50 protein-coding genes and 1 pseudogene (2 of these 51 running past the window's edge) are annotated in these 56,817 nt (G+C 66.7%); 26 read left to right on the top strand and 25 right to left on the bottom strand.

Annotated features, from left to right (window positions below):
* Positions 1-672, bottom strand: partial view of an SDR family NAD(P)-dependent oxidoreductase gene (locus QMF22_RS15495; protein ID WP_283455230.1) — the 5' portion only. 144 nt of this gene lie to the left of the window's left edge; only the first 672 of its 816 coding nucleotides appear in the window; the start codon lies at positions 670-672; the stop codon falls past the left edge of the window.
* Positions 673-749: 77 nt separating this feature from the next.
* Here QMF22_RS15495 and QMF22_RS15490 point away from each other — a divergent pair, with 77 nt between their 5' ends.
* The gene (locus tag QMF22_RS15490; RefSeq protein ID WP_283455228.1) at positions 750-2,180 is read left to right on the top strand and encodes an amidase; all 1,431 of its coding nucleotides are present in this window, start codon (positions 750-752) and stop codon (positions 2,178-2,180) included.
* A 16-nt stretch (positions 2,181-2,196) separates the two neighbouring features.
* Here the strand turns inward: QMF22_RS15490 and QMF22_RS15485 are convergent, their stop codons facing one another.
* On the bottom strand, positions 2,197-4,254 hold the full coding sequence (locus tag QMF22_RS15485; protein ID WP_283455226.1) for an MMPL family transporter: 2,058 nt from the start codon (positions 4,252-4,254) through the stop codon (positions 2,197-2,199).
* Positions 4,255-4,350: 96 nt separating this feature from the next.
* Between QMF22_RS15485 and QMF22_RS15480 the strand changes: the two genes are divergently transcribed.
* On the top strand, positions 4,351-4,833 hold the full coding sequence (locus QMF22_RS15480; RefSeq protein ID WP_283455224.1) for a Fur family transcriptional regulator: 483 nt from the start codon (positions 4,351-4,353) through the stop codon (positions 4,831-4,833).
* 47 nt (positions 4,834-4,880) lie between these two features.
* Positions 4,881-6,371, top strand: coding sequence for a catalase (locus QMF22_RS15475; RefSeq protein WP_283455222.1), 1,491 nt, complete (start codon positions 4,881-4,883; stop codon positions 6,369-6,371).
* A 66-nt stretch (positions 6,372-6,437) separates the two neighbouring features.
* Here the strand turns inward: QMF22_RS15475 and QMF22_RS15470 are convergent, their stop codons facing one another.
* From QMF22_RS15470 to QMF22_RS15450, 5 genes are all read right to left on the bottom strand, one after another.
* Positions 6,438-6,797 (bottom strand): Fe-S oxidoreductase, encoded by a 360-nt coding sequence (locus QMF22_RS15470; protein ID WP_283455220.1) that lies wholly within the window; start codon positions 6,795-6,797, stop codon positions 6,438-6,440.
* Between the two features lie 9 nt (positions 6,798-6,806).
* Positions 6,807-8,279, bottom strand: coding sequence for a dihydrolipoyl dehydrogenase family protein (locus tag QMF22_RS15465; RefSeq protein ID WP_283455218.1), 1,473 nt, complete (start codon positions 8,277-8,279; stop codon positions 6,807-6,809).
* A 155-nt stretch (positions 8,280-8,434) separates the two neighbouring features.
* Complete coding sequence (locus QMF22_RS15460; RefSeq protein ID WP_283455217.1) at positions 8,435-9,223, bottom strand: crotonase/enoyl-CoA hydratase family protein; 789 nt, start codon at positions 9,221-9,223, stop codon at positions 8,435-8,437.
* A gap of 206 nt (positions 9,224-9,429) precedes the next feature.
* On the bottom strand, positions 9,430-10,263 hold the full coding sequence (locus QMF22_RS15455; protein WP_283455215.1) for an arginase family protein: 834 nt from the start codon (positions 10,261-10,263) through the stop codon (positions 9,430-9,432).
* 140 nt (positions 10,264-10,403) lie between these two features.
* Positions 10,404-11,135: a PspA/IM30 family protein gene (locus tag QMF22_RS15450; RefSeq protein WP_283455213.1), complete on the bottom strand. Its 732-nt coding sequence runs from the start codon at positions 11,133-11,135 to the stop codon at positions 10,404-10,406.
* A 211-nt stretch (positions 11,136-11,346) separates the two neighbouring features.
* Here QMF22_RS15450 and QMF22_RS15445 point away from each other — a divergent pair, with 211 nt between their 5' ends.
* Complete coding sequence (locus tag QMF22_RS15445) at positions 11,347-12,111, top strand: gamma-glutamyl-gamma-aminobutyrate hydrolase family protein (protein WP_283455211.1); 765 nt, start codon at positions 11,347-11,349, stop codon at positions 12,109-12,111.
* A gap of 759 nt (positions 12,112-12,870) precedes the next feature.
* Positions 12,871-13,077: pseudogene (locus QMF22_RS17550) on the top strand (hypothetical protein); the annotation flags it as partial.
* Between the two features lie 63 nt (positions 13,078-13,140).
* Here the strand turns inward: QMF22_RS17550 and QMF22_RS15435 are convergent.
* The 3 genes from QMF22_RS15435 to QMF22_RS15425 form a co-directional block, all read right to left on the bottom strand.
* Positions 13,141-13,341 carry a hypothetical protein gene (locus QMF22_RS15435; RefSeq protein WP_283455210.1) on the bottom strand — a complete coding sequence of 67 codons (201 nt, stop codon included), beginning with the start codon at positions 13,339-13,341 and terminating at the stop codon, positions 13,141-13,143.
* Between the two features lie 169 nt (positions 13,342-13,510).
* Positions 13,511-15,322 (bottom strand): gamma-glutamyltransferase family protein, encoded by a 1,812-nt coding sequence (locus tag QMF22_RS15430; protein WP_283455264.1) that lies wholly within the window; start codon positions 15,320-15,322, stop codon positions 13,511-13,513.
* 118 nt (positions 15,323-15,440) lie between these two features.
* Entirely contained in the window at positions 15,441-16,655 is a 1,215-nt protein-coding gene (locus QMF22_RS15425; RefSeq protein ID WP_283455208.1) for a multicopper oxidase domain-containing protein, read from the bottom strand.
* 257 nt (positions 16,656-16,912) lie between these two features.
* On the opposite strand from QMF22_RS15425, the gene QMF22_RS15420 reads away from it, so the two are divergent.
* Complete coding sequence (locus QMF22_RS15420) at positions 16,913-17,419, top strand: hypothetical protein (protein WP_283455206.1); 507 nt, start codon at positions 16,913-16,915, stop codon at positions 17,417-17,419.
* A 50-nt stretch (positions 17,420-17,469) separates the two neighbouring features.
* Here QMF22_RS15420 and QMF22_RS15415 read toward each other — a convergent pair whose 3' ends face one another.
* The 7 genes from QMF22_RS15415 to QMF22_RS15385 form a co-directional block, all read right to left on the bottom strand.
* Positions 17,470-18,414 (bottom strand): FHA domain-containing protein, encoded by a 945-nt coding sequence (locus QMF22_RS15415; protein WP_283455204.1) that lies wholly within the window; start codon positions 18,412-18,414, stop codon positions 17,470-17,472.
* 2 nt (positions 18,415-18,416) lie between these two features.
* Complete coding sequence (locus QMF22_RS15410) at positions 18,417-18,668, bottom strand: hypothetical protein (protein WP_502846972.1); 252 nt, start codon at positions 18,666-18,668, stop codon at positions 18,417-18,419.
* 190 nt (positions 18,669-18,858) lie between these two features.
* Positions 18,859-19,137, bottom strand: coding sequence for an HPr family phosphocarrier protein (locus QMF22_RS15405; protein WP_196843142.1), 279 nt, complete (start codon positions 19,135-19,137; stop codon positions 18,859-18,861).
* Positions 19,138-19,190: 53 nt separating this feature from the next.
* Positions 19,191-20,936 carry a phosphoenolpyruvate--protein phosphotransferase gene (ptsP, locus tag QMF22_RS15400; RefSeq protein ID WP_283455196.1) on the bottom strand — a complete coding sequence of 582 codons (1,746 nt, stop codon included), beginning with the start codon at positions 20,934-20,936 and terminating at the stop codon, positions 19,191-19,193.
* Positions 20,937-21,045: 109 nt separating this feature from the next.
* A complete protein-coding gene (locus QMF22_RS15395; protein WP_283455194.1) occupies positions 21,046-23,052 on the bottom strand; it encodes a PTS fructose transporter subunit IIABC in 2,007 nt (668 codons plus the stop codon).
* Entirely contained in the window at positions 23,049-24,050 is a 1,002-nt protein-coding gene (locus tag QMF22_RS15390; protein ID WP_283455192.1) for a 1-phosphofructokinase family hexose kinase, read from the bottom strand. Before QMF22_RS15390 ends, QMF22_RS15395 begins: the two co-directional genes overlap by 4 nt.
* A complete protein-coding gene (locus QMF22_RS15385; RefSeq protein WP_283455191.1) occupies positions 24,047-24,835 on the bottom strand; it encodes a DeoR/GlpR family DNA-binding transcription regulator in 789 nt (262 codons plus the stop codon). The genes QMF22_RS15390 and QMF22_RS15385 overlap by 4 nt, the downstream gene beginning before the upstream one ends.
* 172 nt (positions 24,836-25,007) lie before the next feature.
* Here QMF22_RS15385 and QMF22_RS15380 point away from each other — a divergent pair, with 172 nt between their 5' ends.
* The 5 genes from QMF22_RS15380 to QMF22_RS15360 all read left to right on the top strand — a co-directional run bounded on the left by QMF22_RS15380 (position 25,008) and on the right by QMF22_RS15360 (position 30,863).
* The gene (locus QMF22_RS15380; protein WP_283455189.1) at positions 25,008-26,204 is read left to right on the top strand and encodes an exonuclease SbcCD subunit D; all 1,197 of its coding nucleotides are present in this window, start codon (positions 25,008-25,010) and stop codon (positions 26,202-26,204) included.
* Positions 26,201-29,188: an AAA family ATPase gene (locus tag QMF22_RS15375; RefSeq protein ID WP_283455187.1), complete on the top strand. Its 2,988-nt coding sequence runs from the start codon at positions 26,201-26,203 to the stop codon at positions 29,186-29,188. Before QMF22_RS15380 ends, QMF22_RS15375 begins: the two co-directional genes overlap by 4 nt.
* Before the next feature lie 160 nt (positions 29,189-29,348).
* Positions 29,349-29,888 carry a 5' nucleotidase, NT5C type gene (locus QMF22_RS15370; RefSeq protein WP_283455185.1) on the top strand — a complete coding sequence of 180 codons (540 nt, stop codon included), beginning with the start codon at positions 29,349-29,351 and terminating at the stop codon, positions 29,886-29,888.
* A gap of 334 nt (positions 29,889-30,222) precedes the next feature.
* Positions 30,223-30,570 carry a hypothetical protein gene (locus QMF22_RS15365; RefSeq protein ID WP_283455262.1) on the top strand — a complete coding sequence of 116 codons (348 nt, stop codon included), beginning with the start codon at positions 30,223-30,225 and terminating at the stop codon, positions 30,568-30,570.
* Positions 30,567-30,863 carry a hypothetical protein gene (locus tag QMF22_RS15360; protein WP_092111002.1) on the top strand — a complete coding sequence of 99 codons (297 nt, stop codon included), beginning with the start codon at positions 30,567-30,569 and terminating at the stop codon, positions 30,861-30,863. Before QMF22_RS15365 ends, QMF22_RS15360 begins: the two co-directional genes overlap by 4 nt.
* 35 nt (positions 30,864-30,898) lie before the next feature.
* On the opposite strand, the gene QMF22_RS15355 is transcribed toward QMF22_RS15360, so the two are convergent.
* The 5 genes from QMF22_RS15355 to QMF22_RS15335 form a co-directional block, all read right to left on the bottom strand.
* Positions 30,899-31,759 (bottom strand): amino acid ABC transporter ATP-binding protein, encoded by an 861-nt coding sequence (locus QMF22_RS15355; RefSeq protein ID WP_283455180.1) that lies wholly within the window; start codon positions 31,757-31,759, stop codon positions 30,899-30,901.
* Positions 31,746-32,414 carry an amino acid ABC transporter permease gene (locus QMF22_RS15350; RefSeq protein WP_283455178.1) on the bottom strand — a complete coding sequence of 223 codons (669 nt, stop codon included), beginning with the start codon at positions 32,412-32,414 and terminating at the stop codon, positions 31,746-31,748. The genes QMF22_RS15355 and QMF22_RS15350 overlap by 14 nt, the downstream gene beginning before the upstream one ends.
* Before the next feature lie 9 nt (positions 32,415-32,423).
* Positions 32,424-33,227: an amino acid ABC transporter substrate-binding protein gene (locus QMF22_RS15345; RefSeq protein ID WP_283455176.1), complete on the bottom strand. Its 804-nt coding sequence runs from the start codon at positions 33,225-33,227 to the stop codon at positions 32,424-32,426.
* 183 nt (positions 33,228-33,410) lie between these two features.
* Entirely contained in the window at positions 33,411-35,579 is a 2,169-nt protein-coding gene (locus QMF22_RS15340) for a RecQ family ATP-dependent DNA helicase (protein WP_283455174.1), read from the bottom strand.
* A complete protein-coding gene (locus QMF22_RS15335) occupies positions 35,576-36,076 on the bottom strand; it encodes a DUF2087 domain-containing protein (protein ID WP_283455172.1) in 501 nt (166 codons plus the stop codon). The genes QMF22_RS15340 and QMF22_RS15335 overlap by 4 nt, the downstream gene beginning before the upstream one ends.
* A 107-nt stretch (positions 36,077-36,183) precedes the next feature.
* On the opposite strand from QMF22_RS15335, the gene QMF22_RS15330 reads away from it, so the two are divergent.
* The 4 genes from QMF22_RS15330 to QMF22_RS15315 all read left to right on the top strand — a co-directional run bounded on the left by QMF22_RS15330 (position 36,184) and on the right by QMF22_RS15315 (position 40,035).
* A complete protein-coding gene (locus QMF22_RS15330; RefSeq protein ID WP_283455170.1) occupies positions 36,184-36,930 on the top strand; it encodes a hypothetical protein in 747 nt (248 codons plus the stop codon).
* Positions 36,931-36,979: 49 nt separating this feature from the next.
* The gene (locus QMF22_RS15325) at positions 36,980-38,263 is read left to right on the top strand and encodes a M18 family aminopeptidase (RefSeq protein ID WP_283455167.1); all 1,284 of its coding nucleotides are present in this window, start codon (positions 36,980-36,982) and stop codon (positions 38,261-38,263) included.
* A gap of 54 nt (positions 38,264-38,317) precedes the next feature.
* A complete protein-coding gene (locus tag QMF22_RS15320) occupies positions 38,318-38,950 on the top strand; it encodes a MerR family transcriptional regulator (protein ID WP_283455166.1) in 633 nt (210 codons plus the stop codon).
* Between the two features lie 80 nt (positions 38,951-39,030).
* On the top strand, positions 39,031-40,035 hold the full coding sequence (locus QMF22_RS15315; RefSeq protein ID WP_283455164.1) for a hypothetical protein: 1,005 nt from the start codon (positions 39,031-39,033) through the stop codon (positions 40,033-40,035).
* A 13-nt stretch (positions 40,036-40,048) separates the two neighbouring features.
* On the opposite strand, the gene QMF22_RS15310 is transcribed toward QMF22_RS15315, so the two are convergent.
* Positions 40,049-40,969, bottom strand: coding sequence for an oxygenase MpaB family protein (locus tag QMF22_RS15310; protein ID WP_283455161.1), 921 nt, complete (start codon positions 40,967-40,969; stop codon positions 40,049-40,051).
* Positions 40,970-41,318: 349 nt separating this feature from the next.
* Here QMF22_RS15310 and QMF22_RS15305 point away from each other — a divergent pair, with 349 nt between their 5' ends.
* Both QMF22_RS15305 and QMF22_RS15300 read left to right on the top strand, forming a co-directional pair.
* The gene (locus QMF22_RS15305) at positions 41,319-42,782 is read left to right on the top strand and encodes a sugar porter family MFS transporter (protein WP_502846970.1); all 1,464 of its coding nucleotides are present in this window, start codon (positions 41,319-41,321) and stop codon (positions 42,780-42,782) included.
* Between the two features lie 103 nt (positions 42,783-42,885).
* Positions 42,886-44,124, top strand: coding sequence for an exonuclease domain-containing protein (locus tag QMF22_RS15300; RefSeq protein WP_283455157.1), 1,239 nt, complete (start codon positions 42,886-42,888; stop codon positions 44,122-44,124).
* Between the two features lie 16 nt (positions 44,125-44,140).
* Here QMF22_RS15300 and QMF22_RS15295 read toward each other — a convergent pair whose 3' ends face one another.
* Positions 44,141-44,935, bottom strand: coding sequence for an RNase H family protein (locus QMF22_RS15295; RefSeq protein ID WP_283455156.1), 795 nt, complete (start codon positions 44,933-44,935; stop codon positions 44,141-44,143).
* A gap of 267 nt (positions 44,936-45,202) precedes the next feature.
* Here QMF22_RS15295 and QMF22_RS15290 point away from each other — a divergent pair, with 267 nt between their 5' ends.
* From QMF22_RS15290 to QMF22_RS15255, 8 genes are all read left to right on the top strand, one after another.
* Positions 45,203-46,609: an MFS transporter gene (locus QMF22_RS15290; RefSeq protein ID WP_283455154.1), complete on the top strand. Its 1,407-nt coding sequence runs from the start codon at positions 45,203-45,205 to the stop codon at positions 46,607-46,609.
* A gap of 5 nt (positions 46,610-46,614) precedes the next feature.
* Positions 46,615-48,789, top strand: a complete 2,175-nt coding sequence (locus QMF22_RS15285; protein WP_283455152.1) for a molybdopterin oxidoreductase family protein — start codon at positions 46,615-46,617, stop codon at positions 48,787-48,789.
* Positions 48,782-50,359 (top strand): FAD-dependent oxidoreductase, encoded by a 1,578-nt coding sequence (locus QMF22_RS15280; protein ID WP_283455150.1) that lies wholly within the window; start codon positions 48,782-48,784, stop codon positions 50,357-50,359. The genes QMF22_RS15285 and QMF22_RS15280 overlap by 8 nt, the downstream gene beginning before the upstream one ends.
* A gap of 128 nt (positions 50,360-50,487) precedes the next feature.
* Complete coding sequence (tatA, locus tag QMF22_RS15275) at positions 50,488-50,700, top strand: twin-arginine translocase TatA/TatE family subunit (protein WP_283455149.1); 213 nt, start codon at positions 50,488-50,490, stop codon at positions 50,698-50,700.
* 65 nt (positions 50,701-50,765) lie between these two features.
* Positions 50,766-51,521, top strand: a complete 756-nt coding sequence (gene tatC / locus QMF22_RS15270) for a twin-arginine translocase subunit TatC (protein ID WP_092340779.1) — start codon at positions 50,766-50,768, stop codon at positions 51,519-51,521.
* Between the two features lie 221 nt (positions 51,522-51,742).
* Entirely contained in the window at positions 51,743-52,696 is a 954-nt protein-coding gene (locus tag QMF22_RS15265) for a ferritin-like domain-containing protein (protein ID WP_283455145.1), read from the top strand.
* Between the two features lie 89 nt (positions 52,697-52,785).
* Positions 52,786-53,325 carry a DUF5655 domain-containing protein gene (locus QMF22_RS15260; protein WP_283455143.1) on the top strand — a complete coding sequence of 180 codons (540 nt, stop codon included), beginning with the start codon at positions 52,786-52,788 and terminating at the stop codon, positions 53,323-53,325.
* A gap of 1 nt (position 53,326) precedes the next feature.
* Positions 53,327-53,755 carry a nitroreductase/quinone reductase family protein gene (locus tag QMF22_RS15255; protein WP_283455142.1) on the top strand — a complete coding sequence of 143 codons (429 nt, stop codon included), beginning with the start codon at positions 53,327-53,329 and terminating at the stop codon, positions 53,753-53,755.
* 17 nt (positions 53,756-53,772) lie between these two features.
* Here QMF22_RS15255 and QMF22_RS15250 read toward each other — a convergent pair whose 3' ends face one another.
* Entirely contained in the window at positions 53,773-55,410 is a 1,638-nt protein-coding gene (locus tag QMF22_RS15250; RefSeq protein WP_283455139.1) for a molybdopterin-dependent oxidoreductase, read from the bottom strand.
* A gap of 242 nt (positions 55,411-55,652) precedes the next feature.
* Here QMF22_RS15250 and QMF22_RS15245 point away from each other — a divergent pair, with 242 nt between their 5' ends.
* Positions 55,653-56,817: the beginning of a DEAD/DEAH box helicase gene (locus tag QMF22_RS15245; RefSeq protein ID WP_283455137.1), read on the top strand. 1,334 nt of this gene lie beyond the right edge of the window; only the first 1,165 of its 2,499 coding nucleotides appear in the window; it begins with the start codon at positions 55,653-55,655; its stop codon lies off the right edge, out of view.

The following is a 56,817-nucleotide window of genomic DNA, read 5'->3' as shown; positions in this document are numbered from 1 at the left end:
GCGCATGACCTCCTCCACGGTGAGGGGTGTTCCCTTCTTGCCGCCGCTGGTCTGGGCGACCTCGAAGAACTCGGTGTCGGCGGGCCCCGGACAGATCGCGGTCACCTTGAGGCCGCTGGCCCTGGTCTCGTAGCTGACGGCCTCGGTGTAACTGAGCACGTAGGCCTTGGTCGCTCCGTAGACCGCCATGCGCGGTACCGGCTGGAACGCCGCCGTGCTGGCCAGATTCACCAGCGCCGCGGTGTGCGGATTCACCGAGGCCGTCTCGACCAAGTCGGGCAGAAGAGCATGGGTCAACGCGGTCAGGGCGTGCACGTTGAGGGCGACCTGCTCCCGTTCCCGCTCCTCGTCGGAGTCGAGAACGGTGCCGAAGGTCGCGAAGCCCGCGTTGTTGACGAGGGTGCCGATGGTGATCGACCGCTCGCGCAGGTCGCGCACCAACTCGGGTACGGCATCCGCTGTGCTGAGATCGAGCGGGATGACGGTGGAGACCGTGCCGTATTTCTCGGCCAGGTCGACGGCGAGGGCTTCGAGGCGGGCCTGCCGACGGGCGACGAGCACGAGATCTGCGCCGCGCTGGGCGAGTTCGTGGGCGTACCCGACGCCGAGTCCGCTCGAAGCTCCGGTGATGAGCGCGGTGGTGCCGATGGGATTGTACAGAGCGCTGGCCATGGCTTGAGGCTAGCCGCCCTGGGCGTGCATAACCAGTGTTGGCTGGCCGCGGGCCCCGGTCGAACTAGGCTCGGCACATGGCTGATCCACACGAACTGACCGCCCTGGAACAATGGCAGGCCCTGCAGAGCCGCGAAATCAGCCCGAGCGAACTCACTGAGCATTACCTCGGGCGCATCGAAAAATTCAACCCGGCGCTCGGCGCTTTCGTCACCGTCACCGCGGATGCCGCCCGGGCCCGCGCCCGGTTCGTCGAAGAACGGATGCCCCGCACCGCGCCGCTCTGGGGCCTCCCGTTTGCCGACAAGGACCTCTACCTGCGCGCCGGGGTGCGCACCGGTTTCGGCTCGCGCCTGTTCGACGGCTTCGTGCCCGATCAGTCCGATGACCTCGTGCAGGCGCTCGACGACGCCGGCGGAGTCAGCCTCGGCAAGACCAACACCCCCGAATTCGGCCTGGCCTCCTACACCGAAAGCCTCGCTGCGCCACCTGCCCGCACCCCCTGGAACCTCGCGCTCGGTGCCGGCGGATCCAGCGGCGGTGCCGCCGTCGCGGTCGCCGCCCGCCTGCTGCCGTTCGCGCCCGGCTCCGACGGCGGCGGGTCCATTCGCATTCCCGCTGCCGCCTGCGGACTGGTCGGGCTCAAGCCGAGTCGTGGGCGCGTGCCCGCCGCCTCCGGCATCGACAAACTCGGCGGCCTCCCGGTCGGCGGCCCGCTCGCCCGCACGGTAGCGGATGTCGCCCTGCTGCTCGACGCCATGATCGCTCCCCGAGACGGTCACCCCGACCACCACTACGCCCTGCGCGCCCCCGGCGATGAAACGCCGCTGCTCGCGGCGGCGGTGCGCGGCGAAGGCCGGTTTCAGCTCGGCGTCATGACCACCTCGGCCTGGGATGACGACTACTCCATTGCGATCGCCCCCGAAGCGCGAGCCGCCCTCGACCTGGCCGTGGCGGGATTCGCCGCCCTGCACCACGGGCTCGAGGAGACCGCCCTCACGCCCGACCCGAGCTATGTGCCGGCATTCCGCACCATTTGGCAGGCGGGGGCCGCGGGCATCCCGGCCGAGACCGACGCCGAGATCGCCCAGCTCGAACCACTCACCCAGTGGTTGCTGGCCCGGGGCCGCGCGCTCAGCGCCCGCGACCTCGCCGAAGCGCTCGCCGCACTGACCGCATTCGAGCGGTCGTTCATTCACCAGCTGTCGAAATTCGATGCCGTTCTGACCCCGGCCATGGCACTGACGCCGCGACCGGTCGGCTGGTACGACGCCGACGATGCCGAAGCCAACTTCGCCCAGCAGGTGCAGTACACGCCGTTCACCTCGATGATCAACGTGAGCGGGCTGCCGGCCATCGTGCTGCCGGTGCACCAGACCGACGACGGCTTGCCCATGGGCGTGCAGCTCATCGGCCGACCGGGCGGCGAGGCCACGCTGCTCGCGCTCGGCGCGCAGCTGGAGCGGCGCATCCGCTGGCAGGATCGGGTTCCGCCCGAGCCCGCGTAGTGTCAGGCCCCTCGGGCTAGCCGCGCGTAGCGACAGGTCGCGACGGCCACCAGAACCGGTCATCGACCAGAAAGACCAGGGCCGGCACGAGCACGGTGCGCACGACGAGGGTGTCGAGCAGCACCCCGATGCAGACGATCACGCCGATCTGCGTGAGCGCCACGACCGGCAGCACGCCGAGCACGGCGAACACGGCCGCGATCAGAATTCCGGCGCTCGTGATGACCGCACCGGTCGACGACAGCGCCCGCACCATGCCCTCGCGGGTGGCGTAGGCCCGCGCTTCCTCTCGCGCCCTGGTGGTCAAAAAGATGTTGTAGTCCACGCCGAGGGCCACGAGGAACAGGAACGCGAACAACACCACGTTGGTATTGAAGGCGGCGAAACCGAGCAGGTTCTGAAAGATCAGGTTCGACACACCGAGGCTCGCGAAGAAGGTGCCGAGCACGGTGACGATGAGCAGGATCGGCGCCACGAGTGAGCGCAGCAGCAGCGCCAGAATCAGAAAGACGATGCCGAGGATCAGCGGCAGGATCAGATTCTGGTCCCGTTCCGCACTGGCCTTCGTGTCGAGAGCCGTGGCATCGGTGCCGCCGACCAGCGACTGCGAAACGGCGGCCGGGGCATCCGCTAAATCGGTGCGTAGTGCGGTGATCGTGGCGAAGGTCGCGTCGCTGCCGGGTTCGCTGTTGAGCGTGACGTCGATCCGGGTGAGCCCGCCGGCGTTCTCGCCGGCCACTGCCGCGGAGACCCCGGGGGTTTTGAGGACGACGGCGACGGCGTCAGCGGACGCTGCATCCGGCGACAGCACGACCGTCTGGCTGGTCAGCCCCGCCGAAAAAGACGCATCCACGATGTCCTGTGCAACGACGGACTCCGGGTTACCGAGCAGCTGATCGGCCTGGGACAATCCGACGGCGGCGCCGTTCAGCCCGAACGCGAGCGACCCGATCGCTAGAACGGATACGACCGTGATGATCACCGGATGTTTCGACACGCCTCGGCCGAGCCGGGTCCAGAAGCCGGTGCGCGGGGCGGCGGAAGCAGCCTGCACCCGCGGAATGAATGGCCAGAATAGCCCGCGCCCGCACACCACAAGGGCAGCCGGAAGCACGAGCAGGGCGAACAGGATGGCAATGATCACGCCGATGGCGCAGGCGATGCCGAGAGCCCGGTTGCCGGCCAGCTCGGCGAAGACGAGGGTAGCCAGGCTCAGCGCGACCGTTCCGCCGCTCGCCGCGATCGCCGGGCCGGCGCTCGTCACGGCGGTGCGCATCGCCTGATTGCGGTTCTCGGTGTGCAGCAATTCCTCGCGATAGCGGGCCACGAGTAACAGGGCGTAGTTGGTGCCCGCGCCGAACACCAGCACCGAGAGAATGCCCGAGATTGACGCGTCGAGGGCGAAACCGAGCGGCTCGGCCAGCGCCCCGGCCACCTTGCCGGCCAGGCCGTCGGCCAGACCGACCACGACGAGCGGCACGATCCACAGCACCGGGCTGCGGTACGTCACGATCAAAAGAACAGCCACGACGATCACGGTCACCAGCAGTAGGCGAAAGTCGGCTCCGGCAAAGGCATTGGTGATGTCTGCCTGAAAACCGACCGGTCCGGTGACATAGGCGTTCAGTCCGCTCGGCAGGCCGGCCGACGCCGCCTGGCGGATGTCGGTGGCCGTCTTCTCGATGTCGGCTGTCGCTCCGAGGGCCTCCAGCGGCATCACGCTCAGGGCGGCCTGGCCGTCCTCGCTGAACTGCGGAGTCGCCGCCCGCGGGGCGATCGACGCTGCACCGAGCTCCCCGGCGGCGGCGGTGATCGCGGTCTTATCGGCCGCCGTCAGCGCGGCCCCGTCCCGGCTCCAGACCACGATCGCCGCGGTCTGATCGGCCGAGGGAAACTCCGCGAGAAGTTTCGTGACCTGGGCGGCCTGGCTGCTTTCTGGCAGCCCGGAGGCTGGAAAATCAGCGGATTCATTGGCCGGAAGCAGAGTGAACAGCAGTCCGACGGCAACGATGGTGCCGAGCAGAACCGCCCAGGCGGTGCGTTTGCCGGTGATGAAGCGAGTGATCGCGAGCACAGTTCCTCCCAGAACCTCGATAGTCGCTATCCTAGCTAGGTAAAAGTGGCTACCAGATTGTTTTGAATCAATCAAAACAACTGCTAGGGTCGAAGCATGCCTTTGACCGATGCCTGCCACGACGACGGGGGGCTTCGCCTCGCCGCGGCCGACGCCGGGTTGCTGGCCGACAGCATCCGCTCTGCCGGTCTCAAGGTGACCGCGCCACGGCTGGCCGTGCTGCGCGCCCTTACCGACAGGCCGCACTCCAATGCCGACGCCCTGTTCGGCGCGGTACATTCCGACCTGCCGGGTACGTCGCTGCAGGCCGTCTACGGGGTGCTCGCCTCGTTCGGAACCGCCGGGCTGGTGCGCAAGATCGAACCGGCCGGCTCGCCCGCGCTGTTCGAACGCCGGGTCGGCGACAACCACCACCACATCGTCTGTACCCGCTGCAGCGTGGTGCACGACGTGGATTGCGCCGTCGGCCACGCCCCCTGCTTGACCCCAGCGGATGCGCTCGGTTTCGACGTGCGCGCCGCCGAGGTCATCTACTGGGGCCTCTGCGCACAATGTCAGGCCGACACTTCGGCCCCCTAAACTTCCGCCGTCAACTTCGCGTTGCTGATCCACACTCAAGGAGCTCCATGACTATCAAGCCCACCACCGCCCAGACGGGCACTCCCGTTGCCAGCGACGAGCACTCGCTCACCGTCGGCGACAACGGCGTTGCCGCCCTGCACGACCGCTACCTGGTCGAGAAGCTCGCCCAGTTCAACCGCGAGCGCATTCCGGAGCGCATCGTGCACGCCAAGGGCGGCGGAGCCCACGGCGAGTTCGTCGTCACCGGCGACGTCTCGAAGTACACCCGCGCGGCCGTGTTCCAGCCGGGCACGAAGACCGACACCCTGCAGCGCTTCTCCAGCGTGGCCGGCGAGCAGGGCAGCCCAGACACCTGGCGCGACGTGCGCGGCTTCTCCGTGAAGTTCTACACGACCGAGGGCAACTACGACATCGTCGGCAACAACACCCCGGTGTTCTTCATTCGCGATGGCATCAAGTTTCCCGACTTCATCCACTCGCAGAAGCGACTGCCGGGCACCGGCCTCCGCGACGCGACCATGCAGTGGGACTTCTGGACCCTTTCCCCCGAGTCGGCCCACCAGGTCACCTACCTTATGGGTGACCGTGGCCTGCCGCGTTCCTGGCGTGAAATGCCCGGCTTCGGCTCGCACACCTACCAGTGGATCAACGCTGCGGGCGAGCGTTTCTGGGTGAAGTACCACTTCAAGTCCAACCAGGGCAACGTGGAGATGGAAGGCTCAGAGGCCGAGCTCATTGCCGGAGCCGACGCAGACTATTACCGTCGCGACCTGTCCGACGCGATCGCCGCCGGCAACTTCCCGTCGTGGGACGTCTCCGTTCAGGTCATGCCGTACGAGCAGGGCAACACCTACCGGTTCAACCCGTTCGACGTGACCAAGGTGTGGCCGTTCGGCGACTTCCCGCTGATCCCGGTCGGAACGCACACGCTCAACCGCAACCCCGACAACTTCTTCGCCGAGATCGAGCAGGCAGCGTTCTCGCCGGCCAACCTCGTTCCCGGAATCGCGGCGAGCCCAGACAAGATGCTGATGGCGCGCATCTTCTCCTACCCCGACGCGCAGCGCTACCGCGTGGGCACCAACTACGCTCAGCTGCCGGTCAACGCTCCGGTCAGCCCGGTGAACAACTACTCGCAGGACGGCGCGCAGCGCCACCACTTCAACTCAGCCGACCAGCCGAACTACGCACCCAACTCCCTCGGCGGCCCCGTCGCCGACCCCGCTGCTGCCGGCGAGGGTGCCTGGGAGGGGGACGGAACGCTGCTGCGCGCCGCCGCGACCCTGCGCAGTGAAGACAGCGACTTCGGCCAGGCCGGAACGCTCTACCGCGAGGTCTACGACGACGCCGCCAAGGCGCGGTTCCTCGACACCATCACCGGTGCCATCGGCGGCGTGACCCGCCCCGAGGTCACCGAGCGCGCTATCTGGTACTGGACCAGCGTTGACGCCGACCTCGGCGCCAAACTGCGTGCGAACCTCGCCGTGTTCGCCGAAGCCGCTGCCGTCGATGCGGAGTACGTCGCCGCGAAGTAGAATCTCCGGCTACACGAAACCGCCCGGCCTGTTCGCAGGCCGGGCGGTTTCGTGCATCCGCTAGAGCTAGCGGATGTAACCGCCGTTTTTCAGGCCGGCCTCGATCTCGAAGCGGTTCTTGAGCGGATTGTGCCCGGCAACCGCGTAGAGCAGCGGAAAGACCATTCCGAAGCGCTGCCACTGACGCTTGTGCACGGCTTCGTGCTCGAGCACGGCCGCGGTCACGTTCTGATTGGTGAGGTAGCAGCCGCCCACGCAGGAACCGCCGCGCCCGAAGGTCCACGGCGGCATGCCGCGGAACACGAACAGCCCGGCCCGTTTCTCAACCCGGCCGGTGCTCCAGATCGAGCCCCAGACCAGGCCGAATGCGGTTGCGTACAGGTACCCGGCGCGGCTGAGTGGTGAATCGAAGAGGAGGCGGCGCATCAGGTCAGCCTAATTCTTCGATGGTGTGTCATTGTCGGTGAACCCGGGACGACCGTAAGCCTCCAGCAGGCGCAGCCACACTTCGCTGAGGGTGGGGTAGCTCGGTACCGCGTGCCACAGCCGGCTGATCGGCACCTCGCCAACGATGGCGACCGTGGCGGAGTGCAGCAGTTCGGCGACGTCCTGCCCGACAAAAGTGACACCGAGCAGCACCTCGCGATCGAGATCCACGATCGCGCGCGCCTTGCCGACGTAGCCGACCGCGAGCACCGCTGAGCCGCCGAGGTTGGCGAGGTCGTAATCCAGAATGCGGATGCGATACCCCGCCTTCACAGCGGATGCTGCGGTGAGTCCCACCGAGGCCACCTCCGGGTCGGTGAAGGTCACCTGAGGAACCGCGGCGTGGTCGGCCGTCGCCACGTGCGCGCCCCACGGTGCCCCATCGACCGGGGTACCGGCCGCGCGGGTCACGATCGCATCGCCGGCCGCCCGGGCCTGGTACTTGCCCTGGTGGGTGAGGAGCGCCCGGTGGTTCACGTCGCCGGTGGCGTACAGCCAGTCGCCGGCCAGGGCGGGGGAGTCGCCCTGCACGAGCAGCGTGTCGTCGACGGCGAGCCACTCGCCGCCGTCGAGGCCGACCGTCTCGAGGCCGAGGTCGTGGGTGCGCGGGGTGCGGCCGATCGCCACGAGCACCCGGTCGGCGGTGACCGTGCTGTCGTCATCGAGGGTGAGTACGATGGCGTCCTCGTTGTCGCGGTGTGCCTGTGTCGTGGATGGGCCGACGAGCACGGTAACGCCGTTCTCTTGGAGCGCGGCGGTGACGAGTTCACCGGCGAACGGTTCCTGTCCGCCGAGCAGGGGGCTGCGGGCGATGACGGTCACCGCCGACCCGAGCGAGGCGTAGGCGGCGGCCATCTCGGCGGCGACGACACCGCCGCCGATCACGGCCAGGCGGGGCGGAATCTGCTGAGCGCTCGTCGCGTCCCGGCTGGTCCAGGGGGCGATGTCCTTCAGCCCGGGGATATCGGGGAGCAGCGCCGCCGACCCGGTGCTCACGACGACGGCGTGGGTGGCGGTGAGAACGGTCACCGCGCCATCCGCTTTCGTCACGGTGACTTCCTTGACTCCGGTAAGGCGGGCGTGGCCGCGTACCAACGCAATGCCGGCGGAGTCGAGCCACTTCGCCTGGCCGTCGTCTTTCCAATTGCTCGCAATGGAATCGCGTTGTTTCAGGGCGGCGCGCACGTCGACGGTTCCGGTGACGGCCTCGGCGGCGCCCGGTACCCGGCGGGCTGCCGCGAGGGCGGCGCCGCTGCGCAGCAGAACTTTCGACGGCATGCAGGCCCAGTAGGAGCATTCGCCCCCAACCAGGTCGCTCTCGACGACGACCGTTCTGAGGCCGCCCTGCGCGGTGCGATCGGCGACGTTCTCGCCGACAGCGCCGCCGCCGATCACGATGACGTCGTAGCTCTGACTCGACATTGAATCTCCTTGACGGGGGTGGAGGTGTGCGGGTTTGGTGCAGCCTACCCGAGGTTCTGGCGAATGCGTTGGTCGCCTCGGCGGCTCCGGGACCGCCTGAGGAAACCGGGACCATGATCAATCGTGGTCCCACTTTATGAAAGGTACGAGAGGGGTCAGCGGCCCACAAAGACGGCGGGTGTTCGGGTGAGGAAGGACTGCATGCCGATTCGGGAGTCCTCGGTCGCCACCAGTCGGGCGAGGGTGGGCTGCAGCGCTGCCTCAGCGGATGCCGCCCCCTCGCGCTCCGCCAACCGCGCGTTGGCGAGGGTGGCCTGGATGGCGAGGGGCGCCTGGGCGGCGATCTTCTCGGCGAGTTCGAGCGCGCGGTCGAACTGGGTGCCGTCCGGCACGATCTCCTGCACGATGCCCATGCGGTGCGCCTCGATGGTGTCGAACAGGTCGCCGGTGAGCAGCCAGCGCATGGCGTTGCCCCAGCCGGCTGCGCGCGGAAATCGAATGGTCGCGCCGCCGAACGGCAAAATACCCCGGGCCACTTCGATCTGCCCGAACTTCGTCGATTGGGCGGCGACCACGATGTCGCTCGCGAGCATCAGTTCGATTCCGAGGGTGAGACAGGTGCCCTGCACGGCGATGACGACCGGTTTGCTCACCGAAATGCCATCCACCTGCCACGGATTAATGCCGCCCTCCGGCACCATTTCGAGTCCGTTCGGGCCGAGCCTCGGGCCGATATCGGCGAGGTCGAGCCCGGCGGTGAAGTGCTCGCCGACCGCGTAGATCAGTCCGACGCGCAGTTCGGGGTCGCGGTCGAGCTCACCGTAGGCGAGTGACAGCTGCTGCAGCAGGGCGAAATCGGCGGCATTACGTTTCTCGGGCCGGTTCACCCCGATCAGCAGAATGTGGCCGCGACGTTCGGTGAGGATGCGGGGTTGGTCGGTCATGTGGGCCTCCATTGGCTGGTGTGAATTCTGACTGGTGAAACCCGGCAGTCCTGGCCGGACTGAAACGCTCCGCACCGGCATTGCTCCTGCATTTTGTGTGGGGGTGCCGTGGAGTCGCCCGGAGAGTCGCGGATGTGCCTTCGGTCGGCCAGATATTGCAGGAGTCATTCGGCAATGGCGCCCGCTGACTCCGTGGGGTGGCCGGCTCAGCGCGTGAGCGCTCCGATGATGCGCAGGATGCTCGGGAGGTCGTCGTTCGCAGCCTCGGGCGAGGCCGGCGCGAACCCGGTGATGGTCGCGCCGGCCAGCGTGAACTCGGCGCGCAGCGCGGCTATCGCACCGCCGAGATCGGCCACGCTCAGACCGAACGGAATCAGGTCGCTCAGACCATCGAGCGCCGACGGGTCGAGTACGTCGAGATCGATGTGCACGAAGACGTGCCTGGCGCCGGTCGCCGCGATGGCCGCGACGAGCGCGGCCGGGTCGGCCAGCTCCGAGCACGACACGCTCACCAGGCTGCGCTCGTGCAGCAGCACGTCTTCGGCGTCGTCGACGTCGCGAATACCGGCCAGCACCACGTTCTCAAGCGGCACGGTGCTCGACACCCGCAGGTCGAGTTCGGCCGGCCCCTCGCCGCTGATTGCGCGCAGCACCATGCCGCAGAACCCGCCCGACGGTGAGGATTCCGGCGTGTGCAGGTCGGGGTGGGCGTCGAACCAGACCACGGCCAGATCATTCGGATGCGTGCGCGCCGCGTGCTCCACCGCGGCCAGCGCGATGCCGCAGTCGCCGCCGATCGACAAAGCCCAGTCGGAGGTGTCCTTCAGAATCTTGGTGTGGCGCTCGCGCACCTGCGCGATGGCCGAGAAGCGGTGCACACCGGTGTCGAGCGCATCACCGGCCTCGACCGGCACGTCGACCAGGCGAGTGGCCGAGAACGGCAGGTCGCCCTGAATGGCCGCCGCCCCGTCGACCAGGCGCATCGCGCGCGGAGAAATCGAACCCTGCCACTGCGGTACTACAACGAAGGTGGGAGCCATACCTCAGTATGGCGCAGCCGCCGGGTAGGTCAGTATCCTCTTCGCCAGCAGCGAATATTCTGCGACACCGACCGGGCCTCACTCGACAACTTCGTGGGGTGTCACGGTGATTCAACCCCACGAAGTTGTCCACTCAGCGGCTAGCCCTCGATGGCGGCGGTGTTGCCTGCCTTGAGGGCGGCCAGGCGGGCATCCACTTCTGTCAGTTCGCCGAGGTCGTCGAGGCTTTCGAACTGGGCGTCGAGGCTCGACGCTGCGAGCTCCTGGGCACCGCGCACGCGGGCTTCTTCGCGGCGGATCTTGTCTTCGAAGCGGTTGACCTCGCTGGTGGGGTCCATCATGTCGATGCTCTTGACCGCGTCCATCACCTGCGCCTGCGCCTGGGCGGTCTTGGAACGCGCGATCAGCTCGGCGCGCTTGTTGGTGAGCTGCACCAGTTTCTCTTTCATGGCGTTCAGGCCGGTCTTGAGCTGGTTGACGATGGCCGTCTGCGACTGAATCTGCGGCTCGGCCGTCTTCGCCTCCTTCTCGCTCGTGAGCTGGCGACCGAGAGCGACCTTAGCGAGATTGTCGAACTTGTCGGCATCTGCAGCGTTGCCGACCATCCGCAATTCGTCGGCCTTGCGGCTGGCTGCGAGGGCCTTGTCACCCCACTCCACGGCGGCTTCCTGATCTTCGCGGTGGTCGTCTTCGAGCAGTCGCAGGTTGCCGATGGTCTCGGCGATGGCGCTTTCGGCGTCGGAGATGCTGCTGGAGAAGTCGCGCACCATCTGGTCGAGCATTTTCGCGGGGTCTTCCGCCGAGTCGAGGATCGAGTTGATGTTCGCCTTCGCGAGCTGGGCAATACGGCCGAAGATGGACTGCTTGGTCATTCGGAGGTCCTTTCAAAAGGAGTGACCCTGGGCGAGGTCTCGCCAGGAACGTGCGTGCCTGTTGCAAAGTTTAGGGTGGCCGGCAGACGTGAGTCTGGGAACCGCCGAAAATTCAAACCGGGAGCGATGTTGCCCCGTGTTACAGGGGCGCTCGCGTGCCCCGCGCGCCCCGCCCACAATGGAAACAACACCACGAGACGGGAGCCGCGCCATGAACCAAGAATTCACGAGCCGGATGCTCGCCGTCGTCGAGGTCACCACCGCGCGTCCCGACCGCCCCGCGTACCATGCCAAGGTGCAGGTGCTCAATGCTCGCGTCGTCACCGAGGCTGAAACGGCCGGCTGGACCGTCACCCGCGTCGCTGCGGCCGACGTCACGCCCGCCACTCTGCTCCACCTCACAGCGGATGCCGACGCCCTCGTCATCGTCGGCGGCGAAGACGTCGCCCCCCGCTTCTACGGCGGCACAACCGGTTACGAAGGCGAGACAGCGCACTTCGCCGCCGCCGACGAGGGCCAGATCGCTCTCGTGCAACGCGCCCTCGCGCTCGGCACCCCGCTACTCGGAATCTGCCGCGGCCTGCAGGTCATCAACGTCGCCCTCGGCGGCAACCTGGTGCAGCACATCGACGACGGCATCCACAAGAACATCGGCGTGCCGATCGACCAGATTCTCTCCACCCACGACGTCACGCTCAGCAGCGACAGCACCCTGGCCACGAGCCTCGGCCGCGCCGACATCTCGGTGCAGAGCGCGCACCACCAGATCGTCGACCGCCTCGGTGCCGGCCTCGTTGCTGCCGCGCACGCCTCTGACGGCCTGATCGAAGCCCTCGAGCACGAGACCGCGCCGATCACCGGTGTGCAGTGGCACCCCGAGGCGCCCGATGCCCCCGCCGACCAGCTGGCCCTGCTCTTGGCCTCCCTTGCCGCCCAGCACGACGCCCGCTCCCTCGCCGAGTCCCTCGCCGCCTGAGCGTTAGACCGTTCCGCGCCTTAGGTTGGTTCGCGTCGGAACGGGTCGCGCCGAAACAGGGATATCCGCTCCTCGCTCAAACATCGCGGGTGCGCAGGAAAGCTCCGAGAAAAGCGCTCGGAGCCTTCCTGCTTACCCACGAAACTCGCAACCCCGCGGACACCCCTGCCCCGTCGCTCGTGTCTCAGTAGTCGAGCGGCGGTGCGGGTTATTCGCGGAGTTGCGAGTTTTGAGGTGTTCCGGGGCGTTGCGCACGCTTTTCGCGCAAGGCCCCGGAGCACCTCAATGTTTGAGTGGGGAGCGGATGACCCATTCCGCCGCGACCCGCCCGAGCCGTCGGAGTTTTCGAGCTGACCGCCATCGATATACGCTCGGGAACGAAAAAGCCCCGGCACTTCTCGCCTGGGGGGAGGTGAGAAATATGCCGGGGCCAATCGTTGGAGTGGGGGAACTCCGTGTGTAACCGTACGGGGCATGGCCTGAGAAGAGGCTGATAAAAATGGAAAAATGAGTCTACCCCCACCGAGCGACCAGTCTCTCCCGGTCGGTCGGTTTGTTATGCATACGTTGTAACCGCTGGATCCCGACCTCATCGCGATCCCCGACCTGTCCTCCTGTGTGCCCATCTCGTGCATCAAGGAGGGCCTGGGCATCGTGCAGTGCGACCCGCACGTGAATGGCCAGCCCTGGCCCTATGCACCGCGGGTCATTCTCAAGCGGGCGATCGCTGAGCTCGCCGCGCGCAATCTGCAGGCCCAACCGACCGTGATGCTGTTCGTGCGCAATCCGACCGGGGTGTCACGCTCGCCCGAGGAATACGTGGAGAACGCGGATGCCGAGGCCGATGCGCGTGCGCTCGGTACTGGCCGACCTCCCGCAACCCGCCCTGCCCTGAGCCCGCGCCGCGAACCGGAAGAAACACAGAAGGCGGTGCCGACCCGCAATCGGGTCGGCACCGCCTTGTGAGGACTGATGGCATCGATTGGTCGGGTCAGTCGATGTCGTCGGTCGCGGGGAAAAAGGATCGGGTCAGGCGGCCTGGTGTTTGCCGGCTCCGACCGCGCTCGTCGCGTGGCTCCAGGCGAGCAGTTCGGCCTGCGCGCGCCGACGGCTCGCAGCAGTCTGTTTGGGGGGTACCGGAACGTTCATGCGGGAGCCGGGGCAATCCTTGGTGGAGTTAGCCAACGAGTGATAGGTCGCGAACCGGGTATCCGACGTGATCCATACCATTTGCTGGCATTCTGGGCACTCTGTCTGCAACATTTTCACGATTGTCCGTTCCATCGCCGACTCGGGTAATCGGTTCGATAGCTTCAATCTAGTGGGGATAGACAGGTTGATGTCCTCCCCACTCGTGGGGACAGCAGAAAACCCGAAAGGGTGGTATTTTGCCGCAGGATTAACGGCCGGCCGCGTAGCCCTGGGCCCCGCGCGGGTTAGCCGCCGCCTGCAGAAGCCCGGTCTGCGGCTCCCGCGTGACCGCGGAGATGCGGCCGAGTGCCCAGTCGCCCGCGCGGGTGATACGGTGGCCGCGCTGTTCCAGCTCGGTGATGACCGGCTCACCGAGTCGATTCTCCACCACGGCGCCGCCGGGCTCCCAGGTGCGCGGCCAGAACGAGCCCGGAAACGAGGTGCTGTGAAACGCCGGCGCATCGATCGCCTGCTGCGGGGTGTACCCGCCGACAATCGTGCGCAGCAGGTAGAGCAGCTGCCACTGGTCCTGCTGGTCGCCGCCGGGGGAGCCGAGCGCCGTCACCGCCTGCCCGTCCTTCAGCACGAGCGTCGGGGTCAAGGTGGTGCGCGGACGCTTGCCGCCGGTCAGGGCCGACGGTGCGCCCGGCTCGAGCCAGGTCATTTGCAGCCGCGAGCCGAGACAGAACCCCAAGTCGGGAATGGTCGGCGACGACTGCAGCCAGCCACCCGACGGCGTCGCCGACACCATGTTGCCCCAACGGTCGACGACGTCGATGTGGCAGGTGTCACCGCGCAGTTCGCCGGTCGAGAGCGTTTCGGGCTCGGCCACGGTGCGAGTTGGTGCGGCGCTGGCCGGTGCGGCCACCGTCGGTTCGCCCACCCCGGCGGATGCCCCCGCACCCTGCTCAGACAGCGCCTCCGTTGTGTACTCGGTGCGCAGCACCGGGTGATACGGGGTGTGGCCGGGAACGGTGCCCGGGCGGAACTCGTGCGAGGCGGCATCCGTGATGAGAGCCCGCCGGGTGGCCGCGTAGTCGGACGAGAGCAGGTAATTCAGGGGTACCGTGGTGTCGCCGAAGTAAGCCTCCCGGTCGGCGATCGCCAACTTCTGCGCCTCAAGAATCGTGTGCACGCCGCGCGCGGTCGACGGGTCGAGGTACTCGTCGCTGAAACCATCGAGAATCATCAGGGTCGCCAGCAGCGCCGGCCCCTGGCCCCAGGCGCCGGTCTTGGCGATCGTGTAACCGCGAAACTCGACGGTCACGGCCTCTTCGATGTCGGCTTCGAAGCCGGCCAGATCGGCCAGGGTCATCACGCCGGCGTGATCGGTGCCGGAGGAATGCCGGTGCGCCGTGCGCCCGAAGTCGACGATGGCACGGGCCACGAACCCCTCCCGCCATTCCAGCCTGGCTGCGTCGATGCGCCCCTCGCGGGTGGCGACGCTCGATTCCGCGGCGGCAGCGAGCAGGCGGTCAAGACTTCGCGCCCAGGCCGCATTGGTCACGAGGTCGCCGGCCTGGGGCAGGCGACCATTCGGCATCCACTGCGCTTTCGACGTGGGCCAGTGCTCGGCGAACAGAGTCGCAACGGAGTTGATCGTGGCCACAACCCGACCCAGAATCGGATGCCCGTCGCGCGCGTACCCGAGGGCGAAGGCGAGCACCTCGGGCAGTTCCCACGTGCCGTAGTCGCGCAGCAGCACGAGCCAGGCGTCGACCGCGCCGGGAACTGCCGCGGCGAGCACGCCCGACCCGGGAACGAGGTCGAGGCCCTGGCACCGGTAGTGCTCGATGGTGGCGTTCTCGGGGGCCGGGCCCTGCCCCATCAAGATGCGCGGGGCATCCGGTTCGCTGGCGGTGACGAAGACGCCGGTCATGTCGCCGCCCGGCCCGTTGAGGTGGGGTTCAACGATGTGCAGCACGAAGGCGCCCGCGACGGCCGCGTCGAAGGCGTTACCGCCGCGTTCGAGCACGGCCTGGGCGCACGCCGTCGCAAGCCAGTGCGTCGAGGCGGTCATTCCGAAGGTTCCCTGCAGGGTCGGACGGGTGGTGAAGGCGTTCGCAGCGGTATAGGTCACCCGTCTACCCTCGCACGCTGGTGGGCGGGGTGCCGGTCGGCACCCCGCCCACCAGCGATTACCGCGTGACCCGATAGCGGGTGAGCATGCCGGCGGTGATGTGGTCGTTGACGTGGCAGTGGAACAGCCAGGTGCCCACGTCGTCGGGAACCATGTCGGCGATCATCATGCTGGCCGGCAGCAGGCTCACCACATCGGTACGCATGCCCAGGGCGACAACCGTGTTGCCGTGCCAGTGCGGCGTGTGCAGGTCGACCTCTGTGCCCATCCCCATGAGATACCAGCGCACCCGCTGGCCCTTCTTCACCGTCATGGAGGCCAGCGGCTGGTTGCCGAAGACGTAACCGTTGACGGTGTGCATGAGGTTGCTCTCGCCGAATTCTTCGTTGGCGGGGTCAACGCTGGCCGGGTCGGCCGTGAACCGGTCGATATTGCGGGCCAGGTAGGGGCTTTCGTTCTCGTCACTGACCTTGAACTGCACGAATAGTTCGCGGTCGACGTCGTTCGGGGTGCCGTCGGCCCGTGCGGAGCCGGCGCGGGTGATGACTATTGGACCGACCAGTCCGGCGTAGTCATCGGCCACCTCGTCGGTGTGCGCGTGGTACATCCACATCACCGAGCTGCCGTCCATCGGGCCAGGGCCAGCGCGCTCCGGCACCTGGTAGGTGTAGGTGTAGACGCCGCCGGGCGGCACCGCGTCATCCGCTTTGGCGGCCCCCGTGGTGCCGTCGGCGTAGGGGGCGCCCTCGCTGCTTTTGGTGTAGAAGACACCGTGCACGTGCACGCTCGACGGGCGGTCGAGGTTGTTCTTGAAGACCACCTTGATGGTGTCGCCGACGACGCCGCGAATGATCGGGCCGAGCATGCCGAGGTGCTCGTCGGCGGCGGGGCGGGGCTTGAGGCGGCTGAAGCTCCCGTCGGTGTAGGCCCGATACAGCGACTTGATATAGGTGCTCCCGATGCGGTCAGGGCCCTGTTTGGTAAAGACGTCGGCGGTCGCGTCGAATGCCACGCTGGTGATCTCGTTGCGGCCGGAAGGGGCGTAGTTCCAATCCACCTCGTCGGCGCCAATGAAGTAGGTGCGGGTCTGGGCCGCGTAGCCCGTGCCGGATTGCAGTGTGGCGATGGCGGGGGAACCGAGCACCCCCGACAGCACCAGAAAGAAGGTGACGGTGAGCGCTGCGGCGGCCACGACGACGCCGAGCGGCCAGTTACGCAGTGGATGCCGGCGGGCCCGGTGACGCGGCCGAAGGGATGCTTCTGGCTCGACCATGCTGACTCCTCGTTCGGGCGGGCGTGCACCGGCTGGACACACCTCAACAACGGCACGGTATTGCCCATACCTTGCAGAAAAGTTGTTGCGGCGACGAGCGGATGCCGACCGCTCGCCACTTCGACTCATTTACGTCGAAGCAGCTCGATTTGTGCAATGATCAGGCGCACTGAGTGCGCGCTCAGGTCGGGGAACTCCGGCCGTTCGAGCACAACCGGCGCGGCGCGGCGCGGACTCGACATCGGGAGAGACGCACCATGAACTTTAATTGGGAATTCAACGGATTACCGCTGCACGTCGTCATCGTGCACGCCGTCGTGATCGTGGTTCCGCTGGCGGCACTGTGCGCGCTGCTGAGTGCATTCTGGCCGGCTGTTCGGCGGAGGTTGGGCATTGTCACGCCGCTCGTGGCCCTCGCCGCGCTCGGGCTGGTCCCCCTGGCTGTGCAGGCGGGCGAGTGGCTGCAATCCCGCCTTGTCAACGTCACCCCGCTGCTTGGTACCCACACTGGGCTAGGTCGCACCATGCTGCCGTGGGTGATAGCCCTGTTTCTCGTGGCCGTCGTGCAGTGGCTCTGGTATCGCTACTTTGCGGGTGCCGGCGGGCGTTTCGCATCCGTTTTGCCGAGCCGCAGGGGGCGTCTGGTGGCCACCATCATTCTCGACCTGGCCGTCCTGGTCAGTGCGATCGGCGCTGTGGTGACCGTGGCGCTCATCGGAGAATCGGGATCACGTGCGGTGTGGACCGGCCTCTTCACGTCGTAATGTACTAACGCCGTGGGTGCCTCACGGAGGTGCTGCACCCACGGGTCCAGTCAGCTGCGCGGCCGGGGCGGCTGCGGTTTTTGGAACGCCAGTTCGCCGCCGACGCGCCCGCCGAACGGCCGGCCGTGATCGGCGAACTCCTCCCGAAAATAGCCCATCCGCCACGGGCCCATCTCGAGGCGTGAGCCGGTGCGCAGAATCTGTCCATTGCCGATGCTGCGGCCGTCTTCGGCCGGCCGGGAACTGCCCCCGACGTCACCGATCGCGAATAACCGGTACTCGTCATTGTCATCGTGGCGAATCTCGGCGTGCAGGGGTTTCAGTCCGGGCAGCTGCAGGTCTGCGTCGGCCGACGAACCGATTGTCGTCGTTCCCTGCAGCAGGTTGAACTCCCGAGGCATCTGCCCATTCCAGTTCTCCGACCCCACGACGAAAATGAGGCGCGGGCGCCCGCTTCCCGGCGTGTAGTGCGTCGTCGTGACCCTGCGCCGACTGCGTCGGTCGAAGGTCGGCGCGAGCGGAAACACGGTCGAAGGCGGAAGCGGAATCGCGACCGGCATGCGTGCCTGACCCCGCATTCGCGCCTGCACCAGCGGGCCGAGCGCGTTTCTCGACCCGAGAACGATGTGCGGCGACCGCGTCACCAGACGTTGCGTGACGGATGCCTGTACGTCGCCCAGCCGGGCGATCAGCCCGACCGGGCCGGTGACGGACACCGTCAAGCCACGATTCGCCAACTCGCTGGCCAGTGCACGCAACGGTTCCAGGTTGAGTGCCCGGCCCTGCACGAACATTTCCGGGTTACTCGTGTAGATGGTCACATCTCTACCGTCTGCAGTGATCGTGCCTTGCATGGTGTCGGCGGCTCCAAAAGTGTCGCCGGTCGAACCGTCGGAGGAGTCATCGGACCGTGCCGATGGCTCCTCCAGCGAGAAGGCGAGATCGATGTGCAGATCGATGTTCGGGGCCGGGGGCACGCTCGCGGAGGAGCCCATGATTAGCCGCGGAAGGGATCGGAGCCGACGGATTTCTCGTCGCTCGTCGTCACACGCAGGGTGCCGTTGAACTTCCACACGGCTCGCGGAGCGTCAGGACCGATATCGCGGGGAACCTCGACGACCATATCGATGAAGCTGTAATTGATCGCTGCACCCTTACCCGTGAGATAGGACCACATTTCCTGGCCGAGGTCGGTCCAGTCCTTGATGGTGTGCTCTTCGGAGTCAGCGCCGTTCTCGACATTGCCCAGGTACGTCTGTCGTTCACTCACGATGGGATCCTTTTCATTAGCAAACAGAAATCGTGCGGGTTCCGGCGGATGGCCGTTCTCAGGTGCCTATTGCGAGACCCTGAAGATGTGCCTAGCTTAGTTATCTAGTTCCGAGTGGCAAAGGATTTTTCCGAAATGGCTCAGAATTCTCCCAGCCAGGCTTCAAGAATTACTCAGCGTCGAGGTCGGTCTCGAGAATCTTGACGAGGGAGTCGAGAGCCTCATCGGCGCCCTCACCTTCAGCCCGCAGCACCACGGTGTCGCCGTTGGAGGCGCCGAGGCTCATGATCGAGAGGATGCTCGAGGCGTCCATCGCGTCGTCGGCCGGTTCGCCGGCCATGGCGATGGTCACTTCGAGGGGCAGCTCGCCCACAGCGGCGACGAAAATTCCGGCCGGGCGAGCGTGCAGGCCGACGCGGCTGGCGATGACGGCGGTTCGTTCAGACATGGGATCCTCCAGGGGTAGGCGCGTGAAAAGTGCGGTGAAACGGGTGCGGCGGGTTAGAGACCCAGCGTGTTAAGTATGGGCAGTTTCTCGCGAACGATGCGACGGGCATCCGCTGCCGAATGCGCCGTCAGGGCCAGTTTGGCCAGCTGCTCGGCCTCGGGAAGCGTCACGCTCGCGAGCACAGCGGCGACGGCGGAGAGTGCCCGCGCGGTCATCGACAGGGTCGAGACGCCGAGGCCGACCAATACGACAGCGAGGGCGGGGTCGGCAGCAGCCTCGCCGCAGACACCGACGGGTTTGTCGTGGCCCTCGTCGCGCGATCCGGCCACGGTCAGCCGAATCAGCTGGAGTACGGCGGGCTGCCACGGTGTGTTGAGGCCGGCGAGCGGGCCGAGCTGACGATCGGCCGCCATGGCGTATTGGGTGAGGTCGTTGGTGCCGAGACTGACGAAGTCGACGTGTTCGAGAATGCTCGCGGAGGTCAAGGCGGCGGAGGGAACCTCGACCATGACTCCGGGCGTTTTCAGGCCGGCTGCGGCACAGAGGCTGGCGAAATGTTCGGCTTCCTCGGCGGTGGAGATCATCGGCGCCATCACCCAGACCTGGGCTTTCGTGCCCTCGGTGGCCTGCGCGATGGCCTGCAGCTGGCGTTCGAGCACGCCCGGGGAGGTGAAATCGGTGCGGTAGCCACGCACGCCGAGGGCCGGGTTGGGCTCGGAGGCATCGGTCAGAAATGGCAGTGGCTTGTCGGCGCCGGCATCAAGCGTGCGCACGACCACCTTCTTGCCTGGGAATGCGTCGAACACGCCGCGATAGGCCTCGACCTGTTCGGCGATGGTGGGTTCGGTGTCGCGTTCCAGAAAGCAGAATTCGGTGCGCAGCAGCCCGACGCCCTGGGCGCCGGCAGCTGCGGCCTTGACCGCATCCTTCGCGCCACCGACATTGGAAAGCAGCGGTACCAGGTGGCCGTCCTTCAGCCGCCCGGTGCCGTCGAACACGGCGAGGGCGGCCGTAGTGGTCTCCCATGCCTTCGCGAGGGCCACCTGGTCAGCGCTGGGGTCGACCAAGATGGTTCCGGCAGCTCCGTCGACGAAGACCCGGGTGCCGTCAGTGAGAGAGTCGACCCCCACGGCGGCGACCACGGCCGGCAGCCCGAGGGCGCGAGCAATGATGGCCGTGTGCGACTGCGGCCCGCCGCTCGAGGTGACGAGGGCCAGGACCTTCGCCGGGTCGAGAGTAGCGGTGTCGGCCGGCGCGAGGTCCTCGCCGACCAAAATGAACGGGGTGTCCGAGTAGGGGATTCCCGGGGCGGGAACGCCGCGCAGTTCGGCGACGATGCGCCCGCGCACGTCCAGAACATCGGTCGCGCGCTCGGCCATGTAACCGCCGAGGTTGTGCAGCATCTCGGCCACCGATGCGGCGGCGTCCCAGATGGCGCGTTCCGCGGAGGCGCCGTTGGTGATGAGCTTGACGGCGGCCTTCACCAGCATGGGGTCGTTCGCCATCAGCGCTGTGGCCTCCAGCACCTCCCGGCCGGCGCCTGAGGCCCCGGCCGAGCGAGCGGTGAGGTGGGTCTGCACGGCCTTCGCCGCGGTGCGTAGCAGAGCGGATGCGTCCTCCACGCTGGTTCCCGCAGCCAGCTGCTCGCCGACTGCGGGTTCACGTACAGCTTGAGGCATCAGCAGGATGGAACCGATGATGCGTCCGGGGCTGACTCCGACACCGGAGAAGGTGCGGCCGGTCTCGGCCTGATCTGCTGGTGCCTGGCCTGTATCGGCACTGCCTGAAAGCGTCTGCACGATCATCCTCGATTCCTTTTTCCAGCATTCGGCTGGCGTCACTGTACTGCGGAACTGCGGTCGCGCGTGTCGTTTGGGCTGCGCTGGTTCGCGCGGCGCCGGCGCCGGATCAGGCGTTGACGAGCACGGCTTCCGGAGCGTCAACCGGACGCTTGCGCACGGCGTAGCGCTTGAGTCCGACAACGGCAAACGCTGATACAACAGTACCGATCGCGATTGCGAGCAGGAACAACCAGAAGTTGTCGATCGCGAAGAACACGAACACGCCTCCGTGCGGTGCCTTGCTCGTGATGTTCCAGGCCATCGACAGTCCACCGGTGACTGCGGCGCCGAGCATGCTGGCCGGAATCACGCGGAAGACATCGGCGGCGGCGAACGGAATGGCACCCTCGGAGATGAAGGAGAGTCCGAGCAGCCAGGCCGCTTTGCCGTTCTCCCGCTCAGCGAGGCTGAACAGCTTGCGGTCGACCACGGTGGCCAGGGCCATCGCGAGCGGCGGCACCATGCCGGCGGCCATGACCGCGGCCATGATCTGCCACGGTGCCTGGTTGGCGAGGGTGGCCGCGCCGAGGCCGGCGACGGCGAAGGCATAGGCCACTTTGTTGACCGGGCCGCCGAGGTCGAAGGCCATCATGAGGCCGAGAATGACACCGAGAATCACGGCGGACGCCCCGGTCATACCGTTCAGCCAGTCGCTGAGGCCCACGGTCAGCAGAGCGATCGGGCCGCCGAGCACGATGAACATCAACCCCGAGGCGACGATCGATGCGATCAGCGGAATGATGACGACGGGCATCAGGCTGCGCAACCACCGTGGAACGTTGATTTTGGCGATGTTGACCGCGACGACACCGGCGAGCAGTCCGCCGACGATGCCCCCGAGGAACCCGGCACCCATGAATCCGGCCACGGCACCCGCGACGAAGCCTGGAGCGATGCCGGGGCGATCGGCGATGGCGAAGGAGATGTAGCCGGCCAGCGCGGGAACCAGGAAGCCCATCGACAGGGCGCCGATCTTGAAGAAGACCGCTCCCAGATAGATGTTCAGGCCCCCGTCGGGAAGGTTGAACAGGCTGTTGTTCAGCACGACTGCATCGGCAACCTTGGTGATCTCGAAGCCGCCGAGGGCGAAGCCGAGGGCGATCAGCAGGCCTCCGCCGGCGACGAATGGAATCATGTAGCTGACACCGGTGAGCAGGGCTCGCTTGAGCTTTTGGCCCAGGTGCTCACTCTTCTCCTCTGACGAGCCGCCGAGGTCAACGGTGCCGCTGACGCGACGGGCGTTCGGGTTGAGCGCGGCCGCGAGGGCCTCCTCGATCAACCGACCGGGTTCGTCGATGCCGCGCTTGACCGGGGCGTTGATAACGGGAAGGCCGGCGAAGCGTTCCCGGCCGCGCACGTCGACGTCGACGGCGAAGATGACGGCGTCGGCCGCGGCGATGACGGTGGGGTCGAGTGGAGTGAGTCCGGCCGAACCCTGGGTCTCGACCTGCAGGTCAACACCGACGGCCTTGGCGGCGGCCACGAGGGAGTCAGCGGCCATGTAGGTGTGGGCGATGCCGGTGGGGCAGGCGGTGACGGCGACGATGCGCTTCATGCCGGTCCTTGCCGGGCCGGTACCGGCGTTCGCGTTTTCGCCGGCGTGGGCGCCAGCGGCGACGGGCACGGGGGCGACGACATTAGTGACGAGCTCGACGATCTGCTGCGAGGTCGACGCGTCCCGCAGAGCGGCGGTGAAATCCTTCTTCATGAGCGACCGGGCCAGCTTGGCGAGAATCTTCAGGTGCTCCTGGTCGGCACCCTCCGGTGCCGCAATGAGAAAGACCAGGTCGGCCGGGCCGTCCTGGGAACCGAAATCGACCGGGGTCGACAAACGGGCCAGGGCCAGCGTGGGCTCCAGCACGGCCGTGGAACGGCAGTGCGGAATGGCGAGGCCACCCGGGATGCCGGTGGCGGTCTTCGCTTCGCGGGCCAGGGCATCCGCGTAGAGAGATCCGATCTCGGTGGCCCGGCCGGCGCCGACGACGAGCTCGGCCAGGTGCCGAATGACGTCTTTCGGCTCGGTACCGAGATAGGTGTCCAGAGCAACGAGCTCCGGGGTAATCAGTGCACTCACTGGTCATCCTCCTTTGGATGTGTGGCCGATACCGACCGCAGAGCGGGTATCAGGGCAAGGTCCGTCACGGTGACGGCGTTGGGGTTGGTTTGGTGCAGGGCGGGAACAGTGGAACCGGGCATGGAGGCGGCGGCGGCGCCGTGGGCGGCGGCCTGGCGCAGGCAATCGGGGGCACTCGCGCCGAGGTTGCTTTGCAGCAGATAGCCGGCCAGAGCCGAGTCGCCGGCGCCGACGGTGCTGACGGCCCGCATCGGGGGAGTGGTGGCGAGCCAGCTGCCCTCGGCGGTGACGAGCACGGCGCCCTTCGCGCCGAGGGTGGCCAGCACGGCACCGACGCCGCCGGCGATGAGAACGCGGGCCGCGTCGACGACGAGATCGGGGTTTGCTTCGAGCGTGTCGCCGTCGAAGAGGCCGCTCAGCTCGGCGAGTTCCTCACCATTGGGCTTGAGCAGATCGGGGTGGGCCAGAGCTGCCGCGGCGAGCGGGCCACCGGAGGAGTCCACGGCGACTCTCGGCGCCTGGCTGCCGAGTCGGGTGCGCAGCTCGCCGATGATGCGCGCGTAGAAGTCGTCGGGCACGCCGGGGGGGACCGATCCGGCCAGCACCAGCCAGCTCGCGCCGACCGACTGTTCCAGAATGAGTTCCACCAGGGCATCCTGCTGGGCGAGGCTCAGTACGGGACCGGGTTCGTTGAGCTTGGTCGTCGTGCCGTCGGGTTCGGTGATCGCCACGTTGCTGCGCAGCGGCTTGCCGATCGGCAGGCCGAGGTGCGGAATTCGCTGGCTGGTCAGGGCCAGCAGCACAGGGTCGTCAGCGTCGCCGGGCAGAATGGCGAGGCTCGCGATACCGCTGGCTTCGAGGGCACGGCAGATATTGACGCCCTTGCCGCCGGGCTCGCCGTGGGCGGCGACGGCCCGCTGCACCTCGCCGCGCTCGAGCGGTCCGGCCAGCTCGATGGTGCGGTCGAGGCTCGGATTGGGAGTCAGCGTGACGATCATGCGATCACCACGTCGACGTCGGCTGCCGCCAGTGCGGCAGTGAGGGCAGCGGATGGCGCAGCATCCGTTATCAGGGTGTCGATATCGGCCAGGGCGGCAAAGCAGACGAGAGTTTCCTGGTCGAGCTTGCTGGAATCGGCGAGCACAACAACGCGCCGGGCGCACCGGACGATGGCCGATTTGACGGCCGCTTCGACCGAGTCCGGGGTGCTGAGGCCGAAGGTGTCGCTGATGCCGTTGGCGCCGATGAAGGCGATGTCGGGGCGCAGCGCGCCGAGCTGTGCGACGGTCCCTGCACCCACGATGGCGCTGGTCAGGCCGCGTACGCGCCCGCCGAGAATATGCAGCTGGATCGCCTCGTTGCGGCTGAGCTTGCCGGCGATCGGCACAGCGTTGGTGATCACGAGGAGCTGGTCGCCGGCAACGGCAGGGGTGAAGCCAGCCAGAAGATCGGCGAGGCGCTCGGTGGTGCTTCCGGCGTCGAGCACGATCGAACCGGTACGGCTGGCCGGAACCAGGCGCATGGCGGCGTCGGCGATGCGCGACTTCTCGTCGAGGCGCTGGGTCTGGCGCTCATCGAGGCTCGGCTCCGACAGGCTGAGTCGATCGATGGCGACGGCACCGCCGTGCACGCGACGCAGCTGGCGGGCAGCCTCGAGGGTGTCAAGGTCGCGGCGCACAGTTTCGGCGGTGATGGCGAAGCGCGCGGCCAGGTCGGTCACGGTGACCCGGCCCTGCGTTGCCACGAGTGCCGCGATCAAGAGTTGACGTTCTTCGGCGAACACGATTGCCTCCTCGACGATGAGTGATCTAAGTCACGAAGTTGGTTTCATTGACTTTAGCTGTGTTTATTTTTGTTTGTCAAGAAAAAAGAAGAGAAACAAAGAAATATCAGTGCACAGCGTAAGCGGATGCTGCCGGTCGGGCATGTCGGTGGGCCCCGGTAGCGTTATCGGTATGAAGATTCTGCACACCTCGGACTGGCACATCGGGCGCACCTTTCATACCCATTCCACGCTCGAGCACCTCGGTCTCGTGCTGGACGCACTGGTTGCGGTGGTGGCGGAACGCGGTGTCGACGTGGTGGCCGTCGCGGGTGATGTCTTCGATTCCGCAATGCCCTCCAAAGAGAGCTACGCGCTGCTGACCGACACGCTGCGGCGGTTGAAAGAGGCCGAGGCATCCGTTGTCATGACGAGCGGTAATCACGACTCGGCTACCCGCCTCGGGTTCCAGTCGGAGTGGGCGGCGCTGGCCGGCATTCACATCGTGACCCGGCCCGAGCAATACGCCTCACCCGTCACCATCATCGACGAGCACGGCCCGGTGTATTTCTATGGCATCCCCTATCTGGAGCCGGCACTCATTCGCCACCTGCACCCCGGGGTGCCGCTGAAAACGCACGAACAGGTGCTCGACTTCGCCATGACCCGCATTCGCGACGACCTGGCGCTGCGTCTCGCTGAGGGCGGCCGTGGTGGCCGCAGCGTCGTGCTCGCGCACTGTTTTGCGGCCGGCGTCGCCCCGGCCACCGAGTCGAGCGATGTGGAGCGCGATATCACCGCCGGCGGGCTCGACGTCGTACCGCTGTCGGTGTTCGACGGCTGCGACTACGTCGCGCTCGGCCACATCCACGGCCGGGCCACTCTCACCGAGCGGGTGCGCTACTCCGGCGCACCGCTGCACTATTCCTTTGGCGAGGCCGGCAAGCCGCGCGGTGCCTGGCTGGTCGAAATCGGCGCCGACGGACTGTGCTCCGGCGCTGGTGCCGTCGAGTGGATCGAACTGCCCGTTCCCCGTCGGCTCGCGGTGCTCACCGGCGAACTCGCCGATCTGCTCGCTGACGAGGCGTACGCCGAGAACGAGGGCGACTGGGTGAAAGCCATTCTCACCGACCAGGTGCGTCCGCTCGACGCCATGCGGGCGCTTCAAAGCCGATTTGCCCACGCCGTGACGCTCGAGCACCGCCCCGCAATCACTCTCGAAGCGGATCGCTCCACCTACGCCGAGCGCATTCGCGCGGCCACGGGTGACCCCGAGATTGTGGCTGGCTTCCTGTCGTTCGTACGCAACGGAGTTGGTCCCAGCGAGTTTGAACGAGCGTTGGTCGCAGAACTGCTGAACGAACAAAATGCGAAACAGGTGAACGCATGAAGATCAAGCGACTGCGCCTGGCCGGCTTCGGGCCATATAAGACTGAACAAGTTGTCGATTTCGAACGTTTCGATGCGGACGGCATATTTCTCATCACAGGCAAGACCGGCGCCGGCAAGTCCAGTATTCTCGACGCCATCTGTTTCGCTCTGTATGACAGGGTGCCGCGGTTTCCCGACGGAAAACAGCCGCTGCGTAGCGATTACTGCGAGCCCGATGATTCCACCTTTGTCGAACTCGACTTCAGCCTGCGCGGGCGTGACTACCGTGTGCTGCGCAGCCCGGAGTACGAGCGAGCTAAGAAGAAGGGCACCGGAACCACCACTGCAGCCGCCACTGCTGTGCTTTATGTATTGCACGGCACTGAATGGCGGGCACATGCGGCCAAGGTGCAAGCCGTCGGCCTGGAACTGAGCGCGATCCTGCCCCTGAAGGCCGACCAATTCCTCCAGGTGATCCTGCTCGCCCAAAACCGGTTCCAATACTTTCTGCTGGCAAAGACCGATGAACGCCGTGCCGTGCTGCGCACCTTGTTCGGGACGACCCGCTTTGAGCAACTGGAAACCGCGCTCGTGCAGCGCCGCAGATCACTCGACGACCGGCTCGCTGACGTGCAGCGTGACATCGCCGAACACACCACCGCTGCCATGCATCAGCTCCAGCTTTCTGAACTGACCGTCGCCGCCGACCTGGGCTGGTTTCAGGGCGCCATGGCGGGCCTGAACCGCGCACTCGACGCCGCGGCAGAGGAGTCGGCCAGTGCGGCTGCTTTGCTGTCTGAAGCGACGGCCGAGCACCGCGCGGCCACGGAGACTAAGCGGCGTCAGGGCCGCCGCGCCGTCGCCGACACCGCTCTCGCCGCCCTCGACGGACTTCGGGCCGAGGTCGAGGAAGAACGCAGCACCCTGCTGCGGGCCGCCCGGGCGGCCCGGGTCTGGCCGCACATTCGCAGCAGCCGGGCCGCGACTGCCGACTGGCAGGCCGCTCTGGCCGCTGAATCCTCGGCGCGGGTTGCCTGGCTGCCGTTCGGCGACAGCCGCGCCGGTGTCAGCGGCAGCACGGTGCCGAGCGAGTCCGAGCCGGCGCTGCGCCCGATCATGGACGCCCTGGTGAGACGTCTCGGAGCGCTCGCGGAGGTACTCGCGGAAGAAAAACAGCTCCCCATCCTGAACCACGAGATCACCGCTCTGTTCGACGTGCTCACCGGCCACACAAATGGTTTGATGCGTGCGCAGAGGCGCATCGATGAGCTGCCGCAGCAGATCGACTTCGTCAGCGAGCAACTCGCCGCTGCAACCCTCGCAGCCTCCAGCGAGACCGAGGCGGACGACGCTGTGCGCCGGTCCGACGCCGCGTTCACTGCCGCCGAAAACGTGGTGTCGTTGCAGACCGAGCTGGCCGGTGCAGGCGCGCAACTGCTCGACCGCAGTCGGGACAACACTGCGGCCGCCGCTGACTACGAGGCCCTCGTGACCCGCAGGTTTGCCGGGCAGGCGTCTGAACTGGCCAGCCGCCTCGTCGATGGTGTGCCCTGTGCGGTCTGCGGGTCAGCCGTGCACCCCGCTCCCGCGATAGCGGAGGGCGAGCCGGTCAGCGTAGCCGACATCAACGCGGCCCGACAGCAGATGCAGAGCCAGCAGCACGAACTCGCCGATGCCCAGGAGACCCAGGCCATCCTGACGAATCGTCTCGGGCAGGCGCTGGCGCTGGCCGGTCAACGAAGTGTCGACGAGCTCCGCGCCGAAGGCGTGGCCGCCCGGGCCCGGTTGGCCACCTCGCGCACAGCTGCCGACCTGGTCGGTGGGCTTCGGCAGGAACAGGCCGACCTGCGGGACGCCCAGGCCGGCGCACGAGCCGCGGTGGTGAGCCTCCGGGCGGCACGCGATACTGCGGCAGATACCCACAGCGAACGGTCTGGTCAGCGTGACCTGGTCATGGCCCGTGTGGGAGCGCAGCGTGGAGATCGCGATACCGTGACCGATCAGGTGCGCGCCCTGCAGCAGGAGCTCGACTGCGCTCGCGCCCTGGACGACGCCCTCGTGCTCAGTCAGCAGCGCGCCGACGCTCGTGATGCGGCCGACCTTGACCTCGCGAGTCAGCTAGCGGAGCACGCTTTTGAAGACGAGGAGGCGGCTGCCGGGGCGCTGCTCGATGAGCGCCAGACCGTGCAGCTGGTGAACGACGTGCGGTCCTATGACGACCAGCGTGCAGCGGCCCTGGCGGCAGTGGCAGATCCTGAGCTGATTGATCTTGCGCCAGATCCGGTCGATCTTGAGCCCTCCCGGCTGGCCTTCGAAGCCGCGGGCGGCGCGCGTGATGACGCTGTGGGCGCACACAGCTCACTCGCCGAACGTGCCGGCCAGCTGGACGTGCTCGTGCAGGGCGTCACCACGCGATTCGCGGCATCCGCTGAGCTGCTCGACGAACACTCCCGGGTACGAGGCCTGGCCGACGTCGTGCAGGGCGACGAACCGAACACGAAACGGATGCGGCTGGAGACTTACGTACTGGCGGCCCAGCTGGAAGAGATCGTCGTGGCGGCCAACCTGCGGCTGCGCACGATGACCAGCGGGCGGTACGCCCTCGAACACGACGACTCCCGAGCGAAGGGCGGTGCTCGGTCGGGACTGGGGCTGGCGATCCGCGATGAGTTCACCGGTCGATCCCGGGCGACTCACTCGCTGTCGGGTGGCGAGACGTTCCTGGCCTCTCTCGCCCTCGCGCTCGGCTTGGCCGAGGTGGTGACCGCGCAAGCTGGCGGAATCACCCTCGACACCCTGTTCGTCGACGAGGGTTTCGGCTCGCTCGACAGCGAGACCCTCGAGACGGCCATGAGCACCCTGGATACCCTGCGCGCCGGCGGACGCACGATTGGCCTGATCAGCCACGTCGACTCCATGAAAGAGCAGATCCCGGCGACCCTGCGAATCTCGGTCACCGACCAGGGCTACAGCCGAATCGAGGCCCACACACACGTCGAATGACCGTTCGTCGGCGGTGCGGAATCGTTCCCGGACCGTCCAAGCGCCGTTCGAGGCCACCGCGCTGACCACAAGTGGTGGGCTTCAGCCATTGCCCATCCGCGGTGAGCCTGTCACGATCGGAGCGTTGCCGCAACGAAGCGAGCTGCGCCAGGGAGCCCGAATGAAAAAGATCCTGTATATCGACCTCGACAACACCCTCGTCAACGTGCAATCGGGGATCGACCGACTCACCAACGCCGAGTACATCCGTTATGAGAAGCGGCTCGACGAGGTGCCGGGTGTATTCGCCCGTATGGAGCCGATCAGCGGTGCCCTTGACGCGTTTCACACCCTCGCCCAATCGTTTGACACTTACATTCTGTCGATGGCACCGTGGGGAAATGCGAGTGCCTGGCAGCACAAGCTCGAGTGGGTGCAGGAGCACTTGGGAGCGGATGCCGGAGGGCCGGCCTACAAGAGGCTCATTCTCTCGCACCACAAGCACCTCAACCGCGGCGACTTTCTGGTCGACGACGGATTGGCCGTTGGCGCTGACCGGTTCGAGGGCGAACTGATCAAATTTCTCACCCCGCTCTTTCCCGACTGGAACACGGTGACCCGCTACCTGCTCGAGCGTGCCGACACCGATTCATCCCCGACGAGCGAGCCCTATTCTCGGCACCGTCCGCCGCTGCAGCGCGGGGCTGCGCTGCACCGCTGACCGCGTATTCCACGGGCGTCGTGTTGATCCAAATGGCATAACCCGATTTTGCTCAGCGCACAAGAAAACAGGTGAATTTGGCACTTGAGCAGGGGCGATCGTCGTTGTATATTTATCCTGCTTAGACCAGTCCGATCGCCCTGCCGACCGGACTGGTCTTTCCTTGTCGGCCCTCTCTACCAGCGACTCGCGGCGCATCATACATGGTCCTGATCTCTTGACTAGGGGTTTACCCACATGTAAATCTGGGGTAATCTCACTTTCAGACAGGCACGGATCGGTCCCGGTGGTTTACCGGGGGCGGGACGGGCCACCAGATGATTGGGTGAAGACGATGGTGGAACTGAAGAAGATGACGGAACTCAAGTCGGATTTCATTCCGATGGGCGAGGTCAGTGCCGACGAGCGCTCGCGAATGGCGTTTGGCAAAGCGGGTGTGCACCGCGACGATCGTTACGCTGTGGCCGTTAATGCCGAGGGTGAAATTCTGCTGACCCCTCTCGTGTCCATCCCGCGTCGTGAGCTCCTGGTCTGGGACGATGAAGGTATCCGCGCCGCCCTGGTGCGCGGACTCGAGCACAGCAGCAAGGACGAGACGAGCGAGGGTGGCGACTTCACCCGGTACGCCGATGAGGAACACTCGGTCGACGAGTCGGCCACGCCCGCCGAGCCCCAGTCATGAGTTTCACGCTCCTTCTCACGAGGGAAGCGGCATCGGGACTGTCCATTCTCGAGACAAAACCACAACTGGTCGGCCGCCTCAAACGTGTGCGCACGGCACTCGGCCGCCTCCAGCTGAATCCCGACGACCCCGCGTTGCGCTCGCACAAATATGTGTCGCTCGCTGGCAAGAAGGGGGAAGCCGTGTGGGACTCCTATATAGAGCACCGCACGCCTACGGCCGGGCGCATCTACTGGCACTACGGTCCCGGGCTTGATCGCATCACCGTTGTGATCATCACGCCGCACCCGTAGCGGGTGCCGCGCCTGCACACATCGGCTGCTCCGCTCTAGAAAGGGTGGAGCAGCCGGTGCAGGAACTGGCGGGTGCGTTCCTGTTGGGGGTGCCGCAGCAGCTGCTTCGGGTCGCCGTGCTCGACGATCGTGCCGCCGTCGACAAAGGCGATCTCGTGCGCGACCTCGCGGGCGAATTCGAGCTCGTGAGTGACGATGACCATGCTCCAGCCTTCGTCGGCCAGCTCCTTGATCAGGCGTAGCACGTCGCCGACGAGTTCGGGGTCGAGAGCGGATGTCGGCTCGTCGAATAAAAGCAGCTGTGGTCGCAGCGCCAGCGCGCGCACGATGCCGACACGCTGCTGTTGCCCGCCGGAAAGTTCGAACGGGTAGCTGTCACGTTTGTCGCTGAGGCCGACCCGCTTCAGCAGGGCGATCGCTTCCGCGGTCACCTCGGCGACCGGGCGGCGCTGCACGACGATAGGTCCCTCGATCACGTTCTGCAGCACGGTCTTGTGAGGAAACAGGTTGTAGTGCTGAAACACCATGGCGGATCGGTCGCGCAGGCCGGCGAGCTGCTTTGGTGAGGTCTTCGCGGCGAAATCAAGGGTCACGGGCACGGCGGTGGCTCCGCGTCCGGGCGTCCGACCGGTACCGGGTCGGTCAACATGGGCGGCTGCCACGACCCCGATCGTGCCGCCGTCGGGCAGTTCGAGCCCGTTCAGGCAGCGCAGAATTGTGGTTTTTCCCGAGCCGGACGGACCGATCAGGGCGAGCACCCGGCCGCGACCCACCGTGAGGTCCACCGATTCCAGCACGCGGTTGGTGCCGAAACTTTTCTGCAGGCCGCGCACGCGGAGTAGTGGAACAACGGGCTCGGCCGCAGGATCTGCGGCCGGAAGATCAGCGGGCGACATAGCGGTCCAATCGTCTCTCGAGAAAACCCTGGCCGGTGGAGAGCACCAAGCAGATGACCCAGTAGATGAGGGCTGCTTCGAGATAGAGCAGCATGAACTTATTGCTGAACGCAGCCACTTGCTGCGCCTCGCGGAACAATTCGGTGACCAGGATCAGCGAGGCCAGCGAGGTGTCCTTGACCAGGCTGATGAATGTGTTCGACAGCGGCGGCACCGATACCCGAGCTGCCTGCGGCAGGATGATGCGGGTGAGGGCACGCCGGTGCGACATGCCGATCATGTAGGCGGCTTCCCACTGGCCCTTGGGCACCGAGAGAATTGCGGCGCGAATGACTTCGGCTGCATACCCGCCGACGTTGATCGAAAAGGCCACCACGGCGCTCGGCCATGGATCGATCGTCACGCCGATCGACGGCAGGCCGTAGAAGATCACGAACAACTGCACGAGCAGCGGGGTGCCGCGAACGATCGAAATGTAGCCGCGGGCGATTCCGGAGATCCAGTGCCTGGTCGACAACCGCATGAGAGCGAGCACGAGCGCGAGAACGAGACCGATCGCGAACGACGTCAGGGCAAGCGGAATCGTGCCACGTATGGCGCCGTCGAGCATCGGCCAGAACGAGCTGAAGAATAACTCCCAATCAGGCTGGATCATCGATGAGCGTTACTGGCTGACGTCGGCGCCGAAGTACTTGTCGGAGAGCTCGGCGAGCGTTCCGTCGGCCTTGAGGGTCGCGAGGGCTGCGCTCACGGCGTCGGCCAGCGCGGTGCCGTCCTTCGCGAAGGCGAAGGCGCTTTCCGAACGGTCTTCGGTCTCCGCCGCGATCTTCAGGTTGTCGGCGCCGTTGGACTTCTGGTAGTCGAGAAAGGTGAGTTTGTCGTTGACTGTGGCATCGACCCGACCCTGTTCGACCAGGGCGACCGACTGGGCCCAGCCCTCGACTCCTTCGACGGTCGCGCCGCTTTCGGTGGCCAGGGCGTTCCAATTGCTGGTGAGGGACTGCGCCGTGGTCAAGCCCTTGAGGCTCGCGAACGACGTGATTGACGTGTTGTCGGTGGGAACCACGATGACTCCGGTGGAGTAGGTGTACGGCGTGGAGAACTTGTACGATTCCAGGCGGTCCGGGGTTATCGATACCTGGTTGGCAATGGTGTCCCAGCGGCCGGCGGTGAGGCCGGCGAAGATGGCGTCCCACTGGGTCTCTTCGAATTTCGCTTCGACGCCGAGCTCGTCGGCAACGGCGCGGGCTACCTCGACGTCGTAGCCGGTGAGGTCGCCCGAACCGTCTTCGTGGAACGAGAACGGCCGGTAGGTGCCTTCGGTGCCGATGGTGAGGGTACCGGAGTCGAGCACGCTGCTGAGCGAGTCGTCGGTGCCGGTTGCGCTGTCCGCTGCGGGGGCGGAGCAGCCGGTAAGGGCGAGGGCAGCGATCGACAGGACGGCAGCGGGAATGAATCTGAGCTTCATGAAAGAAATGCCTAACGAACTCGTTGGGGCCGGCGCGGGTTATGCGGGCACTGCCCCAGAATGTGCGGAGGCCGCGGGTAGCGGCATCCCCAGAGTAACAAGGCGCTGGTTGCCGGGAATATTCCGGTTACGTTCAATGAAGCCGCGTACTCGGCCGATCTGTCGGGCCGCTCAGACCGCCGGCTAGGAACGCACGGCGAGGGCGAACGGCAGTACCGCCGAAGCTCCGTGCTGGCGCAACACCCGGCTGGCCACGGTCACGGTCCACCGACTGTCGACCAGGTCGTCGATGAGCAGAATGGGGTGGCCGGTGAATGGGGCAAGGGCCTGGGCCAGCTCCGGGCCCACAGTGAAGCGGTCCCACACGCTCGACAGGCGGTAGGCGCTGTTGCCGCCCGACTCGCCGGTGGGGCCGCCGTTGGCCCAACTCAGGGCGCCGAGCCAGGGCAGCCGGCCGACATTAGCGAGTGACTCTGCCACGGAGTCAATGAGAAACGGATGCCGCCGCGACGGCACCACGACGATGGCCGCCGGCCGCTGTGCCCAGCCCCACTCGGCGAGCACGCGCACACAGGCGGCCAGCATGGCCGGCGGGGCGGCGGCATCCGCTGCCTGCGTCTCGAACAAGTCGCGTAGGGGACCACCCCAGCCGAGGTCGGTCAGTCGGGCCAGCGCGCGGCCGGGCTCGGCGCGATCGCTAAGCGCAATCTTGCCGGTGGCCGCAACACCGAGGCTGCTCATGCCGGTGGGCCACTGGGCGCGCACGTCGATGGCGACGCCGACCCGGTCGAGCGATTGCGCAGCCGTGGCGGCGGCACCCTCAGCTACCTCACTTGAATACCAGATGCCCTGGCAGTTGTCGCAGCGACCGCAAGCCACGGCGGTGTCGTCGTCGAGGGCGCGCTGCAGAAATTCCATGCGGCAGCCGGTGGTGCTCTCAAATTCGAGCATGGCCCGCTGCTCGCCGAGCCGGGCGGCCGCGATGCGTTCGTAGCGCTCTTGGTCGTAGACCCACGGCCGCCCGGTGGACTGCCAGCCGCCCTTGACCCGGTGTACGGCGCCGTCCACGTCGAGCACCTTGAGCAGTAGCTCGAGCGGGGTACGCCGAAGGTCGACCCTGGCCTCGAGCGCCGGCGTCGACAGGGGCGCGCCGGCGGCTTCGAGAGCACCGATCACGGCGAGGGCCTTGGCCTGATTGGGCATCGAGGCGGTGGCGAAATAGTGCCAGATCGCCTCGTCTTCGGCACCCGGAAGCAGCAGCACGTCGGCCGACGCTGTGGCACGGCCAGCACGACCGACCTGTTGGTAGTAAGCAACGGGGGAGGACGGCGCGCCCAGGTGCAGCACGAAACCGAGGTCGGGCTTGTCGAATCCCATGCCGAGGGCGCTCGTGGCGATCAGCGCCTTCACCTGGTTGGTTTTGAGCAGCCCCTCGGATTCCTCCCGTTCGGCTGTGTCGGTCTGGCCGGTGTATGCGCGCACCGCGTGACCGGCTTCGCGGAGCAGCCGCGCGGTGTCCTCGGCGGCCGCGACCGTGAGGGTATAAATGATGCCGCTGCCCGGCAAATCACCGAGGTGGCTCAGTAGCCAGGCCAGCCGGGCCCGTGAATCGGGCAGGCGCAGCACCCCCAGCCGCAGGGACGACCGGGCGAGCGGGCCGCGAATGGTGACGACCTCGACCGTTCCCGCCGTGCTCTCTGCGGTGTCGGCGCCGGTGCCGGCGCCGTCAAAACCGGTGGCGACCATACCGACCTGCTCCGCGACATCTTGCACGACCCGGCTGTTGGCGGTGGCCGTGGTGGCGAGCACCGGCACGCCGGCGGGCATCTGGGCGATCAGATCGCGCAGGCGGCGGTAGTCCGGGCGAAAGTCGTGGCCCCAGTCGGAGATGCAGTGCGCCTCATCGACCACGAGCAGGCCCACCCGAGCGATGAGGGCGGGCAGCTGCTCATCGCGAAAGGACGGGTTGTTGAGTCGTTCGGGTGACACCAGCAGCACATCGACCTCGTCGGCGTCGAGCAGGAGCCGCACATCGCTCCACTCGTGCGCGTTCGACGAGTTGATGGATACCGCCCGCACCCCGGCCCGGGCGGCAGCGGCGACCTGGTCGCGCATCAGCGCAAGCAGCGGCGAGACCAGAATGGTCGGGCCGGCGCCCTGGCGTCGAAGCAGCAGGGTGGCCACAAAATACACGGCCGATTTGCCCCATCCGGTGCGCTGCACCACGAGGGCTCGGCGGCGGTGGTCGACCAGTGTTTCAATCGCCTCGAACTGCCCGTCGTGAAAGTCTGCGTCTTCTCGCCCTACGAGGGTGCGCAGAATGGCCAGAGCGGATGCGCGCGTGTCGGTCATCCCTCAAGGGTGCCAGATGCCGCCGACACTTCGGGGCGCTGCACGACTTGGTAGATCGCGCCATCCGGCGTGCGAGAGACCAGCCCGGCGTCGACGAGGTGTCGCCGCAGGGTGACCACGTCGTCGACGACCACCGTGAGACGGATGCCCAACTCGCGTTCCGACATCCGCCCTGGTGGCAGCGCCGCAGCAACCCAATTCAGAATCTCGTCACGATCAGGCTGCTTCGCCGGGTATTGCTCTATCCGCCCGTTTCGAATGAACCGTTCCGTGCCCTCGCGCCGCACTTCGGGTGTGCTCTCCAGGAGTTCACCGAACACCGCGGTGACGGCATTACCGTCAGCATCGAGCAAACCGGCATCCTGGAGCGCGGCGGCGGCCTTCGCTCGTTTGGATTCGGCCAGTTCGGCAGACCCCTCAAGCACCGCAGCGGCCCACACCGCCCTGCGATCGGGGTGGGCGAGTGCAGCGACGACGCGGCGCCATTGGTTAGCCATATCCCCAGTGTGTTGCCCGCGACAATCCTCTGCAACCTCCTCAGATACTGGTGCGTGTCGCGGGGCATCCGTCACGTCTGAGCGGGATCGCTCAGTAGGCTCGGTGGGTGAACGTGATTCAGGAGATCGAAACGCGACTGCCGGAACAGGCCGTCGTTGGTTTCCGCCGACTCATCGGGCAGGCCCGGGTGAAGGATGCGGTGCTGTTGCAGGAGCGGGCTATGGCGCGGATGGTGGCCCCTGCGCAGTGGATTCTGACCCGGGTCGGGGCTGACGGCATTCGCTTGACCAAGGCGGGGCACCTGCCGCCCGCGATCGTCGTCGAGGCCTCTGCCGAGCTCGACTGGGGTTGGCCGATCAGCGTCAACCGTGAGGTGCACCTGCGCCCGCTGCAGGAGCTGCGTGGGCACCTGCGTGATGTTGGACTGCTGCGCGTCAGTAAGGGGATGCTGGTGCTCACCAAAAAGGGTGCCGCATTCTCCGACTCGCCCCGTGAGCTCTGGTGGCACCTCGCCCGCACTATTCATTCAAGCCGCACCCCGGCCGTGGCCGACGCCACCCGCCTGCTACTGCTCTTCGTCGCGACCCGCGGCCTGGCCCGCCGCGAAGATTACCTCACGACCCTTGCGCGTGCGCTCGGTTCGCTCGGCTGGGTGCAGTCCGACGGCCAGGAACCGACGACGGAATCGGTCTGGCACCTCGTCGACACCAAATGGCGCCTGCTCGACCGGCTCGGCGCGTTCGAGCAGACCGAGGCCTGGCACGGCGACCGCGGCACCGTCACTGTCGGTGGCGCGGCCTTCGCGCGCGCTGCGTTGCAGTCCGACGCGCCGGATGACGCGCCCGCCGAGTAGGTAGCCGGCCGCGGCATCCGCTTGCCTGCGTGGGTGGTTGGATGGATGAATGGATGCCACACCGGACTACATCGCTGATTTTTCCGCTTTTCTGCAAGCGTCACCGTCGTCATACCACGCCGCCGCTGAGGTCGCCCGGCGGCTGGACGGGGCCGGTTTCACCCGGCTGAGCGAGTCGGAGAGCTGGACGCCCGACGACGCCACCGGCCACTACGTCGTGCGCGACGGTGCCGTGATCGCCTGGTCGCAGCCGGTCGGTGCCGGTGCTACGACGTCGTTTCGCATCCTCGGCGCCCACACCGACTCCCCGGGATTCAAGCTCAAGCCGAAACCCACGATCGGCTCCCACGGCTGGCTGCAGGCCGGCGTCGAGGTCTATGGCGGTCCGCTGCAGAACTCCTGGCTCGACCGGGAGCTCGAACTGGCCGGCCGGCTGGTCACCCAGGATGGCACCGAGCACCTCGTGCGCACCGGGCCGTTCCTGCGCATCCCGCAGCTCGCCGTGCACCTCGACCGCGAGGTCAATAACGGTCTGACCCTCGACCGGCAGCGCCACCTCACGCCTGTTTTCGGCGTCGGCGACCCGTCCGAAGCCGACCTGCTCGCCCACCTGGCCGGTCTGGCCGGGCTCACGGCAGCGGATGTTGCCGGTTATGACATCCTCAGCAACGACACCCAGCCCCCGGCGACCTTCGGCCTCGACCAGAAGCTGTTCGCCGCCGCGCGCCTCGACAACCTCTCCTCGGTCTACGCCGGACTGCATGCCCTCATCGCGACCAGCCCGTCGAGAGCCGGCGGCCCGATCAGCGTGCTCGCCGCCTTCGATCACGAGGAACTCGGTTCGCAGTCGCGTTCCGGAGCGAGCGGACCGCTGCTGGACGACATTCTCACCCGCATCGGCCACGGCCTCGGTGCCACCGGGTCTGATCGCCTGCAGGCCTATGCCGAATCGTGGTGCCTGTCCGCCGACGCCGGCCACGCCGTGCACCCGAACTATCCCGAGCGCCACGATCCGGCCAACCAGCCCATTCTCGGCGGCGGACCGCTGCTCAAGATCAATGCCAACCAGCGTTATGCGACGGATGCCCACGGCGCCGCCCTCTGGGCCCGCACCTGCGCGCAGGCGAAAGTCGACTACCAGGAATTCGTGTCGAACAACACGGTTCCCTGCGGGTCGACCATTGGACCGCTGACCGCGACCCGGCTGGGCATCCGTGTGGTCGACGTCGGCGTGCCGCTGCTGTCGATGCACTCCGCCCGCGAGCTGTGCCACGTCTACGATCCGCAGGCGCTCGCCGCGGCGACGGCCGCCTTCTTCGCGCCCGAAGTTTAATCCGCTCAGATATAGACAGCAGGGCTATCGGATAGTTATATTATCCATATGAAAATGGCCGAGTTGAGCGCGGTGAGCGGGCTTTCCGTTGCCACCGTCAAGTTCTACCTGCGCGAGAACCTACTCGCGGCGGGGGAGCGCACCGCGCCCAACCAGGCACACTACGGTCTCGAACACGTGACCCGACTGCGCCTGATCCGCAGCCTGATCGAGGTCGGCGGCCTCACTATCGCCGACGCGCGCGTGGTACTCGCCGCCATCGATTCCGACCTGCCCCTGCAAGACACCTTCGCGATCGCGCAGCGGTCCGTGTCGGAACACATCGACCCAGCCGGCATCGACCCCAGCGCGCTCGATCGCGTTGACGCGGTTCTCGACGGATGGCTCGTCTCGGCCGACAATCCGGGTCGCCTGGCCGCCGCGCGAGTCGTCCAGTCGCTCGACGAGGTGGGACACACGGATGCCTGCGGCTGGCTCGGCCGTTACGCGCACGCTGCGCAGCTCGTCGCCGAAGCCGATATCGACGAAATTGCGGCCCTCTCCGACCGGGCCGCGCAGGCCCAGACGGTGGTCGTGGGAACCGCGCTCGGCGACGCCCTGTTCAGAGGACTGCGCCGCGCCGCCCAGGAGCACGTCTCGGCGCTGCGCTATTCCGCTGATCCCGCGCGCCACCACCAGACCCCGTAACACCGCGCACTCCCGAAACCGGGGCGCCCCAGAACACCCGGACCTTTCGCACCCCAGCCCCTGTGACCGAAGGAGTCACCATGTTCCGCACGACCACATCGACGTCCACTGCCGCCCAGCCCGGCACAGTCCCCGACCGCGTCGCCTGGCATCGTCCGCTGCTCGCGCTCGCCGCTGCCATGGCCCTTCTCGCGATCGTCAGCATGATCGGCCTGGTCGTCGACCACCGCGAGGTGACCGGGCTTCCGCTCTGGGCCAAGCCGCTCAAATTCTCGCTGTCCATCATCATCTACAGCGTCACCCTGGCCTGGCTGATCGGCCTGCTCCGGCGCGGCAGACGCCTGGCCTGGTGGGCCGGCACGATCAGCGCCGTGCTGCTCCTGGTCGAAATGGTCGCGATCGTCGGCGCCGCCGCGGGCGACACGACGAGCCATTTCAACGTCTCGACGCCGTTTCATGCAGCGGTCTGGAGCATCATGGCCGTCTCGATCGTCACGGTCTGGTTCGCGGCGATGGTTGTCGCCGCACTGCTCGTGTTCGGCGGGCGACGGAGCGGCGCTGCGCTCGGCGACCGGGCGCGCACCATCGCCATCCGCTCGGGAATCGTGATCGCCATCATCGGCATGGGCCTCGCCTTTCTCATGACCGGCCCCACCGCAGCCCAGCTCGACAACTTTCAGGGCATCGCCGGCGCCCACACCGTGGGCCTGGCCGACGGCGGCCCCGGCCTGCCGATTCTCGGCTGGAGCACCGTGGCCGGTGACCTGCGCATTCCCCACTTCGTCGGCATGCACGCCCTGCAGTTGATTCCGCTCGCCGCGCTGCTGCCCGAACTGCTCATGAGACGGATGCCCGTGCTCCGTCCCGAACGCACCCGCGTCGGGATCGTGGTCACCCTCACCGCTCTCTACAGCGGCGTTCTTGTCCTGCTCACCCTGCAGGCACTGGCCGGTGAATCCATCGTGCGCCCGACCGTGCTCACGATCACCGTCTTCGCCGTGCTGTACCTGAGCGCCGTGAGTGCCATCACGGTGATTCTGGTGCCGGGGGTGCGGGCCCGGCGGGCAGAACATGCTGGTCAGTGACTGACCGGTGCTGTCACGCTCCGCCGGGGTGACCCAGCTGCTGCGTTCGTGCGATGCGCGCGAGCCGCGCGCGGGCGGCATCCTCTGACGTCGACGACGGGCCGAGCAGGGCGCGCACCACACCGAGAATGAGTCGGGTACCCCAAACAACGGGCAGACGAGACCGCTTGAGGCCGAGCATGTCGCGATACTCGCGCGGGATTGACGCCACGGCGCCGGCGAACATGATGCGGTAGAACGGCAGCATGCCGCGGCTTAGCGGCGGGTAGCGGATGAACCGCACAGCTTCCGCGACGCGGGCGTCACTTTTCAGCGTGCCCGCGCTGCGAAATCCCTCGAGCTGGGCGGCGAGTTCTGCGGCCGAATGCGGGGCGTTTTGCACTCCGATGAGTTCACCGGCCGTGGCCCATTCGTTGACGTACTGGTCGGCTCCGCCGGGGATCGCGTCGCCCCAGAGCAGGTGGGATTGCAGAAAAGCGTCGGTGAAGACGACGTGCACCCAGGACAACAGCTCGGGATCACCCGCAGCGTAGGGGCGTTTCTCACCACGCGCGTCGAGATAGGTACCTCTTACCCGGTCGTGAAAATGAGCGACCCGACCCGATTCTCGCTCGGCGACGACGGTGTCGGCGAACGTCACCGTGATGAGCCACTGAATGGTGCCGGACAGACGGCCGAGGGGATCATCGTGATAGCGGGACCAATCGTGCACGCCGGCCATGGCACCCGGGTGCAGGGTCTGCATGAGCAGCGCGCGAATGCCGGCCACCATTGTTGCCATGCCGCCGTGCACGGCCCAGGCAGCACTCCCGGAGCCGAAGAAGCCGGCGTCGTCGCCGGTCGCGATCTGGCCGACCCATTTCGGTCGACCCTCGCTGTTCCCCGAAAGGGTCACCAGGAGGTGAGAGCGCCAGCTGTCCGTGAATCTTCCCATGCTCGGATGGTAGCCCGGCCTCGCTGGACGCCCGCCGCGAGCGAGCGCCGTGCCCGCGGTGGATTCTCGACGTTCTTCATTGCAACAGGGGCCGGTGCCACCACCGAGAAACCCATCTGGGGACATATCAAAGACGACGAAAAACGAAGACTGACCCGCTTCAGCATGGTCGCGATCGGGCGGCGGAGCCGGCTCTTCCTGCCCGGTTTCGGCGTCGATGGCGCCCTGGCCGGGCGGGAGGTTGGACACGCCGGTTCCCGGTGGCGCGCACACTCTAATTCCCTGCCCGGCACGGCATCCGCTGACACCCGAAGTAGGCTGGTTGGGTGAACAAGCGATACACAATACGATGACCGAGTCCGTGAAGGCAACTGATCTGGCAGCACCCAGTACCAACAGAAAAGTCATCGCGCTGGCCGTCGCCGGCGCCCTCGGCGGGTTTCTGTTCGGGTTCGACTCCTCGGTCATTAACGGCGCCGTCAACGCGGTGCAGCAGGAATTCGGGCTGAACGCCACCCTCACCGGATTCGCCGTGGCCTGTGCGCTGCTCGGTGCGGCAGTCGGAGCGTTCTTCGGTGGGCGTTTCGCCGACCGCTACGGACGCATCCCCATGATGGTGCTCGGCGGCGCCGTCTTTCTGATCAGCTCGATCGGCTCCGGCTTCGCGTTCGGCGTTGTCGACCTGATCATCTGGCGGGTGGTCGGCGGACTGGGTATCGGTCTCGCATCCGTTGTGGCACCGGCCTACATCGCCGAAATTTCGCCCCGACAGATGCGTGGTCGCCTCGGCTCGTTGCAGCAGCTCGCTATCACCCTCGGAATCTTCACGGCCCTGCTCTCCGACGCCGTGTTTGCCGGCAGTGCAGGCGGCGCCGGCAGCGAGTTCTGGTTCGGGCTTGAAGCCTGGCGCTGGATGTTCCTGGCCGGTGCCGTACCCGCCATCGTCTACGGCGGTATCGCATTCATTCTGCCGGAATCCCCGCGTTTTCTCATTCTGAAAGACAAAGAAGCGGATGCCCGAGCCGTCTTCACGCGGCTCTGGCCGAGCGGTGACGTGGACCGCGAGATTCGCGATATGCGCCGCTCGATCAAGGTCGATGCGCGCTCGCATAAGTCCGGGTCGCTGCGCGGCAGCGCCCTCGGTCTCAAGCCGATCGTCTGGGTCGGCATCATCCTCTCGGTGTTCCAACAGTTCGTGGGCATCAACGTGATCTTCTACTACTCAACCACCCTGTGGTCGGCGGTCGGCTTCGCGGAATCGAACTCACTCACCATCTCGGTGATCACCTCGATAACCAACATTCTCGTGACCCTGGTCGCGATCGCCCTGGTCGACCGCATCGGACGGCGCCCGATTCTGCTGACCGGCTCCATCGGTATGACGGTGTCGCTCGCCACAATGGCGGTCGCGTTCAGCCAGTCGGTCACTCTCGACGGTGAGCTCAGCCTCCCCGGAGCCTGGGCCCCGATCGCGCTCGTTGCCGCGAACCTGTTCGTGATCTCGTTCGGTGCGTCCTGGGGACCCGTGGTGTGGGTGCTTCTCGGCGAGATGTTCCCCAACTCGATTCGCGCCAAGGCCCTCGGGTTGGCAGCGGCCGCTCAGTGGATCGCGAATTTTCTCATCACGGTCAGCTTTCCCCCGATGGCGGATGCGTCCCTGCCGATCACCTACGGGCTCTACGCTCTGTTCGCCGGGCTCTCGTTCTGGTTCGTGCTGCGCAAAGTGCCCGAAACCAACGGAATGTCACTCGAGGAAGCCGACACCCTGTTGCCGCCGAAAAACTCGGCCAGAAAGACTGCCTCGAACAACTAGGCATTAAAGCACTGCGCGGTAAGACCCACAAGCCCCCGAACGGGCTGTCGCGTCGGGCGGGGTTTGCGGATAACTTCACAAGACAAGATTGTGGAGTGTGACCATGCCCGAACGTGGATACGCCGTTATATGTTTGAAAACTACCGGACTGTTCCCGTATCAGCGGGATCGGGTCGTCGAGGTCGCCGTGGTGCACCTCGACGAGGGTGGTCGCATTGCCAAGCGCTGGGAAACGGTGATCAACCCCGGAAGCAACGCCGGCGACGTGGCAAACCATGGCGTCAGCACGGCGGAACTGCTGCGCGCGCCGACCTTCGAACAGATTGCACCGCGCCTGGTCGATCTGCTGCGCGGCCGGGTATTGGTGACGCACAACGCCCAGTTCGTCACCGGATTCCTGATGCGCGAGTTCGAGCTGATTGGCTATGCCCCCGGGCGCGGACTGGAGGCGGTCTGCACCATGCAGCTGGCCCGCACGTATTTGCCCGGTGCCGGTCGGCTCCTCGTCGATTGCTGCGCCGCCTACGACATCGAAATCGGACCAGGTCCCGGTGCCCTGGTGCAGGCCGTGGCGTGCGCGAGCCTGCTCGCCGCCTACCTGCACGGCTCGACGACAGCTGCACCGTGGATCGACGCTCTGGACCGTGCCGAGCGTTCTGCCTGGCCGAGAATTGCGGCGGGTACCGACGCCGAGTGGGTACAGCGCGACCCGTCAACTCCGGACGACGTAGTGGTGAGACCGAGCTTCCTGGCCCGCGCGGCCGTGAAACTGCCCGACTACACCGGCCCCGAGGACCACCTCGACTACCTCGCCCTGCTCGATTTGTGCCTGCTCGATCGGGTGCTTTCGCCGCGGGAGACCCGCGAACTGCGGGTCCTGGCCGAATTCAGCGGCATCAATCCCGTCGAGTGCACCGCGCTGCACCGTCGTTATTTCGAGGATCTCGTGCGGGTGGCCTGGTCGAACGGAGCTCTCAGCATCGCGGATTCCGCCGATTTGATCGCGGTCGCACGCATGCTCGACGTCGCTCCGGAGGTCGTGGCCGCAGCACTGGCGGCACCCGCATCGGTGGTGCAGCTGCCGATCGCGTCGATCGACACCGTACTGCTGGAGCAGGGCGACATCGTTGTGCTGACCGGTGACATGGCCCGTGCCCGCTCCGACTGGGGCCGGGAATTGGTCGCCCGCGGTCTGTCCCTGGGCACGGCGGTCACCCTGCGCACCCGGCTGCTCGTGGCCGCGGACCCGGCGTCGCTCACCGGCAAGACCGGCAAGGCACGGGACTACGGCATTCCGATCGTCTCCGAATTCGGCCTGCGCTCTCTCATCGGGGTGCGCTGACCGGACGTCGCGCGGTTTAGATCTGGCCGCGCAGATACTCCTCGACGGTCACTCCGCGAGCCGTAGCCCTCTGCACCAGGCGACGGTGTTCCTCGGCGCTGAGCGACAGCGTCACCCGGTGCAGCTCACTGGTGCTGCGCATCGCGTCGGGGCCGTGCGGGTCGGTGAGGTCGCGGTGGTCCTCGCCGATGTCGTCACCGAGGTCGTCGAACGAGAACAGCTCGTCGTGCGAATAGGCGGCGGCCCGCTCGGTGACCCGGCCCGAGGTGAGGGTCGGCGTGCCCGTGCCGCTCTGCCCGACGGATGCCGCCTCTCGCGCCGGCACCACCGGTTCGGCTGCCGCAGCAGCCCCGGCAAAACCTGGCCCGGCCGGTGCCGGCCGACCGCGCTGAAACGCCTCGGCCGCGCCGCGTGCACGCTCATCGGCAGCCTCGTTGAGCGGATGCCCAATATGCCCCTTGACCCATTCGAAGCGGTACCGGCGGCCGGCGATGGCCGCGTCGATCTCCTTCAGCAGGTCGAGGTTCATCACCGGTTTCCCGTCGCCCTTGCGCCAGCCCTTGGCCTTCCAACCCTTCATCCACTTCGTCACCGAGTTGATCACGTACTGGCTATCGCACAGCACCAGCAGGTCGTCGTCGATGTGTGCTGTCGCCCGAAACAATTCCAGCACGGCCTTCAGCTCGCCCTGGTTATTGGTGGCGTGCTTCCAGCCGCCGGCCGCCCAGGAGGAGTCGTCGACATACCAGGCCCAGCCGGCCGGTCCGGGGTTTCCGAGGGCAGAACCGTCGGCGGCGGCGGTGATCGTCATGTGCGGGCCTTTCAAACAGCGGATACGCAGGGCGCAGGTCGTCCAATTCTGCCACGCCCGGCATCCGCTGCCCGTATCACCGGGCCAGGCCTGGAATGTGTCCGTCATGTAACAGCGCCCCAACACCCCCCTCAACTCGGTGTGATCATCTGGTGATCGAAAGGTAACGGTTGCCACGGTTGCCGGAAACACGCGCTGGCTAACGTCGAGGGAGGGAAGCCGCCCGTGCTGCCCCGCCGCTTTCCGCCACCTCCCGAGGGAACTTCGATGACATCCAGCACCGTTGAATCAGCACCCAACCCGATCGATACCGATGCGGCGGTGCTCGTACACCGTCCCGGCCGGTGGATCGACAATTGGAACCCCGAGAACAAGAAGCAGTGGGACCAGGGCGGCAAACTCATCGCCTCCCGCAACCTGAAATGGTCGATCTTCGCCGAGTTCCTCGGCTTCGTGGTCTGGCAGCTGTGGAGCATCGTCGTCGTGTCGCTGCCGGCCGCCGGTTTCACCTTCTCCACCGCCGAAGTGTTCTGGCTCATCTCCATGCCGAGCCTCGTCGGTGCCACCCTGCGCTTCCCCTACACCTTCCTGGTACCGAAGTTCGGTGGCCGCAACTGGACCATCATCTCGGCCGGACTGCTGCTGATCCCGTCGATCGCCCTCGGCTTCTGCGTCGGTAACCCCGACACCCCGTTCGGCGTCATGCTCTTCGTCGCCGCCCTCGCTGGCTTCGGCGGTGGCAACTTCGCCAGCTCCATGTCGAACATCACCTACTTCTACCCGCAGAGCCAGAAGGGCTACGCGCTCGGCCTCAACGCTGCCGGCGGCAACCTCGGCGCTTCGATGGCCCAGCTCATCGTGCCGATCCTGATCACCCTCGGCGCCGTCGGAACCCTCAACATCTCGCTCGCCGGCTGGTTCTGGGTGCCGCTGATCCTGGTCGCCATGTGGGGCGCCTGGAAGTACATGGACAACCTCACCAACGCCAAGGCCGATTTCGCCGGATCCATCGCCGCCGTGAAGGAGCCGCACTTCTGGATTCTCGCCGTGCTCTACATCGGCACCTTCGGTTCCTTCATCGGCTTCGCGAGCGTCTTCCCCAAGCTCATCGCCGACCAGTTCCCCGCCTACTCCACCTTCCAGGTCGCGTCCGCCTCGCTGTCGCTCGCCTTCATCGGCGCCCTGGTTGGGTCGCTGGCCCGCCCGGCCGGCGGACGCCTGGCCGATCGCTTCGGCGGGGCATCCGTCACCGTCGCTGCCTTCGGCGTCATGGCCGGCGGTGCCCTCGTGGTCGTCGCGGTTCTGCCGCTCGGCAACTTCTGGGCGTTCCTCGGCAGCTTCCTGCTCATCTTCGTCGCCACCGGAATCGGCAACGGTTCGACCTACCGCATGATTCCAAGCGTGTTCTCCGCCAAGAGCGGTGTGAAGGACGCCCATAAGAACTCGGGTGACGTCAACACGCAGCGCAAGACGGCCGCAGCCCTCGGTCTCATCTCCGCAGTCGGAGCCTACGGCGGATTCATTATCCCGCAGGTGCTCGGCTACTCCAAGACCACCACCGGCGACTACTCAAGCGCGATCTATGCCTTTGCCATCGCCTATGTCATCATGATGTGTGTCACCGCCTTCGTCTACCTTCGCCGCGGCTCGTCCGTCGCCGGCCAGAAGATCTAGACCCCATGCCTGTGGCCCGAACCCACTGCCCGTACTGTGCCCTGCAGTGTGCGATGACGCTCAGTCCCGTCGAAATGACGCCGGTTGCTCAGGTAGCCGACAGCGAAGCGGATGCCGCAGCATCCGTTTCGCGGGCCGCGGTGACGGTCACGGGCAGGGACTTCCCGACCAACCGCGGGGGCCTGTGCAAGAAGGGCTGGACCTCGGCCGAATTGCTGGGCTCCCCGGATCGCATTCTCGAACCCCTGCTGCGACAGGCAGACGGTTCCTTCGAGCCGGCCTCCTGGAGCGACGCACTCGACCTCGTCGCCGCGAAACTCCGCGAGACCCGGGCCCAGCACGGAGCCGACGCGGTCGGCGCGTTCGGCGGCGGCGGCCTGACCAACGAGAAGGCCTACCAGCTCGGCAAGTTCACCCGGGTGGCCCTTGGGTCGAGCCGCATCGACTACAACGGTCGGTTCTGCATGTCGAGCGCCGCTGCCGCGGGCGACCGGGCGTTCGGCCTGGACCGGGGACTGCCGTTCCGGGTCGATGAGCTCGACGCGGCCGACACCATTTTGATTCTCGGTTCCAATGTGGCGCAGACCATGCCGCCGTTCATCGGCCACCTCGAGGGCGCTCGCGCCGCCGGCGGCCTCGTGGTCGTCGACCCCCGCCGCACCGCGACAGCGCGGCTCACCGACGACGGCGCCGGCATGCACGTGCAGCCGACCCCGGGCAGCGACCTCGTGCTGCTGCTCGGCCTGACCCACATCGTCATCGCCGAGAAACTGGCCGATCTCGATTATCTGACCAAACGCACCACCGGCTTCGATGCGGTGCGCCGCAGCGTGAGCCAGTGGTGGCCCACCCGGGCGGCGGAACAGACCGGGGTTCCGGTCTGGCAGCTGCGCGAACTGGCCCGGCGCCTCGCCGCCGGCGTGGCGCGGGGAGCCGCAACCGGCTGCGGCACCTACATTCTCACCGGGCGGGGCGTCGAGCAGCACGCCGACGGCACCGACACGGCCACCGCCGCCATCAACCTCAGCCTGGTGCTCGGCCTCGTCGGCACGACGCACTCCGGCTACGGCACGCTCACCGGCCAGGGCAACGGGCAGGGCGGTCGGGAACACGGGCAGAAATGCGACCAACTGCCCGGCTACCGAAAGATCAACGATCCCGCCGCCCGCGCCCACGTCGCCGGGGTCTGGGGTGTCGACCCCGACAGCCTTCCCGGCATCGGCCTTCCCGCGGTCGAATTGCTGTCCTCGCTCGGCGAGCCGGGCGGCATCCGCTGCCTGCTCGTGCACGGCAGCAACGTCGTCGTCTCGGCTCCGAACGCCGACCGGGTTCACGCCGCCCTGAAAACCCTCGACTTCCTGGTCGTCGCCGACTTCTTCTTCTCCGAAACTGCGGTACTCGCCGACGTCGTGCTGCCGGTGACCCAGTGGGCTGAAGAAGAAGGCACGATGACCTCGCTCGAGGGCCGCGTCATCCGTCGCCGCTTGGCCGTCGACGCGCCGGAAGGCGTGCGCAGCGAACTGTGGATCTGGCAGGAACTGGCCCGCCGGCTCGATTCGGCGTCAACGTTCAGTGCCGAGGCGTCCGAGGTGTTCGACGAACTCTGCCGGGCATCGGAGGGCGGCCTGGCCGACTATTCCGGGCTGAGCTATGCGCTGCTCGACTCCGAAGAGCCGGCCTTCTGGCCCTACCCGGTCGGGTCGACCGGAACGCCCCGGCTGTTCCAGCACGATTTCGCCCACCCGGACGGCCGGGCGCACCTCGTGCCCGTCACGGCTCGGCGCCGCGGTGCACCGGCGCAGGTCGGTGGTACCCTCACGCTGATCACCGGCCGCCTGCTCGAGCACTACCAGAGCGGCACCCAGACCCGGCGGGTGCGGGAGCTCGCCGACGCCCAGCCGGAGGCTCGCCTGCAGCTGCACCCGGCGACCGCGGAGCAGCTCGGAATCAGCGACGAGGCCTGGGTCGAGGTCAGCAATGACCGGGGAGCGGTGCGCTGCCGGGCCCAGGTGAGCACCGACATCCGCGTGGACACGGTCTTTTTACCGTTTCACTTTGCCGGCGACCAGCGCGCCAACTTGCTGACCGACGACGAGACCGATCCCGTGAGCGGCATGCCCGAATTCAAGAAGACGACCGTTCGAGTGCGTGCGCTCGTGGAAGCAGGCGCCCATGTCTGAACACCTCAACCCCGAGCGCATCGTGCTGGTCGGCTACGGCCCAGTCGGTGCCCGTTTCGTCGACGAGCTGCTGCCGCTCGTGCGGGCCGGCGCGGCGACGCTGACCGTGGTCGGGGCCGAGAGCGCGGACGCCTACAACCGGGTGTTGATCGCCGAATATGCTGTCGGCCATGCCGATCGGGACACTCTCGAGATCACCGACCCGCTCGCCGCGCGGGGCGCCGGCGTGCACCTGCGCTTGGGCCTGAGCGTCACGGCCATCCTCCGCAGTCGCCGTTCGGTGTCGCTCAGCGACGGCACACTGTTAGCCTACGACCGGCTCGTGCTCGCCACCGGCGCGCGTGCCAACGTGCCCACCCTCGACACCAGCGGCGCCCCGCTCCCGCGCGGGGTCACCGTGCTTCGTGACCTTGACGACGCGCAGCGGGTGCTCGCGGCCGTAACTGCCGGAGCCCGCATCGTTGTACTCGGCGCCGGCGTGCTCGGCATGGAGATCGCCCTCGCCGCGGCCGACGCCGGGGCCGAGGCCTGTGTGGTCTATCACGGAGAGATTCCCATGGCACGCAACCTCGACCGCAGCGGCGGCAGCGTGCTCGCGCAGAGCGCGCGGCGGTCCGGCGTGACGATGGTGAATCACTCCCGCGCCGAAAGCCTGCTCTTTCACCAGGACGACGACGGCGTGGACCGGTTCGATGCCCTGATCTGTGCTGACGGCAAGCAGATTCACGGCGACCTGCTGCTGCTCTCCTGCGGTGTCGGTGCTCGCACCGAGCTCGCCCAACTGGCGGCACTGCCGGTGTCGACCGGAATCCTGGTCGATGAAAACCTGGCGAGCTGGGGCGACCCGCGCATCTACGCGATCGGCGACTGCGCGCACGTGGCTCCTGCGCCTCGCGCCGGCGATTCCACCGCGCTGCCCTCCGGCGGGCCAAGCGGCCTGATCGGGCCGGGCTGGCGTCAGGCCGACTGGCTCGCCGCGCGATTCGCCGCCGAGGTGCTCGGCCGGGGCGAGGCGTTGCCGCTGGCGGCTTCGATGTCTGCCGTGGTCATGCTGAAGGCAGAGGGCATCGACGTCGTGTCGGCGGGAAATACCGGTGCCGACCCGTGGGATCGTGCCGTCGATGAGCACGCTGCCGGCTGCTCCGGGGCGCCGCTGAGCGTGTCACAATGGGCCGACCCCGAGCACGGTCGCTACGTGAAAATGGTAACCCGCGACGGTATTCTCGAGGGCTTTGTCTGCGTCGGCATGCCGCGCACGGCCGCCGAACTCACGCTGCTGTTCGAACGTGGCAGCGAACTGCCATTCGATCGCTCCGTACTGCTGCGCTACGACGGGCCGGACTACGAGCCCTCCGCGGGCAGTTCGTTCGCCCTCGATGCGACCGTGTGCTGGTGCAACGGGGTCACGGTCGGAGCCATCGCCGACTCGGCCGCGGCCGGAAACACCAGCGTCGCCTGCATCAGCACGGCCACCAGGGCCGGCACCGGATGCGGCGGCTGCAAAATGCGCATCGGCGACGTTCTCGAGCACTTCGTCACGGCCGAACCCGCCGCGGGAACCGCCGGGTAGGCATCCGTTTCACCCGGATTTCTAGGGGAAATCTTACAACCCAAGAAAATGCTGAGCTTTACCCGGTTTCGCCACGGGTGTGGCCGTTACACTGCTGCACGACCGACTTGATTCGAGGGAGAATTTACATGCTCAGCAACCTGACCGGATGGCATTTTCTAATCATTCTCGTTGTGATACTGCTGTTGTTCGGCGCTCCGAAACTGCCAGGGCTCGCCCGCAGTCTCGGTCAGTCGATGAAGATCTTCAAGAGCGAGATCACGCCGGAACGCACCGAGGAAACACCGACCGAGAAAAGCTCCGGCACCGATTCGAGCGGCACGCCGAACCCGAAGGTCTAGGCCAGATGGTCGTGCAGGGGGTGCGGAGCGCCCCGGATAAAGGTGCGAACAAGCGCACAGGCAAGATGTCTCTCGGCCAGCACCTGCTGGAGTTGCGCAAGCGGCTCTTTCTGGCGGCCCTCGGCATCCTGGTCGGCGCGATCGCCGGCTGGTTTCTGTCGAGCTTCGTCTGGGACGGCCTGCGCGAGCCGATCTACGCGATCGTGCGCGCCCAGAATCGCAACGCGCAAATCAACTACCCCGACATCACGAGTGCGTTCGACCTCAAACTGCGCATCTCCTTCTATGTCGGCCTGATCGTCTCGAGCCCGATGTGGCTCTACCAGATTTTCGCCTTTCTCACCCCCGGGCTCACCCGCAAAGAAAAGCAGTACACCTTCGGTTTCTTCTTCACTGCCGTGCCACTGTTTCTGGCCGGGTGCGCGGCCGGCTGGTACGTGCTGCCGCACGTGGTCGAGCTCATGACGAGCTTTGCGCCCCGACAGGATGCTGCGCTCATCAACGCGCAGAACTACTTCGACTTCGTGCTCAAGCTCATGATCGCCATTGGAATCGCGTTCGTGCTGCCGGTGTTCATTGTGCTGCTGAACTTCGCCGGCGTGATCAGTGCGCGCTCCATCATCAAATCCTGGCGCGTGGCGATGCTCGTCATTATTCTGTTCACCGCCATCGCGACCCCGGCCGCCGACCTGGTATCGATGTTCCTGCTCGCCATTCCCATGGTGGTGCTGTACTTCGCCGCTTACGGTATCGCGGTCCTCCACGATCGCCGGGTGGCTCGCCGGTTACCCCCGGTCGGCAGCGACGGCCTCCTGCTCTGACTCGATGCCTGGCACGAGCCGGCGCAGGCCGCAGGCATCCGCTGGCTGGCGCCCAGTCGCGCCGGAAAACGTGCAGCACGTGCAAACAAAAAAAGTGAGCATAATTCTTATCGTTTGCTTACGTGCGTGTCCAGCCATCCGGGAGATTGATTTGAGCGGGTAGGTTGCCGTTGTTACTTCAGACACACCCGGCACATTCGCCAATCGACAGGAGAACAAGGATGTTTGATCAGGGTTTCATTACCAGCGCTATCAACCGCAGTGCAGAGAATTCTTCGGACCGCCGAAACTTTCTGCGGGCGGCTGGTGTGGCCGGGTTCGGGGTGGGAGCGGCGATGCTCGCCACCGGCGGCCCAGCGCTCGCCGCGGAATCGACCGGCCCGGCAGCCGCGCCGAGTGACGCGTCCATTTTGAACTTCGCCCTCAATCTTGAGTACCTCGAGGCAGAGTTCTATCTGCGCGCCACGACCGGAAGCGGGCTGCCCGACAGCCTCACCACCGGAACGGGTACCCGCGGTGGCGTGACTGGCGGTCGCATGGTGCATTTCAAGACGTCGATCATCAAGAAGTACGCCGATGAGATCGCCGCCGACGAGAAGGCCCACGTGGCGTTCCTGCGTTCTGCGCTCGGCAGTGCGGCCGTGTCTCGCCCGAAGATCAACCTCGACGCGAGCTTCACCGCTGCCGCCCAGGCAGCGGGGCTGATCAAGGCGGGCGAGAAGTTCGACGTCTACGCGAACGAGGCGAACTTCCTGTTCGGTGCCTTTATCTTCGAGGACGTCGGAGTTACCGCCTACAAGGGCGCAGCGCCGCTGATCACGAACAAGACCTACCTCGAGGCCGCTGCGGGCCTGCTGGCGGTCGAGGCCTATCACGCCGGGGTCATCCGCAGCACGCTCTATGCCCTCGGTATCGCGCTTCCGTCGGTGTACAGCACCGCGCAGGCAATCTCCGATGTGCGCGACGCCGTCGACGGTCCGACCGACCTCGACCAGGGCATCGGCAACGCGTCGAAGGCCAACCTCGTGCCGACCGACGCCAACGGCCTGGCCTTCAGCCGCAGTGCCGCCCAGGTGCTCAACATCACCTACCTCAACGCGGCCCCGGTGCGTTCGGGTGGGTTCTTCCCGGCCGGCGTGAACGGTGTCATCAACACCAGCGGCGCCAACGGCTAGCCCGTCATTTCACGGAGCGCGGGAGTTCCGGCGTACCTCCCGCGCGGCGGGAGCGACCCGCATCCGCTCAATGGTGTTTTACTGGTGCCATGGACGCCGCCACCCAGTCAATGATTGACAACCTGCCCCAGAACACCGGCCGAAACCTGACGGACTGGTTCACCGTGTTGGAAGCCACAGGCCTCGACAAACACACCGTACTGATGAACCAGCTCAAGACCGAGCACGGGGTGAGCCATGGTTTCGCGAACTTCATCGTGCTGCAATTTCGGGCTCGCGGAGTTTCGCAGACCGCCGACGCCCTCGTCGACGCGCAGTACATCGGCGCCAAGGCGGCCCTGCGACCGGTCTATGACGCGCTGATCGATGCGGTCACCGAATTCGGTTCCGACGTCGAGGTCGCGCCGAAGAAGTCGAGCGTGTCCCTGCGACGCCAGAAGCAGTTCGCCCTGATCGAACCGGCCAGCGCCAAGCGCCTGCAATTGGGTATCAATCTGGCGGATGCGCCGCCCACCGACCGCCTGCTGCTGGCCGGCGGCATGTGCACCCACAAGGTCTCGGTGACCAGACGAGCCGAGGTCGACGACGAACTGCTCGGCTGGCTGCACGCTGCGTATGAGGGCAACTGACATGCGCATCGCGACAGGTCTGCGACGCACCCTGATGCGGATGCCGGTGCTGCTGTACCGACGCAGCAACGGGCGCATCGGGGGTCGAATTCGCGGAGTGTCGGTGCTGCTGCTCACCGTGGCCGGGCGCACAACCGGGGTGCCGCACACCGTGCCGGTGAGTTATTTCGAGCACGACGGCGCGTTCTTGGTGGTCGGCTCGGGTGGGGGATCGGCGACCGAACCACAGTGGTTCCGCAATCTGCGCCAGGCGGCGGAGGCCGAGGTACAGGTGGGGCCGAGAACACTGACCGTGACGGTGCGGGTGGCCGCTGACGCCGAGCGGGCGACGCTGTGGCGTGACGTGATCGTCGCTAGGGCGCCGTTCTTCGCGCCCTACGAGCACAAGGCTGGCCGCACTGTACCGATCGCGGTGCTTCGCCCCCGGTAGAGCGGACCGAAAGTTTGCTACGACACGGACATCGAAATTTCGTGCAGCCCGGTGGCTCCGTCGGGGGCGACGTCGGCGGTGGCCGACGTTTGCACGAGACCCTCGGCATCCGTTGCCCGCACCTTGACGGTATGGTTTCCGCTGGTCGCATCGCTCCAGGTGTAGGCCCACTGCCGCCAGGTGTCGACGGAGAGCGCATCGGCGAGGGTGGCGTTCTGCCACGGGCCGTCGTCGATCTGCACGGCGACACTGCTCACTCCCACGTGCTGCGACCAGGCAACGCCCGCGATGACGACGGATCCGGCGGGCACCGAGGTGCCATCGCGCGGCACGTCGACCCGGGAGGACAACTTGACCGGCCCGAGTTCGGACCATCCTCGCGGAGTCCAGTATCCCTGCTCCTGGTCGAAGCGGGTGAGTTTGAGTTCGACGACCCACTTCGTCGCCGAGACGTAGCCATACAGCCCGGGCACGACCATGCGCACCGGGTAACCGTGCTCGAGCGGCAGCGGCTCACCGTTCATGCCCACGGCAAGAATGGCGTTGCGGCCGTCGGTCAGCGCTTCGATCGGGGTGCCGGCGGTGAAGCCGTCCTGGCTGGTGGACAGCACCATGTCGGCGCCGCTCGTGGGTTTGGCCCGAGCGAGCAGCTCGCGAATGGGGTAGCCGAGCCAAGTGGCGTTGCCGATGAGGTCGCCGCCGACGTAGTTGGACACGCAGGCCAGGGTGGTCGTGCTCTCTTCGAGTGGAAGGGCCAGAAGTTCGGGGAAGTCGATCTCGATCTCGTTCTCGACCATGCCGGTGATTTTCAGCCGCCAAGTCGTGGGATCGATCCGAGGCACGCTCAGTGCGGTGTCGATACGATAGAAATCCGCGTTCGGCGTGATCAGCGGGGTGATGCCCGCCACGTCGAGGCTCGCCCCGGCCGGTATTGCGGCCTGCCGAACGGATGCCCCGGGCAGCGTGAAGAGGGCGCGCGCGGCATCCGCTGCCCTGGTCGCTGCTGCGCTGAGCTGCCCACCGATCAGGGCCAGTAGCCCGATGCCGGCGGTGACGCAGGTGTAGACGAGAAAACGGCGGCGGTCGGGGCCGGGCGTCTCGGCGCGGTCCGAGGTATCAAAGGGTGCGCCGGGTTTGAGCGCCCCGTCGGGCGTGGCGGCGGTGCTCCCGGTGGCTCGAAGTATCGGCAGCCTCGTGGTGAGGAAGGTCAGCGCGATCGCGGCGACCCCCATGGCGACAACCGCCGGAACCGCGTCGAGGGTGGAGGCGCTCGAGCGGGACAGCGCCGCGAACAGGGCGATCGTGCCGATCAAAACGACGAGCAGACGGCCGAAGGGTGGGCGCCTCGATTCAAGGATGCCGGCCAGGGCAGCGACCACGGCCAGCACGAGCACGATGGTGACGACGAGCACGATCTTGTCGGCCGTGCCGAACAGGCCGATCACGAGTTCTTTGACACCGGGCGGAACAATGTCGATGACGAGCGCGCCGACGGTCAGCACGGGGCTCGCGCCGGGGGCGAGCCATGCGGCGGTCAGCTCGGCCAACCCGAGGCCGGCCAGGGCGGCGGCGAGCCCTGCGGCCGCCGGGCGCCAGAGGGGCCGGGCGCGGCGGGGGGTCGCAGCCGCAACGGTATTGGGGGTGACATAAACCATGCTGCCAGCCTAGAACCGGCGGCTGTGATTACTACTGTGCCCAGGGTCCGCTCCGGTTTCGTCAGACATCCGTCACATCTCGTCACGCCGGTTGGTGGCCAATTCAGGAAACACCGAAAATGCCCGATTCTGCCCTCGTAGAGAACCTTGCGGCGCGGATTTCCTGAATCAGCCGCCGGGGGAGGGCTGCGGGGGACCGTTCGGGGGCGCGAGCGGCAGAAGTAGTGCACTGTTAAGGGACTATGTCTTTGCTTGCGCGCCTCGAAAACGAAACCGACCCCGACGTTCTCTTCGAGGCGTTCGAATCCTGGGCGACCGACCAGGGCCTCACCCTGTACCCGGCGCAGGAGGAAGCGGTCATCGAGATCGTCTCCGGCGCCAACCTGATCCTCAGCACCCCGACCGGAACCGGCAAATCGCTGGTGGCCGTCGGCGCCCACTTCGCGGCACTCTCGGCCGGCAAGCGCAGCTTCTACACCGCGCCGATCAAAGCCCTCGTCAGCGAGAAGTTCTTCTCCCTGGTCGAGACTTTCGGAGCCGAGAACGTCGGCATGATGACCGGCGACTCGAGCGTCAACGCGGATGCCCCGATCATCTGCTGCACCGCCGAGATTCTCGCCAACCTCGCGCTGCGCAACGGCGAAGACACCGAGGTCGACCTCGTCGTAATGGACGAGTTCCACTTTTATGGCGACCCGGAACGCGGCTGGGCCTGGCAGGTGCCGCTGTTGCTCCTGCCGCGCGTGCAGTTCATTCTCATGTCGGCGACCCTCGGCGACGTGAAATTCATCAGCGATGACCTGACCCGGCGCACCGGGCGGCCCACGGCCGTGGTCACCGGGGTGGAACGCCCGGTTCCGCTGAGCTACTACTACGAGCAGACGCCGGTGCATGAAACGGTCGAAGAGCTGCTGCACACCGACAAAGCGCCGGTGTATATCGTGCACTTCTCCCAGGCGGCCGCCCTGGAACGCGCGCAGGCCCTCGCGAGCGCCAAAGTCGCCACTCGTGAACAGCGCGACGTCATCGCCGAGCTGATCGGCGAGTTTCGGTTCACGACGAGCTTCGGCAAAACCCTGTCGCGGCTCATTCGCATGGGAATCGGCGTGCACCACGCCGGCATGCTGCCCAAATATCGTCGGCTGGTCGAGCAACTCGCCCAGCGCGGCTACCTGCGGGTGATTTGCGGCACCGACACCCTCGGCGTCGGCATCAACGTACCGATTCGCACCGTGCTGTTCACCGCCCTCACCAAGTACGACGGTGTGAAAATGCGCCAGGTGAACGTGCGGGAGTTCCACCAGATTGCCGGGCGGGCCGGGCGGGCCGGCTACGACACGGCCGGCACGGTGGTGATCCAGGCGCCGGAGCACGAGACCGAGAACCTCAAGGCCATCGAGAAGGCTG

Origin of the sequence: Cryobacterium sp. PH31-L1 (genome assembly GCF_030063145.1) — a bacterium.
Taxonomy (GTDB): Bacteria; Actinomycetota; Actinomycetes; order Actinomycetales; family Microbacteriaceae; genus Cryobacterium.
Note: the sequence above shows the minus strand (reverse complement) of the source record. Positions and strands in the feature narration are given on the sequence as shown.

Excerpts from the sequence above, each read along its gene's own strand:
- QMF22_RS15460 (WP_283455217.1), bottom strand. The coding sequence starts at position 9,223 with ATGACCGACCAACCCCGCATCCTCACCGAACGTCGCGGCCACATTCTG.
- QMF22_RS15360 (WP_092111002.1), top strand. The coding sequence starts at position 30,567 with ATGAGTTTCACGCTCCTTCTCACGAGGGAAGCGGCATCGGGACTGTCC.
- QMF22_RS15370 (WP_283455185.1), top strand. The coding sequence starts at position 29,349 with ATGAAAAAGATCCTGTATATCGACCTCGACAACACCCTCGTCAACGTG.
- QMF22_RS15450 (WP_283455213.1), bottom strand. The coding sequence starts at position 11,135 with ATGACCAAGCAGTCCATCTTCGGCCGTATTGCCCAGCTCGCGAAGGCG.
- QMF22_RS15310 (WP_283455161.1), bottom strand. The coding sequence starts at position 40,969 with ATGGGAAGATTCACGGACAGCTGGCGCTCTCACCTCCTGGTGACCCTT.
- QMF22_RS15315 (WP_283455164.1), top strand. The coding sequence starts at position 39,031 with ATGTTCCGCACGACCACATCGACGTCCACTGCCGCCCAGCCCGGCACA.
- QMF22_RS15340 (WP_283455174.1), bottom strand. The coding sequence starts at position 35,579 with ATGACCGACACGCGCGCATCCGCTCTGGCCATTCTGCGCACCCTCGTA.
- QMF22_RS15420 (WP_283455206.1), top strand. The coding sequence starts at position 16,913 with ATGAACTTTAATTGGGAATTCAACGGATTACCGCTGCACGTCGTCATC.
- QMF22_RS15465 (WP_283455218.1), bottom strand. The coding sequence starts at position 8,279 with ATGTCGAGTCAGAGCTACGACGTCATCGTGATCGGCGGCGGCGCTGTC.
- tatA (WP_283455149.1), top strand. The coding sequence starts at position 50,488 with ATGCTCAGCAACCTGACCGGATGGCATTTTCTAATCATTCTCGTTGTG.
- QMF22_RS15255 (WP_283455142.1), top strand. The coding sequence starts at position 53,327 with ATGCGCATCGCGACAGGTCTGCGACGCACCCTGATGCGGATGCCGGTG.
- QMF22_RS15300 (WP_283455157.1), top strand. The coding sequence starts at position 42,886 with ATGCCCGAACGTGGATACGCCGTTATATGTTTGAAAACTACCGGACTG.
- QMF22_RS15445 (WP_283455211.1), top strand. The coding sequence starts at position 11,347 with ATGAACCAAGAATTCACGAGCCGGATGCTCGCCGTCGTCGAGGTCACC.
- QMF22_RS15480 (WP_283455224.1), top strand. The coding sequence starts at position 4,351 with ATGCCTTTGACCGATGCCTGCCACGACGACGGGGGGCTTCGCCTCGCC.
- QMF22_RS15290 (WP_283455154.1), top strand. The coding sequence starts at position 45,203 with ATGACATCCAGCACCGTTGAATCAGCACCCAACCCGATCGATACCGAT.
- QMF22_RS15355 (WP_283455180.1), bottom strand. The coding sequence starts at position 31,759 with ATGTCGCCCGCTGATCTTCCGGCCGCAGATCCTGCGGCCGAGCCCGTT.
- QMF22_RS15470 (WP_283455220.1), bottom strand. The coding sequence starts at position 6,797 with ATGCGCCGCCTCCTCTTCGATTCACCACTCAGCCGCGCCGGGTACCTG.
- QMF22_RS15435 (WP_283455210.1), bottom strand. The coding sequence starts at position 13,341 with ATGGTATGGATCACGTCGGATACCCGGTTCGCGACCTATCACTCGTTG.
- QMF22_RS15425 (WP_283455208.1), bottom strand. The coding sequence starts at position 16,655 with ATGGTCGAGCCAGAAGCATCCCTTCGGCCGCGTCACCGGGCCCGCCGG.
- QMF22_RS15280 (WP_283455150.1), top strand. The coding sequence starts at position 48,782 with ATGTCTGAACACCTCAACCCCGAGCGCATCGTGCTGGTCGGCTACGGC.
- QMF22_RS15390 (WP_283455192.1), bottom strand. The coding sequence starts at position 24,050 with ATGATCGTCACGCTGACTCCCAATCCGAGCCTCGACCGCACCATCGAG.
- QMF22_RS15375 (WP_283455187.1), top strand. The coding sequence starts at position 26,201 with ATGAAGATCAAGCGACTGCGCCTGGCCGGCTTCGGGCCATATAAGACT.
- tatC (WP_092340779.1), top strand. The coding sequence starts at position 50,766 with ATGTCTCTCGGCCAGCACCTGCTGGAGTTGCGCAAGCGGCTCTTTCTG.
- QMF22_RS15250 (WP_283455139.1), bottom strand. The coding sequence starts at position 55,410 with ATGGTTTATGTCACCCCCAATACCGTTGCGGCTGCGACCCCCCGCCGC.
- QMF22_RS15260 (WP_283455143.1), top strand. The coding sequence starts at position 52,786 with ATGGACGCCGCCACCCAGTCAATGATTGACAACCTGCCCCAGAACACC.
- QMF22_RS15405 (WP_196843142.1), bottom strand. The coding sequence starts at position 19,137 with ATGTCTGAACGAACCGCCGTCATCGCCAGCCGCGTCGGCCTGCACGCT.
- QMF22_RS15335 (WP_283455172.1), bottom strand. The coding sequence starts at position 36,076 with ATGGCTAACCAATGGCGCCGCGTCGTCGCTGCACTCGCCCACCCCGAT.
- QMF22_RS15320 (WP_283455166.1), top strand. The coding sequence starts at position 38,318 with ATGGCCGAGTTGAGCGCGGTGAGCGGGCTTTCCGTTGCCACCGTCAAG.
- QMF22_RS15325 (WP_283455167.1), top strand. The coding sequence starts at position 36,980 with ATGGATGCCACACCGGACTACATCGCTGATTTTTCCGCTTTTCTGCAA.
- QMF22_RS15455 (WP_283455215.1), bottom strand. The coding sequence starts at position 10,263 with ATGGCTCCCACCTTCGTTGTAGTACCGCAGTGGCAGGGTTCGATTTCT.
- QMF22_RS15285 (WP_283455152.1), top strand. The coding sequence starts at position 46,615 with ATGCCTGTGGCCCGAACCCACTGCCCGTACTGTGCCCTGCAGTGTGCG.
- QMF22_RS15265 (WP_283455145.1), top strand. The coding sequence starts at position 51,743 with ATGTTTGATCAGGGTTTCATTACCAGCGCTATCAACCGCAGTGCAGAG.
- QMF22_RS15430 (WP_283455264.1), bottom strand. The coding sequence starts at position 15,322 with ATGACCGCCTCGACGCACTGGCTTGCGACGGCGTGCGCCCAGGCCGTG.
- QMF22_RS15305 (WP_502846970.1), top strand. The coding sequence starts at position 41,319 with ATGACCGAGTCCGTGAAGGCAACTGATCTGGCAGCACCCAGTACCAAC.
- QMF22_RS15415 (WP_283455204.1), bottom strand. The coding sequence starts at position 18,414 with ATGGGCTCCTCCGCGAGCGTGCCCCCGGCCCCGAACATCGATCTGCAC.
- QMF22_RS15345 (WP_283455176.1), bottom strand. The coding sequence starts at position 33,227 with ATGAAGCTCAGATTCATTCCCGCTGCCGTCCTGTCGATCGCTGCCCTC.
- QMF22_RS15350 (WP_283455178.1), bottom strand. The coding sequence starts at position 32,414 with ATGATCCAGCCTGATTGGGAGTTATTCTTCAGCTCGTTCTGGCCGATG.
- QMF22_RS15295 (WP_283455156.1), bottom strand. The coding sequence starts at position 44,935 with ATGACGATCACCGCCGCCGCCGACGGTTCTGCCCTCGGAAACCCCGGA.
- QMF22_RS15490 (WP_283455228.1), top strand. The coding sequence starts at position 750 with ATGGCTGATCCACACGAACTGACCGCCCTGGAACAATGGCAGGCCCTG.
- QMF22_RS15365 (WP_283455262.1), top strand. The coding sequence starts at position 30,223 with ATGGTGGAACTGAAGAAGATGACGGAACTCAAGTCGGATTTCATTCCG.
- QMF22_RS15475 (WP_283455222.1), top strand. The coding sequence starts at position 4,881 with ATGACTATCAAGCCCACCACCGCCCAGACGGGCACTCCCGTTGCCAGC.
- QMF22_RS15380 (WP_283455189.1), top strand. The coding sequence starts at position 25,008 with ATGAAGATTCTGCACACCTCGGACTGGCACATCGGGCGCACCTTTCAT.